The organism is Ectothiorhodospira shaposhnikovii (assembly GCF_016584105.1).
In the GTDB taxonomy this organism is placed as follows: domain Bacteria; phylum Pseudomonadota; class Gammaproteobacteria; order Ectothiorhodospirales; family Ectothiorhodospiraceae; genus Ectothiorhodospira; species Ectothiorhodospira shaposhnikovii.
The window spans coordinates 57,672-115,342 of sequence record NZ_NRSM01000002.1; the positions used below are offsets into that span (position 1 = coordinate 57,672).

Annotated in this window: 44 protein-coding genes and 1 pseudogene (1 of these 45 only partly in view); 19 read left to right on the forward strand and 26 right to left on the reverse strand. The window is 63.1% G+C overall.

Going from position 1 to position 57,671, the window contains the following annotated elements; genetic code table 11:
- Window positions 1-66: 66 nt before the first annotated feature.
- The 5 genes from CKO35_RS01565 to CKO35_RS01585 form a co-directional block, all read right to left on the reverse strand.
- A complete protein-coding gene (locus CKO35_RS01565) occupies window positions 67-2,370 on the reverse strand; it encodes an ABC transporter permease subunit (RefSeq protein ID WP_242466953.1) in 2,304 nt (767 codons plus the stop codon).
- 303 nt (window positions 2,371-2,673) lie between these two features.
- Window positions 2,674-3,645 (reverse strand): PstS family phosphate ABC transporter substrate-binding protein, encoded by a 972-nt coding sequence (locus tag CKO35_RS01570; RefSeq protein ID WP_200171873.1) that lies wholly within the window; start codon window positions 3,643-3,645, stop codon window positions 2,674-2,676.
- Between the two features lie 178 nt (window positions 3,646-3,823).
- On the reverse strand, window positions 3,824-5,197 hold the full coding sequence (locus CKO35_RS01575) for a YhjD/YihY/BrkB family envelope integrity protein (RefSeq protein ID WP_200171875.1): 1,374 nt from the start codon (window positions 5,195-5,197) through the stop codon (window positions 3,824-3,826).
- Window positions 5,198-5,275: 78 nt separating this feature from the next.
- Window positions 5,276-7,438 (reverse strand): methyl-accepting chemotaxis protein, encoded by a 2,163-nt coding sequence (locus CKO35_RS01580; protein ID WP_200171877.1) that lies wholly within the window; start codon window positions 7,436-7,438, stop codon window positions 5,276-5,278.
- 4 nt (window positions 7,439-7,442) lie between these two features.
- The gene (locus CKO35_RS01585) at window positions 7,443-9,767 is read right to left on the reverse strand and encodes a putative bifunctional diguanylate cyclase/phosphodiesterase (RefSeq protein WP_200171879.1); all 2,325 of its coding nucleotides are present in this window, start codon (window positions 9,765-9,767) and stop codon (window positions 7,443-7,445) included.
- Window positions 9,768-10,087: 320 nt separating this feature from the next.
- On the opposite strand from CKO35_RS01585, the gene CKO35_RS01590 reads away from it, so the two are divergent.
- Window positions 10,088-10,579 carry a peroxiredoxin gene (locus tag CKO35_RS01590; protein ID WP_200171881.1) on the forward strand — a complete coding sequence of 164 codons (492 nt, stop codon included), beginning with the start codon at window positions 10,088-10,090 and terminating at the stop codon, window positions 10,577-10,579.
- Here the strand turns inward: CKO35_RS01590 and CKO35_RS01595 are convergent.
- From CKO35_RS01595 to CKO35_RS01645, 10 genes and pseudogenes are all read right to left on the reverse strand, one after another.
- A complete protein-coding gene (locus tag CKO35_RS01595; RefSeq protein ID WP_200171883.1) occupies window positions 10,525-12,984 on the reverse strand; it encodes a methyl-accepting chemotaxis protein in 2,460 nt (819 codons plus the stop codon). The genes CKO35_RS01590 and CKO35_RS01595 overlap by 55 nt on opposite strands.
- A 69-nt stretch (window positions 12,985-13,053) precedes the next feature.
- Window positions 13,054-14,781, reverse strand: coding sequence for a complex I subunit 5 family protein (locus CKO35_RS01600; RefSeq protein ID WP_200171885.1), 1,728 nt, complete (start codon window positions 14,779-14,781; stop codon window positions 13,054-13,056).
- Entirely contained in the window at window positions 14,778-16,319 is a 1,542-nt protein-coding gene (locus CKO35_RS01605; RefSeq protein ID WP_200171887.1) for a complex I subunit 5 family protein, read from the reverse strand. The genes CKO35_RS01600 and CKO35_RS01605 overlap by 4 nt, the downstream gene beginning before the upstream one ends.
- Before the next feature lies 1 nt (window position 16,320).
- The gene (locus CKO35_RS01610; protein WP_242466954.1) at window positions 16,321-17,775 is read right to left on the reverse strand and encodes a complex I subunit 5 family protein; all 1,455 of its coding nucleotides are present in this window, start codon (window positions 17,773-17,775) and stop codon (window positions 16,321-16,323) included.
- 2 nt (window positions 17,776-17,777) lie between these two features.
- Window positions 17,778-18,098: an NADH-quinone oxidoreductase subunit K gene (locus CKO35_RS01615; RefSeq protein ID WP_200171889.1), complete on the reverse strand. Its 321-nt coding sequence runs from the start codon at window positions 18,096-18,098 to the stop codon at window positions 17,778-17,780.
- Window positions 18,088-19,055: pseudogene (locus CKO35_RS01620) on the reverse strand (hydrogenase subunit MbhD domain-containing protein). Before CKO35_RS01620 ends, CKO35_RS01615 begins: the two are co-directional and overlap by 11 nt.
- 28 nt (window positions 19,056-19,083) lie before the next feature.
- Window positions 19,084-19,383 (reverse strand): cation:proton antiporter, encoded by a 300-nt coding sequence (locus CKO35_RS01630; RefSeq protein ID WP_242466955.1) that lies wholly within the window; start codon window positions 19,381-19,383, stop codon window positions 19,084-19,086.
- On the reverse strand, window positions 19,380-19,655 hold the full coding sequence (locus CKO35_RS01635; RefSeq protein WP_200171891.1) for an MrpF/PhaF family protein: 276 nt from the start codon (window positions 19,653-19,655) through the stop codon (window positions 19,380-19,382). The genes CKO35_RS01630 and CKO35_RS01635 overlap by 4 nt, the downstream gene beginning before the upstream one ends.
- 1 nt (window position 19,656) lies before the next feature.
- Window positions 19,657-20,169 carry a Na+/H+ antiporter subunit E gene (locus CKO35_RS01640; RefSeq protein ID WP_200171893.1) on the reverse strand — a complete coding sequence of 171 codons (513 nt, stop codon included), beginning with the start codon at window positions 20,167-20,169 and terminating at the stop codon, window positions 19,657-19,659.
- A gap of 40 nt (window positions 20,170-20,209) precedes the next feature.
- Window positions 20,210-20,839: a YdbL family probable chaperone protein gene (locus CKO35_RS01645; RefSeq protein WP_200171895.1), complete on the reverse strand. Its 630-nt coding sequence runs from the start codon at window positions 20,837-20,839 to the stop codon at window positions 20,210-20,212.
- 171 nt (window positions 20,840-21,010) lie between these two features.
- On the opposite strand from CKO35_RS01645, the gene metG reads away from it, so the two are divergent.
- Window positions 21,011-23,038 carry a methionine--tRNA ligase gene (metG, locus tag CKO35_RS01650; protein WP_200171897.1) on the forward strand — a complete coding sequence of 676 codons (2,028 nt, stop codon included), beginning with the start codon at window positions 21,011-21,013 and terminating at the stop codon, window positions 23,036-23,038.
- Between the two features lie 8 nt (window positions 23,039-23,046).
- Here the strand turns inward: metG and CKO35_RS01655 are convergent, their stop codons facing one another.
- Entirely contained in the window at window positions 23,047-23,253 is a 207-nt protein-coding gene (locus CKO35_RS01655) for a hypothetical protein (protein WP_200171899.1), read from the reverse strand.
- Between the two features lie 259 nt (window positions 23,254-23,512).
- Between CKO35_RS01655 and cysB the strand changes: the two genes are divergently transcribed.
- The 12 genes from cysB to CKO35_RS01715 all read left to right on the forward strand — a co-directional run bounded on the left by cysB (window position 23,513) and on the right by CKO35_RS01715 (window position 36,510).
- On the forward strand, window positions 23,513-24,487 hold the full coding sequence (cysB, locus tag CKO35_RS01660) for an HTH-type transcriptional regulator CysB (RefSeq protein ID WP_200171909.1): 975 nt from the start codon (window positions 23,513-23,515) through the stop codon (window positions 24,485-24,487).
- A 349-nt stretch (window positions 24,488-24,836) separates the two neighbouring features.
- Window positions 24,837-25,826 carry a LysR substrate-binding domain-containing protein gene (locus CKO35_RS01665; protein ID WP_200171911.1) on the forward strand — a complete coding sequence of 330 codons (990 nt, stop codon included), beginning with the start codon at window positions 24,837-24,839 and terminating at the stop codon, window positions 25,824-25,826.
- 78 nt (window positions 25,827-25,904) lie between these two features.
- Window positions 25,905-26,531 (forward strand): methylthioribulose 1-phosphate dehydratase, encoded by a 627-nt coding sequence (locus CKO35_RS01670; protein ID WP_200171913.1) that lies wholly within the window; start codon window positions 25,905-25,907, stop codon window positions 26,529-26,531.
- Between the two features lie 31 nt (window positions 26,532-26,562).
- Window positions 26,563-27,243 carry an acireductone synthase gene (gene mtnC / locus CKO35_RS01675; protein ID WP_200171915.1) on the forward strand — a complete coding sequence of 227 codons (681 nt, stop codon included), beginning with the start codon at window positions 26,563-26,565 and terminating at the stop codon, window positions 27,241-27,243.
- Window positions 27,244-27,325: 82 nt separating this feature from the next.
- Window positions 27,326-27,904 (forward strand): electron transport complex subunit RsxA, encoded by a 579-nt coding sequence (gene rsxA, locus CKO35_RS01680; RefSeq protein ID WP_008932395.1) that lies wholly within the window; start codon window positions 27,326-27,328, stop codon window positions 27,902-27,904.
- 41 nt (window positions 27,905-27,945) lie between these two features.
- Window positions 27,946-28,533, forward strand: coding sequence for an electron transport complex subunit RsxB (gene rsxB, locus CKO35_RS01685; protein WP_200171917.1), 588 nt, complete (start codon window positions 27,946-27,948; stop codon window positions 28,531-28,533).
- Between the two features lie 32 nt (window positions 28,534-28,565).
- A complete protein-coding gene (gene rsxC, locus CKO35_RS01690; RefSeq protein ID WP_200171919.1) occupies window positions 28,566-30,182 on the forward strand; it encodes an electron transport complex subunit RsxC in 1,617 nt (538 codons plus the stop codon).
- Window positions 30,182-31,228 (forward strand): electron transport complex subunit RsxD, encoded by a 1,047-nt coding sequence (gene rsxD / locus CKO35_RS01695; protein ID WP_200171926.1) that lies wholly within the window; start codon window positions 30,182-30,184, stop codon window positions 31,226-31,228. Before rsxC (CKO35_RS01690) ends, rsxD begins: the two co-directional genes overlap by 1 nt.
- 3 nt (window positions 31,229-31,231) lie before the next feature.
- The gene (gene rsxG, locus CKO35_RS01700) at window positions 31,232-31,888 is read left to right on the forward strand and encodes an electron transport complex subunit RsxG (protein ID WP_200171928.1); all 657 of its coding nucleotides are present in this window, start codon (window positions 31,232-31,234) and stop codon (window positions 31,886-31,888) included.
- Window positions 31,881-32,567, forward strand: a complete 687-nt coding sequence (locus tag CKO35_RS01705) for an electron transport complex subunit E (protein WP_200171930.1) — start codon at window positions 31,881-31,883, stop codon at window positions 32,565-32,567. Before rsxG ends, CKO35_RS01705 begins: the two co-directional genes overlap by 8 nt.
- Before the next feature lie 16 nt (window positions 32,568-32,583).
- On the forward strand, window positions 32,584-33,231 hold the full coding sequence (gene nth, locus CKO35_RS01710) for an endonuclease III (protein ID WP_200171932.1): 648 nt from the start codon (window positions 32,584-32,586) through the stop codon (window positions 33,229-33,231).
- Window positions 33,232-33,471: 240 nt separating this feature from the next.
- Window positions 33,472-36,510 (forward strand): EAL domain-containing protein, encoded by a 3,039-nt coding sequence (locus CKO35_RS01715; protein WP_200171934.1) that lies wholly within the window; start codon window positions 33,472-33,474, stop codon window positions 36,508-36,510.
- A gap of 104 nt (window positions 36,511-36,614) precedes the next feature.
- Here CKO35_RS01715 and CKO35_RS01720 read toward each other — a convergent pair whose 3' ends face one another.
- The 10 genes from CKO35_RS01720 to CKO35_RS01765 form a co-directional block, all read right to left on the reverse strand.
- A complete protein-coding gene (locus CKO35_RS01720) occupies window positions 36,615-37,370 on the reverse strand; it encodes a flagellar brake protein (RefSeq protein ID WP_200171941.1) in 756 nt (251 codons plus the stop codon).
- Window positions 37,371-37,557: 187 nt separating this feature from the next.
- Window positions 37,558-37,764, reverse strand: coding sequence for a hypothetical protein (locus CKO35_RS01725; RefSeq protein ID WP_200171943.1), 207 nt, complete (start codon window positions 37,762-37,764; stop codon window positions 37,558-37,560).
- The gene (locus CKO35_RS01730) at window positions 37,761-38,351 is read right to left on the reverse strand and encodes an electron transport complex protein RnfA (protein ID WP_200171945.1); all 591 of its coding nucleotides are present in this window, start codon (window positions 38,349-38,351) and stop codon (window positions 37,761-37,763) included. The genes CKO35_RS01725 and CKO35_RS01730 overlap by 4 nt, the downstream gene beginning before the upstream one ends.
- Complete coding sequence (gene rsxE / locus CKO35_RS01735; protein ID WP_200171947.1) at window positions 38,341-39,000, reverse strand: electron transport complex subunit RsxE; 660 nt, start codon at window positions 38,998-39,000, stop codon at window positions 38,341-38,343. The genes CKO35_RS01730 and rsxE overlap by 11 nt, the downstream gene beginning before the upstream one ends.
- 2 nt (window positions 39,001-39,002) lie before the next feature.
- A complete protein-coding gene (locus CKO35_RS01740) occupies window positions 39,003-39,695 on the reverse strand; it encodes an RnfABCDGE type electron transport complex subunit G (protein ID WP_200171949.1) in 693 nt (230 codons plus the stop codon).
- Window positions 39,692-40,714 carry an RnfABCDGE type electron transport complex subunit D gene (locus tag CKO35_RS01745; protein ID WP_200171951.1) on the reverse strand — a complete coding sequence of 341 codons (1,023 nt, stop codon included), beginning with the start codon at window positions 40,712-40,714 and terminating at the stop codon, window positions 39,692-39,694. The genes CKO35_RS01740 and CKO35_RS01745 overlap by 4 nt, the downstream gene beginning before the upstream one ends.
- The gene (gene rsxC / locus CKO35_RS01750) at window positions 40,711-42,048 is read right to left on the reverse strand and encodes an electron transport complex subunit RsxC (RefSeq protein WP_200171953.1); all 1,338 of its coding nucleotides are present in this window, start codon (window positions 42,046-42,048) and stop codon (window positions 40,711-40,713) included. Before rsxC (CKO35_RS01750) ends, CKO35_RS01745 begins: the two co-directional genes overlap by 4 nt.
- A gap of 2 nt (window positions 42,049-42,050) precedes the next feature.
- Complete coding sequence (locus tag CKO35_RS01755) at window positions 42,051-47,060, reverse strand: 2-oxoacid:acceptor oxidoreductase family protein (protein ID WP_200171955.1); 5,010 nt, start codon at window positions 47,058-47,060, stop codon at window positions 42,051-42,053.
- Between the two features lie 131 nt (window positions 47,061-47,191).
- Window positions 47,192-48,085, reverse strand: a complete 894-nt coding sequence (locus CKO35_RS01760; protein WP_338031739.1) for an RnfABCDGE type electron transport complex subunit B — start codon at window positions 48,083-48,085, stop codon at window positions 47,192-47,194.
- Between the two features lie 424 nt (window positions 48,086-48,509).
- Complete coding sequence (locus CKO35_RS01765) at window positions 48,510-48,971, reverse strand: DUF1841 family protein (protein ID WP_200171957.1); 462 nt, start codon at window positions 48,969-48,971, stop codon at window positions 48,510-48,512.
- Between the two features lie 209 nt (window positions 48,972-49,180).
- Between CKO35_RS01765 and CKO35_RS01770 the strand changes: the two genes are divergently transcribed.
- From CKO35_RS01770 to CKO35_RS01790, 5 genes are all read left to right on the forward strand, one after another.
- Entirely contained in the window at window positions 49,181-49,702 is a 522-nt protein-coding gene (locus CKO35_RS01770) for a YfiR family protein (RefSeq protein ID WP_200171959.1), read from the forward strand.
- Window positions 49,699-52,062, forward strand: a complete 2,364-nt coding sequence (locus CKO35_RS01775) for an ATP-binding protein (protein ID WP_200171961.1) — start codon at window positions 49,699-49,701, stop codon at window positions 52,060-52,062. Before CKO35_RS01770 ends, CKO35_RS01775 begins: the two co-directional genes overlap by 4 nt.
- Window positions 52,059-54,143 carry a putative bifunctional diguanylate cyclase/phosphodiesterase gene (locus CKO35_RS01780; RefSeq protein WP_200171963.1) on the forward strand — a complete coding sequence of 695 codons (2,085 nt, stop codon included), beginning with the start codon at window positions 52,059-52,061 and terminating at the stop codon, window positions 54,141-54,143. Before CKO35_RS01775 ends, CKO35_RS01780 begins: the two co-directional genes overlap by 4 nt.
- Window positions 54,144-54,210: 67 nt before the next feature.
- Window positions 54,211-56,280 carry a TonB-dependent receptor plug domain-containing protein gene (locus tag CKO35_RS01785; RefSeq protein ID WP_200171965.1) on the forward strand — a complete coding sequence of 690 codons (2,070 nt, stop codon included), beginning with the start codon at window positions 54,211-54,213 and terminating at the stop codon, window positions 56,278-56,280.
- 118 nt (window positions 56,281-56,398) lie between these two features.
- Window positions 56,399-57,671, forward strand: partial view of an alkaline phosphatase gene (locus CKO35_RS01790; RefSeq protein WP_200171967.1) — the 5' portion only. Its footprint extends 233 nt past the window's final position; 1,273 of the gene's 1,506 nt are visible here — the first part of the coding sequence; its start codon is at window positions 56,399-56,401; the stop codon falls past the right edge of the window.

A 57,671-nucleotide genomic window follows, 5' to 3' on the forward strand; every position in this document is an offset into this window, starting at 1 on the left:
ATTTGCTTGTTCCCGGCACGTTCCGGTCAAATTCCAGATAAAACATCATATTTATCCCTTCCCGGCCTACAGGTTGCTGTAGCGCTGACGCAGGCGCTGGCGGATGATCTCGGCCGCCGTATTCACCACGAAGGTGAGGATCAGCAGCACCAGGGCTGAGAAGAACAGGATGCGATAGTGGGTGCTGCCCACGGCGGTCTCGGTCAGTTCCACGGCGATGTTGGCCGAGAGGGTGCGCATGCCCTCAAAGATGTTGAAGTTGATCACCGGACTGTTGCCGGTGGCCATCAGCACAATCATGGTCTCGCCCACGGCCCGGCCGAAGCCCATCATCACGGCGGCGAAAATGCCGGGGCTGGCGGTGGGCAGCACCACCCCCACCACCGTCTGCCAGGGGGTGGCCCCAAGGGCCAGGGAACCCTGAGTCAGATGCTTGGGCACGTTGAACACCGCATCCTCGGCAATGGAGAAGATGGTGGGGATGACGGCAAAGCCCATGGCGATCCCCACCACCAGGGCATTGCGCTGGTCGTAGGTGATGCCCACGTCGGTCAACCACTGACGCATGCTGCCGCTAAAGAACAGCACTTCCATCAGGGGACTGGCGGCGACGCACAGCCAGCCCACCAGCAGGATCACCGGCACCAGCACCAGGATCTCCATCCCCAGGGGGACGTACTGGCGTACGTTCATCGGCATTCGCATCCAGGCAAAACCGGCCACCAGCATGGCCAACGGCATGAGGATGAGAATGCTGAACACGGCCGGCAGGTGGGACTCGATGAACGGCGCCAGCCACAGGCCCGCCAGGAAACCCAGGATCACGGTGGGCAACGCCTCCATGATCTCCACCGTGGGCTTGACCACGGTGCGCAGATGCCGCTGCATGAAGTAGGCGGTATAAATGGCACCCATGATGGCCAGCGGGGTGGCGAACAGCATGGCAAAGAAAGCCGCCTTCAGGGTACCCAGGGTCACAGGAATGAGGCTGAACTTGGGCTCGAAGTCATCGGTGGCGCCGGAAGACTGCCAGATATAGTCTTTTTCGGCACGCCCCTCATACCAGACCCGCCCCCACAGGGCCTGCAGGGAGGCCTGGGGGTGAGGATTGCGCAGATTCATATGCAACAGCCGACCGTCATCACCCTCGATCAGCATGGCCCGGTTCACCGGCGACAGGCCGATGCCACGAATGGGGCCATCGATCAGCTGACGCTTGAGCAGGGTCCGGTGCGAGGTGGCGTAATGGATGCCCAATACGCCGGAGGCATCCCCCACGTAGAACCCCTTGCGAGCCAGTTCGGTGGCGATAGCGGTGATGGGGGCGCCGTGGCGCTCGAATTCACGCACCAGGGTCAGGTGGTGAAGATTCTGTTCATCCCGCACCAGGAACCACTGGGACACCGAACCATCGGAACCACCGACGATGATGGACAGGGTACCCACCAGGAAGTCCATGGCGGTAATCTGATGTCCTTGGGGAACCACCCGGCCGGAATCGGCCAGACGGGCATTAGCCGGCACGGAGATGTCGTAGTAATGGAGTTGCCCCAGGTCATCGGCGACAAAGACACTGCGATGATCCCCGGACACCAGGATCTGCCGGGTGTTGCCGGGCGGAGACGGCAACTGGAAAGAATCCCTCCGCACGTCCACGGCCCCGGTGAAGAGGTTGGTGGTGCTGCGTACCCGGCTCATAAGCAAACGGTTGTCTTCGGTGAGCGCCGCCAGCACGAAGCCCTGGGGGCCTTCCTGAAGGGCGATCTGCATCAGGGCCCTGCCCTGCGGGTCCACCACCACCGGCTCATCCCCCAGGGGGAAATCCACCTTGGGCGTGATATAACGGATGTCATCCGGATAGCTCAGGTCATAGGCATGGCGGCCGACGATGGCGCTGCCGTCCGACAGACCGTAGGCCACCAGTCGCTGGCGAGCCTCGCCATGGGCAAAGCTGGTGACAGCCACCCCTTCGGGGATGGGCATGGGCACCTGGTCGCGGACGCGGCCATCTCCGGTTTCAAAGAAGGTGGCGATACCGCGGTCGGAAAAGCGCACCCCCAGTTCCTGATAGCGCTCCAGGGTCAGAAACAGGGTATCGGCATCGGCATCACCGGGAAGCTGGTAGGTGCTTTCAACGGAGACATCCGCCGGCACCAGCAACGGAAACACCTCGTAAAAGAGATAAACAAAGATCAGGCCCAGGGCAAAGACCACTCCGATCCCGCCGGCACCCACGCCATAACGGGACACTCCGTCCTTGAAATAGCGCCACTTGCGCAGACGTGCACGTTTTTCACCGCTGGGGAGCAGCGAGGTCAAGTCTGACGACCTGCCGTCCTTGCCCGGGGCTGTGATGGATACATCAGTCATGGGTAATCGCCGTCCGAAGGGGATTCTGGGGAGCGGATGGACTGGACCGATCCGGATTGCTCAATGCGCGCACGGTAACCCATGAAAGTGACAGTACGGTTACGGACTGTCATATTTCATGGGTTACCGTGCATGCATGCCGTCATTCCCGCGAAAGCGGGAATCCAGTGATGGACTGAAAGGCCTGGGCTCCCGCTTTCGCGGAAGTGACGGAAGTGACGGAAGTGACGGAAGTGGGACACAAAAAAACCGGCCCCGGCGATACCTCGCCGGGGCCGGCTTACAGTCGATCGCAAGGATCGATTACTTCACGCCGACGCGCTCACGCACCTGGGCAACCACGGAGGCCGGCAGGGGGATGAAGCCGTCACGGAATACGATTTCCTGCCCCTGCTTGGACAGAATGAGCTTGATGAACTCGTTTTCCAGCGGCGCCATGCCCCGATTGGGGTGGGCGTTCACGTAGACCAGCAACTGACGGGCCAGCGGATAGTCACCGGTGGCGGCATTTTCCGCCGTGGGCTCGAAGAGCTGGGACTCATCCTTGCCGATGGCAATGGCGCGCACACCGGCGGTCTGATAGCCGATGCCGGAATAGCCGATGCCGTTGATGGACTCGGTCACACCCTGAACCACGGAGGCGGAACCGGGCTGCTCGTTGATGCTGGGCTTGAAGTCACCACCGCAAAGGGCGAATTCACGGAAGAAGCCATAGGTGCCGGAGACGGCGTTACGGCTGTAGAGGGTGAAGTCGCGGTTGGCCCAGGCACCGGTCAGACCCAGCTGGCCCCAGCGGGTGATGTCTTCGGGATGGCCGCAGCGGCGGGTGGCGGAGAACACCGCGTCCACCTGGGGAATGGACATGCCCTGAATGGGGTTATCCTTGTTCACGAACACCGCCACCATGTCGATGGCCACGCCTACTTCAGTGGGGGGATAGCCATGGGCCTGCTCGAAAGCCTGGATCTCGGATGAGCGCATGGCGCGGCTCATGGGGCCGAAGTTGGCGGTGCCCTGGGTGATGGCCGGCGGGGCGGTACCGGAACCGGCACCCTGGATCTGAATGTTGACGTTAGGATAGAAACGGCTGAATTCCTCGGCCCAGAGGGTCATGAGGTTGTTCAGTGTATCCGAGCCGATGGAGGACAGATTGCCCGAGATGCCGGAGACGCGCTGGTAGTCGGGCAGGTTGGGGTCGACGCGATCAGCCATGGCGGGCGCGGAGACCATCAGGGCCGCGGCCACGCCGGCGACAAGGGCCTTCTTCAGGTTCATCATTGATTTCCTCTGGACAGGGGTGTGCGTGTGTCATTAAGCCCGCAAGGGCTACGGTCTTGACTTGGGGCAGTATGAGAATCCGCGGTGTCAGGTTTGTGAAGGGGTCATGACATTTTGGTGACAGCCCGCCCGGACAGGCGGGAGCCGGCCAGTGAACCGGCACGGCACCGATGGCTCAGGCATCCGCCCCGCCGGAACTATCCCCGTTGGCAGTACCCCTTGCTGGTCTCTCGTCGGTCACCAGTGCCTTCAGGGTCATGCCCCCCAGGTGCTCCCGCAGCATCTCATCCCGCTCCAGCAACACGCGGTCCACATGCCGATCCTCACCAGGCAGCCCGTCATCCAGCAACGAACTGCCATAGCCCCGCACCGAATCCAGAACCTCTTTCAGATTGATTCGTTCCAGATCCCGCCCGGGCACATAGGCTGCCTCCTCCTTCCCCGCCGCCACCAGCAGACCGGCCTGCTTCAGGGCCTCCAGCACCGGCATCAGGGCCTCTTCCGGCAAATTGAACGCGCGGGCCATCCGTGCCCTGGGTGTCGGTCCCTCGCCCCGATAAAAGCGTTCCGCGGCAAGCCGCATCACCCTCAACGCCAGACGCTCCTGCAGATCCCCCGAAAGTCTGACCGGCCCCCCCTGGGCCACATGCAGATAGCCGGGATTCTGCACATAGAAGGCCACATGGGAGCCCACCAACAGGATCAGCCAGTTCAGATACAGCCAGAACAGCGCCATGATGACGATGGCAAAGCCGGAATAGATGGCATCGTACCGGGTGGACCCGGCCATCATGGAGGCAAAGCCCCAGCCTGTGGTCTGCCAGAGCAGCGCGGCCAGGAGCGCCCCCGCCAGCGCGGGCAGCGGTTTCACGCGGGTATTGGGCACGAAGACATAAATGAAGGCGAAAGCCATCGTCACCAGCAGATACGGCACCAGGCGACTCAACAACGCCACTGACTCCCCCACCAGGCCATAGTCCATGGCCCTCTGTACGACATCCGTGGCCATCACCGAGGCCGTGATGCCAAGGGCGGAGAAGATCAGCACAGGCCCCACCAGGATCACGCTGAGATAACTGGCGAAGCGCTGGGCAAAACCGCGCGGGCAGGTCACATGCCAGATGTAATTGAAGGCCGTCTCCACCTTCTGGATCAGGCCGACCACGGTGAAAAAGAGGAAGATCAGGCCGATGAAGCCCAGCACCCCGACCCGCATGTTATCCACGAAGCCCACCACGTTGGCGGTGATCTCTTCTCCCTGCTCGCCCAGGGGCTCCAGCACTGTCAGCATAAACGGTTCCACCGCGTTATGGGCGCCAAAGCCCTTGAGCACGGAAAAGGACAGGGCCAGCAACGGCACCACCGACAGCAGGCTGGTATAGACCAGACTCATGGCATGCAGGTTGAGCTGACCGGCGGAAACCTCCCGGCCGATGCTCATGACCGCCCGGGCCGTGCCCACCGCCCAGGCCTGGGACCGGGGCATGCGCCTCAGGTCACCCTGTTTCACCAGTTTTCTCAGGTGCTCGGGATAGTCCGCGATCTTCACCTATCGGCTCCTTTGCAGAATACGCATGGCACCATGATAGGCCCCGCGGGAGCAGGCTGTCACATGTGTGCAAACCCCTTATGAAACCTTGAACTGCTTCACAAGACGCTGTTGCTCTTCCGCCTCCCGGGCCAGTTGCTCACTGCCGGCCCGAGTCTGCTCGGCCCCTTCGGCAACCCGCTGGGCCATGTCGCCGATGTTGACCACGTTACGGTTGATTTCTTCCGCCACGGCACTTTGCTCCTCTGCTGCACTGGCAATCTGGGCATTGAGGTCATTGATGGCGATGATGGCCTGATCGATACGCTCCAGCGCCTCGGCGGCCTCGGCGGCCTGGCGAACCGTACCTTCCACCCGTTCGCGGCTGTCCGCCATGACCGCAACCGCATTACGACTCCCCTGCTGCAGTAGTTCGATCATGGCCTGTATCTCGCCAGTGGATTGCTGCGTCTTTTGCGCCAGATTACGCACTTCATCGGCCACCACCGCAAACCCTCTGCCCTGCTCGCCGGCACGGGCGGCCTCAATGGCGGCGTTCAGGGCCAGCAGATTCGTTTGCTCGGCAATACCACGGATGGCCACCAGGATGGCAGTGATATTTTCACTGTCCCGGGAAAGACTCTCGATCACGTCGACCGCCCTGGACATTTCAGTGGACAATTCACCAACCGCACCGACGGTATCCTTGACCAGGGTACGGCCCAATCCGGCTGTCTGCCTGGCATCACGCGCGGCCTCGGCGGCATGGGCCGCGTTGCCTGCCACATCATGGGCCGTGGCGGTCATCTCGTTCATCGCCGTGGCCACCTGATCGATTTCCGACTGCTGCCGTCGTACAGCCTCATCGGTTTCCACGGCAATACGGACATTATCGCCCGCGGCATCCCCGACATGACGCACTGAAACAACAACGGCCTGAATCATGATCTGGAGTTTCTCCAGAAAGGCATTGAATCCAGAAGCCATGGCCCCCAGTTCATCGCGGCGCTCCACCTGCAGGCGCCGGGTCAGATCGCCCTCGCCACGCGCGATATCATCCAGCATGCTCACCATTTCCCTTAATGGCTCGGCAATGCGACGACCCAGCAGCCAGGCAGCCAGCAATCCCAGGCCGGCCATGAAACAGCCCATCAAGACCATGCCCAGGGTATCGGCACGCCGCTGCTCCTGCAGATCCCGGTGCAATACACGCAGATCCGCCATGACCGTCTCCATGGGCAGGGAGAGCATGTAGGTCCAGACGCTATCCGCTTCTTTGTCCAGTTTAAAATTCAGGAACAACTCGATTCTTGCAGGTGATGACGCCCCCCCTTCCCTGACCGTGTAAAGGGCTTCATCCAGCGGGCGCCGCTGAATGTCCTTGAGATCGTCCCGGCGCAGCCAGCGGCCGGCTTCCTCACCCAGTCCCTCGGGCGCAACCGTGGAAGCCACCAGATGGCCGTTGCCCGAGATCAGCGCCATTTCACCCGCACCGCCATATAGCCCCTCGTTGGTGGCCGTAAGCAGAGATTGAATGAAATCCAGAGAGATGTCGGTGCCCACAATACCCAGGAAGCGCCCATCCAGAATGAGCGGCACGTTGAACGAGGTCATGAGCATCGTCCGACCGCTGATTTCATAGGGAGCGGGGTCGATAATACACAGCCTGCCCGTTTCCTTGGGGCATAGATAGTACTCACCTTCCCGCACCCCGGTGGGCAGCAAGGAGGTGCTTTCCATGACAGTGGCCACCAAGGGTTCCAGCACGTATGCACCCTGGGCATCGCGGTACCACCAGGGCATGAAACGACCGGTATCGTCATAACCTTCAGAAGTGATCCCGGCATGGAGGGCATCACTACCATCAAAGGCATCGGGTTCCCAGCCAATGAAGACGCTCAAAAGACCTGGATTCGCAACCAGGATCGATCGTGCCAAAGACGTCAGTTCCTCCCGGCCCATGGCTGACTGGCGCAGTCCTCCAGGATAGGTACGCCCCATTTGCAGGTTGACCTCGGCCAAGGTGCGCACCACGGCAACGGGGCGCTGCAACACCCGTTGCAACTCCAGAGTCTGCGTCTGCACCAGGGCCAGCAGGTGGGATTGAATCAAAGCCTCCCATTCTTCCGCGGTCCGCTCCTCCAGCAAGGACTGGGTACGGGCGCCGGAGTGGAGTGAATAGAACAGGTAGCCGGAAACCAATACCAAAACGCAGACCGCTACCAATGTCGCAATAAAGGACTGGATTGATCTTGTTTTCATCATCTCAAGCATGACCCCTGGAGAACATAGCCATCAGATCGGGCATTGCCATCACCAGCTCATCGGCCTCCACCGCCGGCGAAAACAACCATCCCTGAAAACGATGACAGCCCATGTCACGGAGCAGGCGAAACTGCTCCGGTGTTTCCACTCCTTCCGCCACCACCGTCAGCCCCAGCGCGTGGGACAGGGCCAGAATCATGGCGCAGATCTGACGATCGCCTTCGTCATGGGCAATGTCACGCACGAAGGCCTTGTCGATCTTCAATTCGCTCACCGGCAGTTTCTTGAGCTTGACCAGGGACGACTGCCCGGTGCCGAAATCATCGATGGACAGACCAAAGCCGGCCGACCGCAAGGCCACCACGGTGGGGATAACCTCGTCATCAAGCATTTCCGATTCGGTCACCTCCAGCATGATGGCATCCGGGGATACATCCTCCTCCCGCGCGATGTCCAGCAGTTGACGGGCAAGATCCGGCCGGCGCAGCTGTACCGCTGAAATATTGATGGACACGGCATGGATCTCCGCCCCATCCCGCCGCCACTGACTCAACTGACGGCAGACGGACCGGAAGATCCACGCCCCGATGGGCACGATCAGTCCATTGGATTCCGCCAGGGGAATGAAATCCTCGGGGGAGACAGACTGATCATCCACGGTCCAGCGCAACAACGCCTCGGCCCCCACAAGCCGTCCGGACGCATCCATCTGCGGCTGATACAGGACATGGAACTGCCCTTCCGGCAGGGCGCGATGGAGCAAAGTGCTCAATTCCAGCCGCTTGCGGGCGATGAGCGTGTACTCTTCCAGATAGAAGCGATACCCGTTGCGACCGCTGGATTTCACCTGATTCAGCGCCAGATCCGCGTTGCGGATCAGTTCCACCACGGTGGTGGCATCATCCGGGTACAGGCTGATGCCGATGCTTGCAGTGGCAAAATGCGGATCGATCCCGCTTCCCAGCCAGGGAAGGGAAAAGGATTGCAGGATGCCCTCGGCCAGCCGCGCGACCTCCGTCCTGGAGCGACACTGTTCCACCAGCACCATGAACTCGTCTCCACCCATGCGCGCCAGAGTGCACCGACCATCCAGGGATCGTCCGATCCTGGCGGATACTTCGCACAACAACCTATCCCCGGTATGGTGGCCATAGATGTCGTTGATCTGATTGAAATGATCCAGATCCACCAGCATGAAGGCCACCCGGTCGCGACGTCGGGCAGCTATCTGCAGGGCGTGCTCCATCTGGTTTTCGAAGAACAGTCGATTGGGCAGATGCGTCAAGGCATCAAAATGGGCCAGCCGGAACATCTGATCCTTGTTGTGCAAAATGGCCGTTTCCGCCTGACGCAAACGTTCCAGCACTTCCAGCATGTGGGTCTGGCGCACACCCACCAGCAGCAATGCCAGCAGACAGCACACGAAGATGATGCCACGCTCAAACCCCGCCTCTTCCAGGACATGGAAAAAATGAAACAGCAACGCCAGAGCCAGTAACATGGAAAACAGCGGCACATGGTTCATGATCCGTTCACAGGCGTTGAGATACCCCGGCTCTCGCCGGATTTCAGTACGCCAGAAACGGGCCCCCACACCCAGCAGCAGGGCACTGAACCCAAAGGCCATGTTGAACGCCCCGCCGGCTTCCAGCGAGTCATCCAACACCATCAAATTCCATTGCATCCATGTCAGCCCATGGGCGGCAATACCTGCGGTCAACAGCAGGTGTGCCGGCGTGATGCGCAAGGCCATGCCGGGGATCATGAGCAGGGCAAAAAAGGCGGCGCTGAAAAAACTGACCGGATAAAACACCAGCACCAGCAGGGAGATCAGGGATATCTGCTCCCCATGGGGAACATAGAGCGTGAGCACCAGCGCCAGCAGGGCAAGAACCATGCTGCAGATGTCCAGCATCGCGGAATGGAAGCGATCCGCTGGCAGATGCAGCTTCAATGCCCGCATCAGCCCGATCATCCAGAGGGGACCTACCGCCAGGAACAGGGCATCGGCCGGAGCGGGGAAGGAATCCAGGCCGACAACCGTCTGGAGATGCCAGACCAGTTCGGCAATCAGCATCAGCCCGGCCCCCAGGACGATCCAGAACAGCACATCCGCATCGTTTCTGGATGCCAGACGCATACCCCGCCATGCCAGGGTCAGAGACAGGGCAAAGGCGGAAATCCAGTGCAGCATGTCAAGGAGCGGTGTCCAGACATCGGCTTCACGCAGCCATGCGGCCAGGGCAAACAGAAAAGTGATCAGTGCCCAGAGCCCGAACAGGGCCAGTTCCGCCAGGCTGACAATCTGCTGCCGCATTACCGACATAAACCATCCCGCTCGCGCATGATCATGGAACAACAGGGGTTGTTGCAGGCCTCAAGGAAATACTCGACAAGTCGCCCATCGTCACCCCACAAACGCGGGGGTCAAAAGCGTTTACAGCCGGGACTGGATTCCCGCGAACGCGGGAGTCAAGGACCTTTCAGCCTGGAACCGGATTTCCACCGGCAAGGGAACGGCTCATTCCGACCAACTTTACATACAGTGGACATGATCAGGTTGTAGCACAATCCAATGAATACTTATCCATTTGCGCGGCGAGCCGCTACACTGCCTCACCCGGATTGATTCAAGGAGCGCCCGTCATGCCCATTCAGGTCGGCGATCAGATCCCCGAGATCACCCTGCGCGTGATGACACCGGCAGGTGACCACCCCATCACCACCACGGAACTCTTCAGTGGCTACCGTAGCGCCCTGTTCGCCGTTCCCGGCGCCTTCACGCCCGCCTGCTCCGGTGTTCATCTGCCCGGCTTCATCCACAAGGCGGAGCAGCTGCGGGCCGCCGGCATCGAGCGCCTCTTGTGCCTGGCGGTGAACGATATCTTCGTCCTCGATGCCTGGGCCGACATCCACGCAGTGGGCGACCGGATCATGATGGTCTCCGACGGCAATGGGGACTTCACCCGGGCCGTGGGACTGGAATCCGATGCCACCGGCAGTCAGATGGGGGTCCGTTCCCGGCGCTATGCCATGATCATCGACAACGGCCGGCTGGAGTGGATCGGCGTGGACAAGCCCCGTCAGGTGGTGGAAAGTGCCGCCGATGCCGTCCTCAAGGCCCTCGGCCGGGACTGAGGGATCGGCGCCGCCACCGGCGGGGCGGACGATGCCTGGGGCGACGTCCCGTGGGGTGATGAAATCCTGAAACACCCCGCCGCCTGATCCAGCTCCGCCGCCACCTGCTTCTGCTCCCGGGCAGCCGCGGCCTGCTCCGCCATGGCCAGCTCGGTCTGGTTGGCCTCCCGCAGCAAAACCTCCAGACGCCTGCGCATGCTCAGGGTCTTGCCGCGCTGCACGTCGGTATCCCCGGAGACCTGTTCAGTCACATGGCGGATGGCCTCCACCGCCTGCCCGATGGATACCAGCGCCGTCACCGCCTCGCCGGTCTCGGTCACACAGCGCTCGGCGGTCTGCCGCTCGTTTTCCATGGCATCCACCACCTCCCGCATGTTGCCGTGCAAACGCTCCACCATGCCCTGGATGCGCCCCGTGGCCTCGCGGGTATCGGCGGCCAGGCCACGCACCTGTTCCGCCACCACGGCAAAGCCACGCCCCTGCTCTCCCGCCCGGGCCGCCTCGATGGCCGCGTTCAGGGCCAGCAGATTGGTCTGTTCGGCAATCTTGCGGATGGTGGTGAGCACGGAATCGATATCCCCGGCAGCCACCTGCAGTGACTGAAGATGTGCGCTGGACTCGGTGACCTGCCGGGCCAGTTCATCCGTCAGTCCGGCCACGTCCCGCACCTGGACCTGACCACCCTCCGCCAGCCGGGTGGCCGACGAGGCGGTCTCGGCAACCCGCTGCATCTGCTCGACGATGCGATCAGTCGCGGATTCCATGGCGGTCGCCTCTGCATCCAGCGCATCCAGGGCGGCCCGCTGGTCGTGTACGGAGGACAGGCACTGCTCACTGGTGGCGGCATTGCCGTCCGCCAGGGCGGCGGTACGCCCCGATCGGGTGACGATACCGCCCACGAAGGACTCCAACTCGCGGAACAGGCCATCCAGGGCGGTGGCAATCATGCCGATCTCGTCCCGGCGACCATTGGAAAAACGCCGGGTCAGATCCTGATGGGAGGCGGCTTCGCCAATGTTGCGGGCCAGATCCCGCAACGGGCGGCTGATGAGACGGGCGAACCACCAGGAAGCCAGTGCCGCCAGCAGGGACAGGACAATCACTCCGGAAACGGCGCCGACACTCAGATCCCGCCGCATCTGCGTCAATGGCGCCATGATCTCCAGGGGATCCTGCTGGGTCACCAGGGCAAAACGATGGCCCGCGATCTCCAGGGGAGTCCAGGCCATGAACATGTCCCGTCCCAGATAATCCTTTTCAAGGCCCATGCCGCCATGCCCCGCCAGCGCGGCGCGGACCGCGCCGGTATCCAGGGTCAGGTGCCCGGCAATCCGGCCCTGGCCGGCGGCACGCTGAAAATCCGGAGACAGGGCGTCGGGACGAACCGCCTGCAACCGGCGCAGGAATTCCGTGCGATTCTCCAGCATGGGCCGCAACTCGGTCACCAGACGATGGCGTTCATCCACCAGATAGGACTCTCCCGTGGCCCCTAGCCCCGCCTGTACCCAACCACCGGCATTGGTCATGATCTGGGTGAAACGCGCCGCGGGGATCTCGGCCACCAGCATGCCCAGGGGACGCTCAGGACTGTAGACGGCATGAAAGACCGGCACGCCGATGAAGACCACCGGTTCATTGAAACGTCCCGCGAAGTCTTCGAAGGAGGTCATGCGAAACCCGTCCACCCCCCGGTTCTCCATCATCCCCCGGGCCAACGCCCCCAGGGCACTGTCAGAAAAAGGCCCCTGTCGCAGGGAGGTACCGAAGACGGGGCCCTTGGTCACCGAATAGACCACCGCCAGGGACTGGGCATCAATGAGCATGAGGTCATTGAACCCCAGGCGTTCAAGGGTATCCCGCAAGCTCTGGTGATAACGTAGATGCTGCTGCCCGTAGATGCTGCCGTCACGGCGGTCCACCAGGGCCTTCAGGTCTTCCGGGTCATGGGGATTGTCGGCCACATAATAGCTCTGGATCAGCAGGGCCTCGTGGGACATGGCCCCCAGCCAATCTCCCAGGGGCGCGGTCAGGCCCCCGGTACGGGCCGCGTACAGGGGCGCATAGCGATCCTCATACCACCGACCCACCTGTTGCCGCAGCTGTTCCGTGGACCCACCCTCGACCTCGTAGCGGTAGGAAGCAAAGGGGCGGATGAAGCCGTAGACCGCATCCTGCACCAGGCGGCCATGGGCCAGGGTCTGCAACAGATTTTCCAGCCCCTGCATCTCGTCCAGCAATCGCGCCTGACGACCGTCCGCCACCGTCTGGAATTGCTGACCGATGGCATGTTCGATCACCTGGGTGGCACTGCGGTCGGCCACATGGCTCGTGGTGACGGCGGACAACAGCACGGCCAGGCCGGTGAGCACGGTGGCTCCGGCCATCAATCGGATCGTGATTTTCATGGATCACCAGGAACGGAGCTTGGGCATGACGGAGGAAACTGTCAAAAACCCCGACAGACTAACGGCCATTCATGACATGACCATGACCGCCCCCAGATAGACCGCCACCAGCATCGACAGCACCAGACCGATGAACAACAGCCCCAGGGTCTCCCAGCGCAGCAGCATTCGCTCGCCCCGGGCCACCCGGTCCAGCCATGCCGCCCAGAGCCGGGGCACCCCATGGACCAGGGCCAGGGTGAACCCGCCGCCCGGCATGTGCCAGAACCCGGGGGTACGGGAAACCCATCCCAGCACCCCCTGACCACCCCGCTCCAGCGGCACCCAGAGGTCCCCCTCGGGGATCCATCGGGGCAGGGTCCAGCCCCGGAAACGGGCCAGCAACAGGGCAATGCCGCCGATCAACAGGCCCAGCCCCATGGGCCAGAGCAGCGCCAGCGCAGGCTCGACGGCCAGGGCCTTGAAGGCATCCTCCGGCGCCAGCACCCAGGGCAGGACCACCGTGCCCAGTACCAGCGCCAGACAGGGCAACCACAGGGACACCGGCACCGGGCGGGGTTCCCGCGAACCACCGGCGGCCAGCACCCAGAACCGCAGCATCAGCAGGAAGGTGCCGGCCGCGGCCGTGGACAGCAACAGGGTCACCAGGGACAGATCCACGGGCGCATCGTACATGGGCGCCTTGAGCAGGGTCTTGGCCACGGCCCCGCTGGTCAGGGGCATCCCCGCCAGCGCCAGCCCCGGCAACAGCAGCCAGGCCAGCGCCGCCGTTCGCCCCACCCGCTGGGCAATGCCCACCCCCAGGAACAGGGCGGCCTTGGCGATGCCGTGGTGCAGGGCATAGAGCACCAGGGCCGAGATCAGGGCGGGCGCCAGGGCCGGGTGCATCATGGCCACCCCCAGACCCGCCGTCATCAGGCCCATCTGACTGATGCTGGAATAGGCCAGCACGGTCTTGACCCGATGCTGGAACACCCCGGCCAGCACCCCGTAACCGGCGCCCACCAGACCCAGCACCACCAGGACCGTGCCCAGGGCTTCCGGCACACTGCCCGGCGGCAGCAGGCGCATCCAGCCCAGCAGGCCCGCCTTGATCATGGCCCCCGACAGGACGGCGCTGGCCGGGGTGGGAGCGGCCGGGTGGGCCAGGGGCAGCCACAGATGCAGGGGCACCAGCCCGGCCTTCACCCCCAGGCCACCCAGCAACAGGATCACGGCCGCCATCCCCGGTGGCTGTTCCCAGACCCGGACCAGACCATGCCCGCCGGCATCATGGACCAGCAGGATCAAACCGGTGAACAGGGCCACCTCGCCCACCAGGGCCATGCCCAGATAAACCCATCCGGCCCGCCAGGACTCAAAGTGCTGCTCATGCACCACCAGCCCCATGGAAGCCAGGCTCATGAGGGCGAAGCTGGTGTAGAAAAACACCACATCCGCCGCCACCACCAGCCCCAGGTTGCCCGCCATGGCCAGCAGGAAAAAGGCATGGAAACGCACCCGGGAAGGGTCTGCCCCCAGATACCCCTGGGCGTAAACGGCGGCCGCCCCCCACAGCAATGCGGTGAGCAGCAGAAAACCGCGTCCCACCGGATCCAGGGCCAGTTCCGTCCCCAGCAACAGCCAGGGGTAGAAGGCCCACGCCCCTTCCGGCAGCCACAGCGCACCCGCCAGGGCCGGCAGCACCGCCAGCGGGGTCAGGCGCCAGAGATGACGACCCACCACCGGCAACGCCAGGGCAGACACCAGCAGCAACGGGGTCAGGGGAATCAGAAGCAGCCACAGATCCGGGGTCATGGCGTCTCCCATTCGAAGATGGCGCGCCAGATATGGTCGTAGCCGTACTCGAATTCCACGATAAAGGTCACCCAGTACAGGGGACTGATGGTCAGGGAGGCCAGCAGCCCCATGCCCAGGGCCATGGCGGCGACCGCCATCGTGGGCAGCAGCAGCATCCAGTGGGTCTCCAGTCGCCCTCCCCCATGGCGCTCGTCGGGCCAGGGGCCCTCCCGGCGGCTGAACCAGCCCCGCAGGATCGGCGGCAGGAAATACAGGGCATTGAGCAGACTGCTGACCACCAGCACGACGGTCACCCAGGCAAGCCCCGCCTCCAGGGCACCCAGGCCCAGATACCATTTACTGATGAACCCGGCCAGCGGGGGAATGCCGATCATGCCCAGGGCCGCCAGGGTGAAGGCGGTCATGGTCCAGGGCATGCGCCGGCCCACCCCGCGCATCTCATCCACCCGATGGATGCCCAGGGTCTCGGCGAAATTGCCGGCGCAGAAGAACAGGGTGATCTTCATCACCCCCTGATGGACCAGATGCACCAGCCCACCCACGGCACCGATGGGTCCGGCCAGGGCCACGCCGAGGATGATGTAGGACACCTGGCTGACGGTGGAAAAGGCCAGCCGCTGCTTGAGATCATCGGCGAACACCGCACGCACCGAACCATAGACAATGGTCATGATGGCCAGCAGCAGCAGCGGCAGGGTCACCCCCAGATCCGCCGCCAGTTCCACCCCGTAAACATCATTGAGCACCCGCACGATGCCGAAGGCCCCGGCCTTGACCACGGCCACCGCGTGCAGCAGGGCACTCACCGGGGCCGGGGCCACCATGGCCCGGGGCAGCCAGCTATGCAGGGGCAGCAGGGCCGCCTTGACCCCGAACCCGGCCATCAGCATGGCAAAGATCATGATCAGGACCGGCCCCTGGTCGGCACTCAGATGGTGCAGATAACCGCCGGCGGTAAAGGGCTCGGAACCGGCCAGCAGGGTCAGCCAGACCACGGCCCCCAGCAGCACCGCGCCCCCGAGGAGGGTGTAGGCCAGATAGATACGCCCGGCCCGGAAGGATTCCGCCGTGCCCCGGTGCACCACCAGGGGCCAGGTGGCCAGGGTCAGGATCTCGTAGAAGATCAGCAGGGTGATGAGGTTGCCGGAGAAGGCGATCCCCACCGTGGCGCTCACGCACAGACTGAAGAAACCGAAGAAGCGGCTGCGGTTGGGGGAATCCTCCAGATAGCCGATGGCGTAGATGGTGGTGACCAGCCAGAGCACCGCCGAGAGGGTGGCAAACAGCAGGGACAGGGCATCCGCCGCCAGCACCAGATCAATTCCCGGCAACAGGTTCACGCTGAGGCTGTAGGTCTTGCCGTCCCGGTACACTCCCACCAGCAGGGCGATGATCAGCAGGAACTTGAGGGTGGCGCCCCCCAGGTTGAGGGCCGTGCGCAGGGCGAACTGCTGCTCCCGCAGGAAGAAGATGGCCACCCCGGGCAGCAGGGAGCTCAGGAGAATCAGCAGCAGCATGTATCCCCCCGTCGCCATCTCAGCCCCCTCCCCCGGCCAGGGTTCGGGCCAGCAACGACAGGGCCGGGGTGCCGGCAAACCCCAGGCCGATGGTCAGCAGGGCCAGGGCCAGGGGCACCCATTCCATCACCGCGGGCAAGGGTCGCCCCCGATCCGCGGGGCCCGGCTCAAAGGCCGGCCCCAGCAGACGGAACACATAGGCGCCGGCCAGGAGCCCGCCACCCAGCACCACCAGGGCCCAGATCCACAACCCGGCCTCCAGGGCGGTCTGCACCAGCAGCCATTTGGCGATGAAACCGCCGGTGAAGGGCAACCCCACCAGACCGGCACCGGCAATCCCCAGGGCAAAACTGGTCTTGAGCCGCCCCCGCATCACCGCCCCCAAATCCGCCAGCCGGTCATGGCCCGCCGCCCGCTGCAGGGTGCCGGCGGCCAGGAACACGGCGGCCTTGGCCACCCCATGGGCGACCGCGAAAAAGACCACCGCCTTCCACCCCTCCGGATGCGCCCGGAGAAACGGAAACAGCAGGAACAGATAGCCCACCTGGGCCACGGTGGAATAGGCCACCACCTGCTTGAGCCGGGGGGCCCGCAACGCCATGAGGCCGCCCCAGAGCACCGCCCCGGCGGCCAGCACCCCCATCAGCACGTCCAGCCCCGACAGAGGCAACGCCGGGAAGACCGTCAGCCAAAGCCGCAGAATGAGATAGAAGGACACCTTGACCACCAGGGCCGAAAGCGCCGCGCTGACCGGCGCCGGGGCACTGCCATGGGCGGGGGGCAACCAGACATGCAGCGGGAACAGGGCGGACTTGGCCAGCAACCCCACGGTCATCAGCACCGCCGCCAGCATGGGGGCCGCCGACAGGGCCACCTGGGCACCCAGCGCCTGCAGACCCAGCACGCCGTAAGCCCCGTAGAGCAGGGCCACCCCCATCAGGTAGGCCATGGAACCGAGCAGGCTCACCAGCAGGTAACGCATGGCCGCCACCAGCGGGGCGGCGCCACCGGCCAGGGCCACCAGGGCCACCGACGCCAGCACCACCAGCTCCAGGGTGACATAGAGATTGAACACATCCCCGGACAGGTACAGGGCATTCATGGCCGCCCACAGCCACAACCAGAGGATCCAGAACCAGTGCCCGCGCCCCTCCCCGGCCAGATAACCCAGGGCATGGAGACTGATGGCCAGCCCCACCACGGCGGTCATCAGCAGCATCAGGCTCGCCAGGCCGTCCGCCACCAGGGTGATGCCCAGGGGCGGTGCCCAGCCCCCCAGATCCAGGATCATGGGACCGTGGGCATGCACCTGCAGGGCCAGCAGCAGGGCCATGACCAGAGTGAGCAGCGCCGTCAGCAGCCCCCACCATCGGGCCGCGGCAGGCCACAGTCCCGCCAGCAAGGCACCCGCCAGAGGCAGGATCACCAGCCAGGGGGCCAGGGCCATGTCCGCCATGACATCCATCCACGGCATCTTCAGTCCTCCGGCCCGGACCGGGGCAGGCGCGCAAGGCCGGTGGCCGCCTTCACCCTGAGCATGAGCACCAGAGCCACGGCGGTGGCACTGACAGCCACCACGATGCCGGTGATGACCAGGGCATGGGGCACCGGATCCACACCCCCCTCGCCTCCGGCGGCCACGCCCAGCAGGACCATGAAGACACCGGAACCCATGACGTTGACGGCGAGGATCTTCAACAGCAGATGGCGACGCACCACCAGGGCGTGCAGTCCGAGCACGAACAGCAACACGCCGCACAGCAGGTAGATCTGGGGAGTCAGGACGTCAGCGGCCATGCCGCACCCTGCGGGATCGACCACCCAGGAACAGCAGCACCAGGGTCAGGGCAATGGACACGGACGCGGCCAGCTCGATGCCCAGGATCAGGTGATAGGCCCAGGCGGGGGGATAACCCATGAAGCCGTGGCCGGTCAGCAAACCCGCCGTCCCCACCGCCAGGAAGGCAAACGCGCCCAGGGACAGCCCCAGGCGTTGTACCAGCGCGGAAGGCATGGGCATTTCCCGGGGCAGCGACAGCATCAGCATCACCCCGGCGGCCCCCAGCACCGCGCCACCCTGAAAGGCGCCCCCACTGTCGCTGCTGCCCACCCAGACCAGATAACCGCCGGTGACCACCGCCACCGGGATCAGATGACGCAGGGTCCCGTGCAGCACCGGCCCCTGCACCGGCCGGGCCGGAATCGGATCACGAAGCCCCAGGGACCAGATCGACAGCACCGCCAGCATCAGTACCGCCAACTCCAGAAAGGTGTCATAGCCACGGAAGTTGAGCAGTACCGCCGTGACCGGATGTCTGACGCCGGAGCGATCCATGGCGTCGGCCACCGGGGCGGCCAAACCCGGTTGCGGCGGCAGATCCAGCACCACGACGATGAGCAGGCCGGCCAGGGTCAGGCTCATCAGCAGCACCAGAGGGGATGTGAATCGCCGCCGGATCAAGTATTCCCTCCTTCCCGACGGAAGAACCGGTTTTCCAGGCGCCGCAACCGCCCCAGGGCCACCAGCAGCAGGGCACCGGTGACACCGGCACCGATGGCGGCCTCCGCCAGGGCCACGTCGGGGGCGGACAGACGCACCCAGGCCAGGGACAGCAGCAAACCGAAGGCAATGAACAGAACCACGGACCGGAACAGATCCCCGCCCGCCAGCAGACGCCAGGCCACCCCCAGCAGGGTGAGGGCCAGCAGGGCATCAAAACCGATCAAAAACCAGGTGGTGATCTCTTCAGGCATCGCGTGGTTGCATGAATGGACAGGGAAATCAGAGCCGACGGGATTCCCGCCGGCGGGCCCGCTGGGCCACCAGATGGCATCCGGCCGCGCCGGCCGCCAGCACCAGGCCCCAAATCAGGATCAGCTTGAACACCAGGGACAGGCTGCCGGCCTGCAGGGCCACCCCCGCGACCACCAGACCCAGCCCCAGATTGTCGGCCTTGGTCAGGGCATGGAGCCGGGTATAGACGTCCGGAAACCGCAGCATGCCGATGCTGCCGGCGGCAAAGAACACAAGCCCCATGAGCACCAGTCCCATGCTGAAGGCATCCATGACCTGACCCATCATGCCTGATCCCCCCCCCGCCGTGGCAAACCCCGCTGTCTGACGAAGGCCACCGTGGCCACCGCCGCCAGCAGGGCGAAGACCAGGGCCACATCCACCAGCGCCGGCTGTTCCATGGCCAGGGACAGCAGCAGCAGGATGGCCACCCCGGCGGTGCCGAAGAGCTGGGCCGCCAGCATCCGGTCCCCCGGCGTGGGACCGGACAGTACCCGCACCATGCCCACGGCGACAGTGAAAAGCAGGAACAGAGCGCAGAAAAGCCAGAACGCGGTCATGTCACAAAGCCTCCAGCCGCAGACCAAAGAGCGCCGCCACCCGATCTTCCAGCCGGGACAGGGAGGCATGCAGCGGCATCCCCACATCCAGCACATGGAGCTGAAGGCGGCGGCGATGCAGCCCCACGCTCAGGGTGCCCGGCAGCAGGCCGATCACGTTCATGAAAAAGGTCAGTGCCGGCCCCCGCGGCAACCGGACCGGGTAATCGATGAACCCAGGAGCCAGGGACATCCTTGGCGACAGCGCCCGGCGGGAAACATCCAGGCCGCCGACAAAGGACTGCCAGAGGAAGAAGCCCATGAACACCACCAGACCCCGCAAGGACAGCCGGTAGCGCCGCCCCGGCGGCAGGACAAAGACCGAGGCGGCGGCCAGCAGGGCCACCGGGATACCGATGGCCCAGGCACCGGGGGCACCGCCGGTCAGGATCCACCACAGGGCCAGAGTCGCCGCCAGGGTGACCAGGAAACGGCGCGGGGGAGATGGGGCAAAGCGGCGATATCGGTCCGACATGGAAAGGATTGTAGCCGACGCAGTCGTTCACCCCGGACGGCTACTTCTGCCGCCACTGTCCCCGCTCATCCTGGTACCAGTATCCCCGCGGGGCCTCCTGCACCCAGACCCGGGCGAAGGTGGCGCGGATGTCCGACTCCCATTCGGGACGGTCATTGGCCCGGGCGATCTCCCGGTACAGGGCGTTGCGGTCGGCATTTTCCTCCGTCACCAGGCGCTGTACCGTGGCCCGATCCCGCAGGGGCACGGCATTGAGGTCACGAATGGTCACCAGCCCGTCCCGGGTGAAACCAACGGCCCCGGAGGCAAAGTGGGGCTGCAGAGCCGGCGTGCGTGCCCGCATGGAGGACCGCAGACCGTCGATGGTGGCGGTGCGAATGTTGATGTTGGCCTGCTGGGCCTGGGCGGGCGGGATGAATGTGTCCATGATCACCGCCAGCACGCGTTTGGGCACGGCGTCCAGACGGGCATCCGGGGGCGTTGGCGTGGCCTCGGGACCATCCTCGGCGGGCCGGGGTGTCTCGCCCAGCACGTCCCGCACGATGGTGCGGGCGGCATCCTCGGCGGCGGCGGCGGGGAAATAGATGTTGATGGTGACGCACGCGGTCAGGAGCAGCACGGCACCGAACCAGACCAGGTGTCGGGGTAATGTGGTGAAATGGCGTGTCATGGCAATGGATCCTTGGGTTTATCGACATCTGCAAACAGCAGACGGTCCGACATCCAATCTAACCCGAAAAAACCTCAAAACCCTACAGGGGAAGGCTGAAAAAGGCCGACAAACTGGCCCCGATCCGTCCGAACTGATACCTTTAATCATTTCCCTGCCCCCGCCAAGATCATGACATCCGACACCCGCAACATCCTGGTCACCAGCGCCCTGCCCTACGCCAACGGCCCCATCCACCTGGGCCATCTGGTGGAATACATCCAGACCGACATCTGGGTGCGTTTCCAGAAGATGCGCGGCCACCAGTGTATCTATGTCTGCGCCGACGACGCCCACGGCACCCCCATCATGCTCAAGGCGCAAAGCGAGGGCATCACCCCGGAAGTCCTGATCGAGCGCATCGGCCGGGAACACCGGGAGGACTTTGCCGGCTTCCTGGTGGATTTCGACCACTACCACAGCACCCATTCGGAAGAAAACCGCCACTTTGCCGAACTGATCTACACCCGGTTGCGGGATGCTGGACATATCGCCCGGCGCACCATCCGCCAGGCCTACGACCCGGAAGCGAAGATGTTCCTGCCGGATCGCTTCATCAAGGGGGAATGCCCCCGCTGCGGCGCGGCGGACCAGTACGGAGACTCCTGCGAGGCCTGCGGCGCCACCTACGCCCCCACGGACCTGAAAAACCCGGTCTCCGCCATCTCCGGCGCCACGCCGGTGGAAAAGGAGTCCGAACACTACTTCTTCAAGCTGGGCGACTTCCACGCCATGCTGCGGGAATGGACCGGCTCCGGCAGCCTGCAGGGGGAGATCCGCAACAAGCTGCGGGAGTGGTTCGAGGCAGGCCTAAACGACTGGGACATCTCCCGGGACGCCCCCTACTGGGGCTTCGAGATCCCGGATGCGCCGGGCAAGTACTTCTACGTCTGGCTGGATGCCCCCATCGGCTACATGGCCAGCTTCAAGCACTACTGCGAGCAGCAGGGCCTGGACTTCGATGCCTGGTGGCGCGCCGACAGCACGGCGGAACTGCATCACTTCATCGGCAAGGACATCGCCTACTTCCATACCCTGTTCTGGCCCGCCATGCTCAGCGGCGCGGGCTTTCGCACCCCCACGGCGGTGCACTGCCACGGTTTTCTCACCGTCAATGGCCAGAAGATGTCCAAGTCCCGGGGCACCTTCATCAAGGCCCGCACCTATCTGGACCACCTGCAGCCGGAATATCTGCGCTACTACTTCGCCGCCAAGCTCGGCCCCGGCGTGGATGACATCGACCTGTCCCTGGACGACTTCATCGCCCGGGTGAACAGCGATCTGGTGGGCAAGGCGGTGAACATCGCCTCCCGCTGCGCCGGATTCATCCACAAGGGCTTTGCCGGCCGCCTGGCCGACACCCTGCCGGATCCGGATCTGTATGACCGCTATGTGCGGGCCGGCGAGGAAATCGCCGGGCTCTATGAACGGCGGGAATTCGGTCAGGCCATGCGGGAGATCATGGCCCTGGCGGACGTGGCCAACCAGTATGTGGACGAACAAAAACCCTGGGTGCTGGCCAAGCAGGAAGACGGTCAGGCCCATGTCCAGGCCGTCTGCACCCAGGGCATCAACCTGTTCCGGGCCATTCTCACCTATCTGCGGCCGGTGCTGCCGGCCATGGCGGAAAAGGCGGAAGGGTTTCTGGGCGTTCCCGCCCTCACCTGGGAGGCGGTGCAACAGCCCCTGGTGGGGACCCGCATCAACACCTACGAACCCCTGATGACCCGGGTGGACCCACAGGCGGTGCAGACCATGCTGGAAGCGTCGAAGGAAAGTCTGGCACCCACGCCAACCCAGACCCAGGGGCCGCTGGCCCTGGACCCGATCCGGGAAGAGATCACCTATGACGACTTTGCCAAGGTGGATCTGCGCATCGCCCGCATCAGCCGGGCCGAGCATGTGGAAGGCGCCGACAAGCTGCTGCGCCTGACCCTGGACCTGGGCGGCGAGACCCGGCAGGTCTTCGCCGGGATCAAGTCGGCCTATGATCCGGCCGATCTGGAGGGACGCCTGACGGTGATGGTGGCCAATCTGGCGCCGCGCAAGATGAAGTTCGGCCTGTCCGAAGGCATGGTGCTGGCCGCCGGCCCCGGCGGCAAGGATCTGTTCATCCTGTCACCGGATACGGGTGCCCAGCCGGGCATGCGGGTGAAATAGGCCGCCCGTCAACCGGCGGCGACGGGAATCGGATGGCTGAACCCGGGGTTGTGGGGCTGACGACCCGGCAAGCCCCGCGCTCCGGTGGCTTGGTGTACCCGGTTCAATTCCTCTTCCAGGTGACGCAGTTCCCGCTCCAGCGCCACCATGCGACGTCTGAGCACAACTTCCCGATGATGGGCCTGGGCGGGGGTGTGGATGCTGTGCTGGGCCATGACGGGTCCTCCTCGTTTGATTGAAATCAAATCTAGCAATCCTCACCGCCGGGTTGAAAGAATATAAATTTGTGTTGTAATTACCCAATGGCATTAACGTGAAACAGCCCGGGTTTAGCCGCGGATACGCCCTCCCCCTCGGGGAAGAAGGGCCTGGCACAGCCCCCTGTTCATCATCACGGGTGCATCTTGTCTTTCATCATCGCGGATGCATCGCCATCAAGGTGCATCAGCGTTAGCAATACATAACCGGGTCCCCATGAAGCTCCAGCAGTTGCGCTACCTGAAGGCGATCGTAGAAAACAACCTCAACGTGACGGAGGCCGCCGAGCGCCTGTTCACCTCCCAGCCCGGGGTCAGCAAGCAGGTGAAACTGCTGGAAGAAGAACTGGGACTGGAAATCTTTCACCGCAGCGGCAAGCATTTCACCCATGTCACCCCGGCCGGCCGACAGATCCTGGCCCGGGCCGAAAACATCCTCAGCGAAGTACAGAACATCCGCGCCCTGGCCGAGGACTTCAGGGACGAGGAACGGGGCACCCTGCGCATCGCCACCACCCATACCCAGGCCCGCTACTTCCTGCCCCCCCTGATCACCCAGTTCCGGCGCCGGTATCCCCAGGTACACCTGCTCATCCATCAGGGCACGCCGGCACAGATCTCCCAGATGGCCGCCTCGGGAGAGGTGGACTTTGCCATCGCCACGGAGGCGATTGCCCTGAACCGGGAAATGCTCATGATCCCCGCCTATCGCTGGCACCATTGCGTGGTGGTTGACAAGAGACATCCGCTCACCCGGACCATTCCTCTCACCCTGGATGAGGTGGCTCGTCACCCCATCGTCACCTATGTGCATGGTTTTTCCGGCCGCGGACGGCTGGAGCAGGACTTTGCCAACGCGGGCGTCGCGCCGGAGATCGTGCTCAGCGCGGCGGACTCGGACGTCATCAAGACCTATGTCAGACTGGGGCTGGGGATCGGCATCATCGCCCACATGGCCTATGAACCCGGTCAGGATACGGATCTGACCTATCTGGATGCCAAGGCGCTGTTCACCGGCAACGTCACCCGGGTCGGGTTCCGCACGGGGGTATACCTGCGTCGTTTCATGTGCCACTTCATGGAGCTGATCGCACCCCACGCGGGCGAAGACAGGATCCAGGAGGCCCTGAATGCCCGGACACAGGAGAGCGTGGATCGGATCTTCGAGGGGATTGACCTGCCGGAGCATTGAATTCGCCGACAGGCCGACTCCCGCGGGCAGGAAAATGTCATGAATGGGTCATTCCCGCGGGTGGCAAACGCCATGAATGGACCATTCCCGCAGGTGGGAAATATCATAAACGGGTCATTCCCGCGCAAGCGGGAATCCAGTCAAGGGACGATACCCTCCGACTCCCGCTTTCGCGGGAGCGACGGCAAAGAACCCGGAATGACGGCAGCAAACTTCTTTAGTGTTTCCCGGGGGGAGCGGATACATAACGCAAGATTATATATGTATACTCAACCTGGCACAGACAACGCTCCATTTGGGAGCCGATTGATCCGGGGCCGTCCGCCCTTGATCACAGGATAATCTCGACATGAAACTCCAGCAACTCCGCTATTTGCAGGCCATTGCACGCTACAACCTCAACATCTCCGAAGCCGCGGACCGCCTGGCGACCTCGCAGCCGGGCATCAGCAAGCAGATCCGCCTGCTGGAGGAAGAACTGGGCGTGCCCCTGTTCCAGCGCAACGGCAAGCATCTGTCCGGCATGACCGCCGTCGGACGCCGGGTGCTGGAATACAGCGAAGTCATCCTCAGGGAGGTGGAAAACATCCGTGCGGCGGCGGAAGAAGCCCGGGACGAACAGGCGGGGGACCTGCGGATTGCCACCACCCATGCCCAGGCCCGCTATATCCTGCCCCCCATCGTGGACGCCTTCCGGCATCGTTTCCCCCGTGTCAGGGTACAGATCCACCAGGGCACACCGCGGCAGATTGCCGACATGCTCTCCCACGACGAAGTGGACTTCATCGTCGGCACCGAGCCCATCCCCACCGGCGGCCAGGTCGTGATGCTGCCCGCCTATCGCTGGTCTCACTGCGTGGTAGTGCCCAGGAATCACGAACTGGCCGGCACCAAGGCCATTCCCCTGGAACGGCTGGCGGACTACCCCATCGTCACCTACCTGGACGGTTTCAGCGGCCGCACCAAACTGGACGCGGACTTCCGCCGCGCCGGCCTCACTCCGGACGTGGTGCTGACGGCGGCGGACGCGGATGTCATCAAGACCTATGTGCGCCACGGCATGGGGGTGGGCATCATTGCCCGCATCGCCCTGGAAAAGGGCCATGACGATGACCTGGTGGCCCTGGACACGGAACCCGGACTGTCGGAAAACGTCACCCGGATCGGCTTTCGCCGGGGGGCGTGGCTACGCGGCTACATGTATGACTTCATCACGCTGCTGGCACCCCACCTCACCCATGAGCATGTGGCAAGGGCGGCCCAGAATCCGGACCCGGAAAACCTGGAAGCCCTGTGCCGAGGCATGGAAGTCCCGGAAGGTATCTCTCACTGCGCCTGACGGATGGGACGGCGGGATGGACGCGGCCGCATGGGTCGCGTACATTAACCCGCTGTTTTTCCCTTCGATCAGGCAGGTATGGAAGAGACACACGAGCACTTTGAGGCACGTGCCGCCCAACTCATCTCGGCAGGAAGCTTCTTCTATCATCGGGGCTGGATGCCGGCCACCGCCGGCAATCTGTCCGCGCGCCTGGACGATCACCGCATGGTGATCACCGAGTCCGGCCGCAACAAGGGGGAACTCGGGCACGACGGCCTGATGATGGTGGATCTGGACGGCAATGTCCTGTCCCCCGGCAAGCAGCCCTCGGCGGAGACCTTCCTGCACATCATCCTCTATCGCCGTTCCCCACGGATCGGTGCCGTGATACATACCCATTCCGTCAGCGCCACCGTGCTGTCCCGCATCGTGGAAGGCACTGAACTGACCCTCACCGATTGCGAAGTCCTCCGTACCCTGCCGGGCATCGCCTGCCGGGACGCCTCGATCACCCTGCCCATCTTCGGCAATGATCAGGACATCCCCCAACTGGCGGCGCAGGTGGATGATCACATGAACCGTCACCCGGACACCCCCGGCTACCTCATCGAAGGCCATGGGTTCTATGCCTGGGGCCGGGATGTGGCCGAGGCCCGGCATCATGTGGAAGCTTTTGAATTCCTCTTTGACTGTGAACTGCAACTGCGCAGCCTCAAGCCATGATGACACCCATCCAGACCCGGAAATCACGGCCATGATCAGGGCCATCATCACCGATATCGAAGGCACCCTGTCCGGAGTATCCTTCACCCGGGAAGTCCTGCTCCCCCATGCGGTCAAACACCTGCCCGAGTTCGTTCGCACCCACCGGACGGTACCGGAGGTGAAACGCCTTTTGGCCGACATCCGGGCCTATGCCGGTGGCTCCCTGGATGACGAGGCCCTGATGCAGCGCATGGTGGCCTGGATGTCGGCGGATCAGAAGATCACACCCCTCAAGGCCCTGCAGGGCCTGATCTGGGAAGAAGGCTATCGCCGGGGGGATTTCAAGGGGCATGTCTATCCGGACGCCGTGGCCTGCCTGCGGGCCTGGCATGAGCAGGGAATCTCCCTGCATGTGTTTTCGTCGGGTTCCGTACGCGCCCAGGAGGACTTCCTGGCCCACAGCGAGGCGGGCGACCTGCGCCCCCTGTTCAGCAGCAACTTCGACACCCGCATCGGTGGCAAGACCCATATTGCCGCCTACAAGCTCATCACCGAACGCATCCAGTGCCCCCCGGGCGAGGCCCTGTTCCTCTGCGACGACACGCGGGAACTGGATGCCGCAGCGGCAGCCGGCCTGCGGACCACCCTGGTACAGCGACAGGGCACTGCCACCACCGGCGGTTCCCATCCAGTGGTGACGGATTTTCACCAGATCCGGCTGGAGCCCTGATTCCATGCGATTTCCCCACGACCCGCCCGGTTGCAGGCAGCGCGTCCGGTAGCGGATACTCAATCCTCAGAGCGGGAGTTCCATGTCCGAGTACCTACTGATCCTGGTCAGCACTGTTCTGGTCAACAATTTCGTCCTGGTGAAGTTCCTGGGCCTGTGCCCGTTCATGGGGGTTTCCAAAAAGGTGGAAACGGCCATCGGCATGAGTCTGGCCACCACCTTCGTGCTGACCCTGTCCTCGGTCTGCAGCTACCTGGTGAACGAGTACTTGCTGGCACCCTTCGGTCTGGAGTACCTGCGCACCATTGCATTCATCCTGGTGATCGCCGCCGTGGTGCAGTTCACCGAGATGGTGGTACACAAGACCAGCCCGCTGCTTTATAACGTATTGGGGATCTTTCTGCCCCTGATCACCACTAACTGTGCTGTGCTGGGGGTGGCCCTGCTGAATGTGCAGGAAAGCCATGGCTTCCTGGAATCGGTGATGTACGGCCTGGGTGCCGCCGCCGGTTTCTCCCTGGTCATGATCCTGTTTGCCGCCATGCGCGAGCGGGTCGCCGCCGCGGATGTGCCGGTACCGTTCCGCGGCAGCGCCATCGCTCTGGTCACCGCGGGCCTCATGTCACTGGCATTCATGGGTTTTCTGGGACTGGCCCCCTGACCCGGATGCCGCAACCGACGAGCCACGAGATGTAGCCGCCTATGCTTGCCGCCGTTCTAGTCATCAGTTCGCTGTCCGCCCTGTTCGGCATGATCCTGGGGTATTCCGCCATCCGCTTTCGCGTGGAAAGCGATCCGGTGGTGGAAAAGATCGACAACATGCTGCCCCAGACCCAATGCGGGCAGTGCGGCTTTGCCGGTTGCCGTCCCTATGCCGCCGCCATCGCCGAGGGCAAGGCAGACATCAATCTCTGCCCTCCGGGAGGCACCGGCCTGCTCATGGCCCTGGCCGACATGCTCGGACGCGACGCCAAGCCCATCGAGGGCAAGGTCAAGGAAAAGGCCCTGGCCCGCATCGACGAAAACAGCTGCATCGGCTGCACCCTGTGCGTGCAGGCCTGTCCGGTGGACGCCATCGTCGGTGCGGCCAAGCAGCTGCACGCCGTCATCGAGAGCCAGTGCACCGGCTGCGAGCTGTGTCTGATGCCCTGCCCGGTGGACTGCATCCGCATGGTGCCCATTGCCCAGGATCTGAATACCTGGAAATGGCCCTTCCCCATGGACACCGCCGCCGATCGCCTCTGTCTGGTGGATCTGGCCCGGCCGGCGTCCGCGGGTTCCGGCGCCTGAGGCGCCCGGGACCCCGCTGACCACGACAACCCATGACCGCAAGTTCCCACAAACTCTGGCGATTCCATGGCGGCGTCAAGCTGCCCGACCACAAGGCGGAAAGCACCACCGAGCCGGTGGCCGCCGCGCCCCTGCCGCAGCGGCTGATCCTGCCGCTGCGGCAGCACATCGGCGAGGCCGCCGTGCCGGTGGTCAAGCGCGGCGAGCACGTCAAGAAGGGGCAGCTCATCGCCCGTTCGGATACCTATGTGGGTGCCCACCTGCACGCCCCCACCTCCGGCCGCATCGCCCTCGTGGGCGATCAGCCGGTGCCCCACCCTTCCGGCCTGTCCGCCCCCTGCATCGTCATCGAGGCCGACGGCGAGGATGACTGGGGCGATAGCCGGATGCCGCCCATCGAGGATTACCGCAACATCGATCCGGTCAAGCTGCGCAACCGGGTACGCGATGCCGGCATCGTGGGCCTGGGGGGAGCCGCCTTCCCTTCGGCGGTGAAGCTCAACCCCCGTCCCCATCAGAAGATCGACACCCTGGTGATCAACGGCGCCGAGTGCGAACCCTACATCACCTGCGATGACATGCTCATGCGCACCCAGGCGGAAGCAGTGATCGCCGGCATGCATCTGGTGCGCCGTGCCCTGAAGCCCGAACGCTGCCTGATCGGCATTGAGGACAACAAGCCGGAGGCCATCCGCGCCATGACCGAGGCCCTGGGCGGCGAGGAACGGGACAACATCCGCATTGTCGCCATCCCCAGCATCTACCCCACCGGCGGCGAACGCCAGCTCGTGCGTGTGCTCACCGGCCGCGAAGTCCCCAGCGAGGGGCTGCCCGCCGATGTCGGCGTGGTCTGCCACAACGTGGGCACCCTGGCCGCCATCTACCGGGCGGTGGTCCTGGGTGAACCCCTGATTTCCCGCCTGGTGACGGTGACCGGCAGCGGTGTCAGCCGCCCCCGCAATCTCCAGGTCTACCTGGGCACCCCGGTGGCGGACCTGATCGCCCTGGCCGGGGGCTACACCGACGACGTGGAGCGGCTGATCATGGGTGGCCCCATGATGGGTTTTGCCCTGGCCAGCGACGCGGTGCCCATCATCAAGGGCGGCAACTGCATCATCGCCGCCCGCGCCGCCGACGTGGAACGCCCCGGCCCGGTGATGCCCTGCATCCGCTGCGGAGAATGCGTCAAGGCCTGTCCCGCCGGCCTGCTGCCCCAGCAGCTGTACTGGTTCAGCCGCGCCCGTGACTTCGACAAGGCCCAGGAATACAGCCTGTTCGACTGCATCGAATGCGGCTGCTGCGCCCACGTCTGTCCCAGCAACATCCCGCTGGTGCAGTATTACCGCTTTGCCAAGAACGAGATCTGGTCCCAGGAACGGGAACGCCGCCAGGCCGAGGCCGCCAAGCAGCGCCACGAACTGCGCCGGGAGCGCCTGGAACGGGAGGAACGGGAAAAGGCCGAGCGCATGAAGCGCAAACAGGCCGCCGCCGCCCAGCAGACGGCCACCGCCGCCGACGGGGGGGAAGATCCCAAGCAGGCGGTGATCCGTGCCGCCCTGGCGCGGGCCCAGGCCCGCAAGGCCGGGCAGGCTACCCAGGACACGACCGCCGCCGCGCCGGTCTCCGAAAACGACGACGAAAACCGCTGATGCGCTTCAAGACCTTCAGTTCGCCGCACATGGCGCCCGCCCGCAGTGTCAACCGGGTCATGGGGCAGGTATTGCTGGCCCTCATCCCCGGCACCGCGGCCATGACCTGGTATTTCGGCTGGGGCGTGCTGATCAACGTCTCCCTGGCCGTCACCGTGGCACTGGCCTGCGAGGCCCTGATGCTGCTGATGCGTGGTCGCACCCTGACGCCCCACATCACCGACCTGAGCGCAGTGCTGGCCGGCTGGCTGTTCGCCCTGGCCGTACCGCCGCTGACGCCCTGGTGGGTCACCCTGGTGGGGGTGGGATTTGCCATGGTGATGGCCAAGCATCTCTACGGCGGCCTGGGGTACAACCCTTTCAATCCGGCCATGGTGGGTTATGTGGTGGTGCTCATTTCCTTCCCCCGGGAGATGACCCTGTGGCTGAGCCCCTCCGTCATCGCCGAACTGAACCTGAGCCTGCCCCAGACCTTTACCGCCATCTTCGCCGGCACGCTTCCGGACGGGCTGACCTGGGACACCATCACCGCCGCCACGCCGCTGGACCGGATACAGACCGGAGTGGGCCAGGCCCATCCCATCAGCGAGATCCAGGCCTCCCCCTTCTTCGGCTATCTGGGCGGGGTCGGCTGGGAGTGGATCGGCCTGTGGTTCCTGGTGGGCGGGCTATGGCTGCTCAAGCGCGGTGTGATCGGCTGGCAGATCCCGGCAGCCATGCTGGGTACCCTCACCCTGCTCTCCGGCCTGTTCTGGCTCATCAATCCGGAAACCTACGCCTCCCCCCTGTTTCATGTCTTCAGTGGTGCCGCCATTCTCGGTGCCTTCTTCATCGCCACCGACCCGGTCTCCGCCAGCACCACGCCCCGGGGACGCCTGATCTTCGGTGCCGGGGTGGGGGCACTGGTGTTCGTCATCCGTACCTGGGGGAGTTATGCGGAAGGCGTGGCCTTCGCGGTCCTGCTCATGAACATGATGGTCCCGCTGATCGACCATTACACCCAGCCCCGGGTCTTCGGCAAGACCACTGCCGGCAAGGAGGGCTAGGACGTGCTGCGGGAAATCTATCTCTCCACGGCCCTGCTGGCCGCCTTCGGACTGGTGGGGGCCGGACTGGTGGCCCTGGTCCACATGGGCACGGCGGAGCGCATCGAAGCCAACCGGGAGGCGGCCACCCTGGCCCGTCTGCATGAAATCCTGCCCGACGGCGAATACGACAACGACATCATCAACGACACCATCGTGCTCGGTCATGCCCTGCTCGGCGGCGGCAATCATCTGGTCTACCGGGCGCGCCTGGGAGACGAGCCGGTGGCCGCGGTGTTCGCCGTGATTGCCCGCGGCGGCTATTCCGGCGACATCCACCTGCTGGTGGGCGTGCGCGCGGACGGCCGCGTGGCCGGGGTACGGGTGGTCAGCCACCGGGAAACCCCCGGCCTGGGCGACGACATCGAGGCCGGCCGCTCCGACTGGATCCTGGGCTTTGACGACCTGGAACTGGGCGATCCGCCGGTGGAACGCTGGGCGGTGCAACGGGACGGCGGCATCTTCGACCAGTTCACCGGTGCCACCATCACCCCCCGGGCGGTGGTGCGCGCAGTACGCGACACCCTGATCTACTTCGATGCCCATCGGGAACAGGTATTCGAGCCGATGCCCGTCGATGACGTGAATGACGTGGATGAAGAGGCGCACACAGATGAATGACACCCCCTACGGCAAGATCATCGCCGACGGCCTCTGGTACAACAACGCCGCCCTGGTTCAGCTGCTGGGCCTGTGCCCCCTGCTGGCCATCTCCGGCACGGTGGTCAATGCCCTCGGGCTGGGCCTGGCCACCACCCTGACCCTGATCGCCTCCAACGTCAGCGTCTCCTTCATCCGCAACTGGGTGCGACCGGAAATCCGCATCCCCATCTACGTGCTCATCATCGCCTCGGTGGTCACCGCCATCGAACTGGCCATGAATGCCTACTTCCATGAACTCTATCTGGTGCTGGGGATCTTCATCCCGCTGATCGTGACCAACTGCGCCATCATCGGCCGGGCCGAGGCCTTTGCCTCCAAGCACACCATCCCCAAGGCCTTCGTCGACGGGCTGATCATGGGCATCGGCTTCACCCTGGTGCTGGTGGCCCTGGGGGGCATGCGCGAGGTCATCGGTCAGGGCACCCTGTTCGATCAGGCCCACCTCATGTTCGGCGAAGCGGCCAGGGGACTCACCGTGACCCTGATCGAGGATTACCGGGGCTTTCTGCTGGCCATCCTGCCACCGGGGGCCTTCATCGGCCTGGGCCTGCTGCTGGCCATCAAGAACCTGGTGGATGACCAGCTGGAGAAACGGGCGACCCGTCGCGCCGAAGCCCTCAGGGAAGCCCAGGCCTGAGGCAGGCGGGTGAACGATGAACAACCACAAGCGCCGGGAGATCTTCACCCGCTGGCGGGCGGCCAACCCCCGGCCCACCACGGAACTGAACTACCGCACCCCCTTTGAGTTGCTGATCGCCGTGATCCTTTCGGCCCAGGCCACCGACAAGGGTGTCAACAAGGCCACGGCCCTGCTGTTTCCCGTGGCCAACACCCCCCAGGCCATCCTCGACCTGGGGCTGGAAGGACTCAAGGACCATATCCGCACCATCGGCCTTTACAACAGCAAGGCGGAAAACATCATCAGGACCTGCCGTATCCTGGTGGATCAGTGGCAGGGTGAAGTACCCCGTGAACGGGCCGCCCTGGAGGCCCTGCCCGGAGTCGGACGCAAAACCGCCAACGTGGTGCTGAACACCGCCTTCGGCGAGCCCACCATCGCCGTCGACACCCACATCTTCCGTGTGGCCAACCGCACCGGCATCGCCCCGGGCAAGACGCCCCTGGAGGTGGAAACGCGCCTGCTCAAGGTGGTGCCCGCGGAGTTCAAGCGAGACGCCCATCACTGGCTGATCCTCCACGGACGCTATACTTGTACCGCGCGCTCACCCAAGTGCGGGCAATGCATGATCACCGATCTATGTGATTTCAAGGACAAGACGCCCGCCTCCCCAAACCGGTGATGGACTGAAGGCTCAAGCGGGAGGATCGGCGGATCGACTGACCATGGTCAGCAAGCGGATGCTGTGACATGCTGACCCTTGCAGCTGAGAGACGAGGCATGCAAACAGGATGTGTGGCAATGGATACGCTATGTCCTCGGGCGAAAGCCAGGCTCGCCCGACACGACCCCCCAGCCCCTGCATGACCGGGCAACAGGCCGGGGTTCCAGGGTGGTCATACCGTCAAAGGGGAACGTCCCGATGACCGAACTGGCCAATCATGCCGAAAAGACCCGTTACCTCTATGAGGGGTTGCCCGCCACCGTAATAATCTCCATCGGCGCGGCGGCCATCCTGGCCCTGATTCATCTGCCGGTGCTGCCGGCACCCGTGTTGCTGGGATGGTTCTGCCTCATCCTGCTGGTTGCCCTGGTACGGTGCGGACTGTGGCTGGCCTACAAGCGTACCGACACCCCCGAACGCCCCGCCTGGCTGAAGCGCTTCAGGGCCACCACCCTGGCCGCCGGCATCGGCTGGGGCATCGGCAGCGCCCTGCTCACCCAATCCGGTGACCTGAACTATCAGGCCTTTCTGGCCTTCGCCATTGCCGGCATCACCTCAGGGGCCATGATCGCACTGGCCACCGACCGGGTGTCCACCCTGTTCCTGATCGCCCCCATGCTCGTTCCCCTGGCCATTGCATTGCTGCTGCAGAACGAGGCCCTGTCCGTGACGGCCGGATTGATCGTCTGCCTCTTCCTGCTGTTCGTCTTCGTCAGTGCGACACGCATTCAGGCCAGCTTCAACGAAAATATCCGTTTGCGGATTCAGGCCGAGGCCCAGCGAGCCACGATCCTGGACAATGAGTTGCGCTGGCGCTTTGCCCTGGAGGGCAGCAATCAGGGACTGTGGGACTGGAATCTCGTCAGTAACCAGTCTTACCACTCGCCCCGCTGGTCTCTCATGCTGGGGCATGCGCCGAATGAGGTGGAATCCACTTTCAGGGCCTGGGAAGAGCGTCTGCACCCGGAGGACCGTGACAGGGTCCTGGAAGACCTGAGGCGACATCTGGACGGTCATACCCCGGTTTATGAGTCGGAGTACCGCCTTCGCTGCAAGGACGGCGGTTATCTTTGGATTTTGGACCAGGGACAGGTGATCAGCCGGGATCACGAAGGCCGACCCACCCGCATGATCGGTGTGCACCAGGATATCCATCGCCGAAAGGAGGCGGAACGTCAACTTCGGGAAGAACGCCGCTTGTTTGCCACCGGCCCGGTGATGCTCATCATCTGGGAGTCGGTGGAGACCGGGCGCATCCTCTATGCCTCGGAGAATGCCATTGATCTGCTGGGATATTCGCCGGACGAGTTGCGGGCGCCGGGATTCTGCTTTGACGATCTGATCCATCAGAAAGACCGCGCGCGGATACTCGAAGAACACCGGGAGCACATGGAAGCCGGATCGACCCAGTTCGAGCAATCCTATCGCCTGCGGCACAAGTCCGGCCATTACCGGTGGTTCTACGACTTCACTCGCCCGGAACTGGATGACACCGGAGACATGAGGCATCTGCAGGGTTATCTGTTCGACCAGACCCGCATCAAGGAAGTGGAGGCGGCACTTGCCGAAAGTGAACGCTACAACCGCGCCCTGCTGGAAGCGATACCCGATCTGATGTTCCGCCTGAGCCATGACGGCCGGTATCTGGCCTGGCATGCGGGCCAGAAAGACTCCCTCTACAGATCCCCCGAATCATTCCTGCACAAAAGCGTGACCGAAGTGCTGCCCCTGGAAACCGCCATTCGTGTTCAGGAGGCCATTCGACGGGTATTGGCAGAGGATCGCATGCATTTCGTGGAGTACACGCTGGATATAGACGGCACCCCGCGGACCTTCGAAGCCCGGCTGGTGAAGCTGAACAGGCGGGAAGTCGTGGCGGTCATTCGGGATGTGACCGAAGACAAGCAGGCCAATGAGCGCATTGCACACATGGCCTTCTATGATGCGCTGACCCAGCTCCCCAATCGGCGCATGCTGCTGGATCGACTCACCCAGGCCATGATTTCCAGCAAACGAAACGGTCAGCAGGGTGCCCTGATCTTCATGGATCTGGACCGGTTCAAGGCCCTGAACGACACCTACGGCCACGGCATGGGAGACCTGCTGCTGCAACAGGTGGGGCAACGTCTGAAGACCTGTGTCAGGGAGGCGGACACGGTTGCCCGGCTGGGAGGGGACGAATTCGTGATCATGGTGGAAAACCTGGGACAAAATGAAGAAGATAGCCTGAAAATGGCCCAGGAGATCAGCGCAAAGATCTTCAAGGCCTTGAGCGCCCCCTACAACCTCAATGGCCTGGAACATGTCTCGACACCGAGCATCGGCATTAGCCTGTTCGACGGCCATGGGATCAGTACCGACGAGGTGCTGCAGCAGGCCGACATGGCCATGTATGAGATCAAACGCCAGGGGCAAGGCGGCATACGTGTCTTCGAATCATCCATTCAGTCATCGCTGAAAACCCGCTCCATCCTGGCGCATGAACTGCATCAGGCCATGATCAACCAACACCTCGTCCTGCATTATCAGCCCCAGATCGACCATGGTGGCCGTATTCGCGCCACGGAGGCCTTGCTGCGATGGCACCACCCACGAAGGGGCCTTCTCAATGCCGCCCAGGTGATCCCGGTTGCGGAAGAATCCGGGCTCATGCTCTCCATCGGGCCATGGATCATTGAGCAGGCCTGCCAGGACATGAAGCGCTGGTCAGAGCATCGGGATTGGGGAAACGTCACGGTGGCCATCAATCTGAGCCGCCGGCAACTTCGGCAACCGGGGCTGGAACAGGCCATCATCGACACCATTGATAAAACCGGCGTAGACCCTTCTCGCATTCGCCTGGAGCTCAATGAAGACGCCCTGTACGGAGACATGGAAGCGACAATCATCAAGATGCGGAAACTCAGGGCCCGCGGCATCCGCTTTTCCCTGGATGATTTCGGGTCCGGAAGACTCTCTTTCGGAGATCTGCGGCGACTTCCCCTGGACCAGATCAAAATCCATGAAAGCTTCCTCCATCGGGCCATGGATCACGAGGACGATGCCAACCTCCTGCGTGCCGCGCTGTCCCTGGGCGAGGGTCTGGGCCTGGAAGTCCTGGCGGAAGGGGTGGAAACACCGGAACAGCACGCACTGCTCACCGAGATTGGATACCGAACCTTCCAGGGGCGCCTGTTTGGGGAACCGATGAGCTGGGGGGAGCTGATGAGCCTGGAAGTCACGCATTCCCGGCCCTGATCCCGGGAGCCGTCAGTCGATCATTATCGCCCCATACACATTTCCCCAAGGCAAGTCCCCGGGCGATGTGAAGGGTGAGGGGGATCCCGAAAACGTGCCGGGGCTCATACCCGGCGAGCCGCGTCGTACTGCAGCTCCATCAACAACCGGTTGAGCGAGCGATCCACACTGGGGCTCAGATCCAGGAACAACACCCCCAGACGGATCAGGGACGCACCACCCAGGGCTTGCACCGTGCGAACCTCGGCACGGATGTCCGACCACTGCTGGTTGCCGATACGCAGCTGCCGGATCATGAGGGTATCCCCCACGTCGGGGCACTCCCCCCCGCGAAGTTCGCACTCCATGCAGACCCCCTGGATGGACAGGTCCGAGGCCCGGCTTTCATGAAGCAGTTCTTCCCCAGCCGCTACCCGCATCGCGTCTTCAGGGGCATGGTACTTGACCCCTTCCCGAAACCATAAGACGTGGCTCTCCATGCTGAGGGGGATCTGGACCCTGAAGGCATTACGGCGCTGCTGATAATCCAGTTCCACAGGCCATTCGCAGACCAGCACATCATCGCCTTCATGGCGATCCATGCGAATCACTCGGGTCTCGAAAAAGACCGGCACCCCCTGCAGGGCACCTTCCACCGTCAGGGAAATCCCTGCTGACAGCCCTGCCACCAGAGTTGCATCATTAGGGATGTCGAACAGCAACTCCTCCTCATGAAGATTCTTGTCGATGATCTGTGTCAGCCCCTGCTGCTTCCTGCCGGGCGAGTACATCATGAGCAAGGAGCGTGTCTGTTTCAGCGCATTGAAAATACTGCCCTGACGCTTTCGGTTGCGGATGAGGGTAGAGGGTTTCTGGGTCATCTGGGAAATATCATCGTTATTGTTGGCGTCAGAAACCCGGGCCTCACTACACCGGCCTGGTCATCCGACACGACAAAAGGATTCTATCCCATCCTGAACAGGCTGACGTGTCAAGACATTACTGTTTTTCTTCTCATTTTCCTTTCACGTCCGCACCAGCCCCGCCCCACCTGGCAGCCCCGAACACTCACATCGGGGGTGCTGTGTCGCGCCCCTCCCGCTCCCTGGCGCAGGGCGAACCGCACCCGCACTGTCCCGTGCCACAGCCGCCACCCTCACGAAAAGGGCCCAGCTCGGGCCGCCGCAGGGCAAGACGACGGGCCGCCGCCTGTACCAGCACCCAGCCGGTGAACACCAGGAAGATCAGACCCACCGCCAGCAGATAGGTCTTCATGCCGTGCTGCCGCCCAGCCCCGCAAAGCCCATGAAGGCCAGGGACAGGATGCCCGCCAGCATCAGGCTCATGGCAGCACCCCGGGCGATGGCCGGCACATCCGCCAGTTCCAGCTTCTCCCGCAGACCCGCCATCAGCACGATGGCAATGATGAAGCCCGCGCCGGCCCCCAGGCTGTACACCAGGGACTGACTGAAGCTGTACTCGTAGTTGGTCTGGAACAGGGCCACACCCAGGATGGCGCAATTGGTGGTGATCAGGGGCAGGAAGATCCCCAGCGCCCGGTAAAGGGGCGGGCTGAACCTCTTGATGGTCATCTCCACCAGCTGCACCGCCGAGGCGATCACCGCGATATAGGCGATCAGGCGCAGGAACTCCAGATTGAAGTGCAGCAGGAACTCATTGATCAACCAGGCCGACACCGAGCTGATCAGCATCACGAAAGCCGTGGCCAGCCCCATGGAAAAGGCCGTGCTGATCTTGCCGGACACCCCCAGCAAGGGGCAGATCCCCAGAAACAGGGCCAGCACGAAGTTGTTGATGATGGCCGCATTCAGAAAGATGTAGGTCAGTGAATCAGCGTGCATGAACACCCGCCTCCCCGGCGCCGGCCGTCTTCTGTTTGAGCTGCCGTTCCTTGACCCAGGCGAACAGGAGCAGCCAGGCCCCCAGGACGAAGAAGCCGCCCGGCGGCAGCAGCATGATGATCCAGGGCTCGAAGCTTTCGCCGAACACCGGGATGCCCAAGAGGGTGCCGGCCCCGAGCAGTTCACGCACCGAACCCAGGCACAACAGGGCAATGGTGAAGCCGACACCCATACCCAGGGAGTTCACCAGGGTGGTACTCACCCGGTTGCGGGAGGCAAATGCCTCGGCCCGGCCCAGGATCATGCAGTTGGCCACGATGAGCTGGATGAAGGCACCCAGGGCATGATAGATCTCCAGGCTGATGGCATGGATCAGATAGTCCACCACGGTCACGAAGGTGGCGATGATCACGATGTAGGAGGCGATGCGCACCTCCTTGGGGATGTGCCGGCGCAGCAGCGCCACCAGGGCGGTGGAGCACAGCAGCACGAAGGTGGTGGCCAGCCCCATGGCCAGGGCATTGATCACGGAGTTGGTCACCGCCAGCACAGGGCACATGCCCAGCAGCATGACGAACACCGGATTCTCCCGCCACAAGCCGATCAGGAAGGTATCCAGACTGATGGGTTTTTCGGTATTGGCCGCCATGTTCAGGCGCCTCCTTCAAGCAAGGCCCAGTACGGTGCCAATTGCGGCAGTACCGTACCGGCACTTTCATTCAGCATGCGTCCGATGGCATTGGCGGAGATGGTGGCCCCGGTAATACCGTCGATCTGCCAGGGATGTTCCTTGTCACCCTGTTTCACCGTGACGATGGCGTTGGCCAGGCCGGTGCCGGTCGGGTTGAGGCGGGCATCCAGACGCTCGAAGTTGGCCACGAAACGGGCATCGGTCTCGATCTTGTCCCCCAGGCCGGGGGTTTCCCGGGTTTCCAGCACGGTCATGCCGACGATGCATTGACAGGACGGGTCATAGCCGTAGAGGACGCGGATCACGTCCGCATAGCCGCGGGCCGAAGCCTGCAGTGCGATGCCTCTCAGATTTCCCTCGGCATCGTAGGCGGCAAACACCCGCTGCCCCGGGGCCGGTGCCTCCGCCGCCGGGAACAGGCCCTGGGCGGTGAGCAGGAAGTCCTGACGGCTCACCGCGCCGGGCACCACCCGGAAGACCGCGGCTTCCAGGGCGCGGCGCTGGTTTTCCGCGATATAGGGCTTGGTGAATTCGAACACGCTCACCACCAGCAACCCCGAAAACAGGGCAATCAACCCCAGAGTGGACACCAGTTTGAAGCTGGAAGTGGGAGCCGGGCGTTCCGCGGCAGTGGTCTGGGGGGTGGTGCTCATGCCGCGTCCCTCCGCTTGCGACTGCCGTAGGGCCTGGGCTGAGTGACGCGCTCAATCAGCGGCGCCATCGCGTTACCCAGCAGGATGGCGTACATGATCCCCTCCGGCAGACCGCCGAAGAAGCGGATGATCACCGCCAGGAAACCGATCAGGATGCCGTAGATCCAGATGCCGGAACGGGTGATGGGCGAGGCCACCATGTCGCTGGCCATGAACATCGCCCCCAGCATCAGGCCGCCGGACAGCAGCACGAACCAGGGCGTGGGGTAAAACGTGGGATCCATCCAGTAAAACACCGAGGCGGTGACGAAGGCGCTGCCCAGCACCGCGGCCGGGATGCGCCAGTTCATCATGCCCCGGGCGATCAGATACAGACCACAGACCAGGATCAGGATGGCGGAAGTCTCGCCCACGGAACCCGGCGTCATGCCGGTGAACAGGGACCAGGCATCCACGTGAATACCTTCGAACTTCCACTGGGCCAGCGGCGTGGCCGCCGTCCAGGCATCCACCGGGGCCGGCGTGGTGAAGGGCATGGCCAGGGTGGACGGCAGGAACTCGGTGAACCGGTCCGGATGACCGGGCACCGTCCAGGTGGAGACGGAAACCGGGAAGGCGGCCTGGGCGAATGCCCGTCCCACCAGGGCCGGGTTGAACAGGTTGTAGCCCATGCCGCCGAACATCACCTTGGCCAGGGCGATACCAATGAAGCCGGACAGGGCCGCCATCCACAGGGGAAAGGACGGCGGCAGGGTCAGGGCCAGCAGCAGGCCGGTGATGACGGCACTGAAGTCGGACACGCTGCTGCGCTTGCCGGAGAGCTTGGCGAACAGGTGTTCGGTCAGGACGCAGGTCACCACGGAGGTGATCAGCAGCGCCAGGGCACTGATGCCGAAGTGATAGACCGAGAAGGCGCAGATGGGCAAAAGGGCATAGGTCACGTGGCGCATGATTTGCTCCACGCTGCCCGCCTGCTTCAAGTGCGGCGAGGTCTTGAGTTCGATTTTCAACGGGGTCACTTGATGCGCTCCCGGTTCAGGGACTTGGCGATGCGGAAGTACTGCACCAGGGGGATGTTGGAAGGACAGACATAGCTGCAGCAACCGCACTCGAAGCAGTCATTGAGATGGTAGCGCTCCTCCATCACCTCGTAGCGGCGCACCGCGGCCAACTTGCCCAGATCGGAGGGATTCAGGCCCACGGGACAGGCCTCCACGCAACGGCCGCAGCGGATGCAGGGCTGGATGCGGAGATCCTGCTCCTCCGGATCGGGCAGTACCACCACGCCGGACACCCCCTTGGTGATGGGCACATCCAGGGACGAGACGGTATTACCCATCATGGGTCCCCCCAGGATGATGTGGCTGGCGTCACTGCCCGTGAACCCCACGTGCTGGAGCAGATAGCGCAGCGGAGTACCGATGGGCACCCGGTAATTCCCTGGACGGGTGATGCCTGGGCCGGCCACGGTCACCACCCGCTCCACCAGACCTTCGCCCCGGGGCAGCAGGGTTCCCAACTGGGCCATGGTGCCCACATTGTTGACCACCACGCCGATGTGATACGGGAAATGCCCGGAAGGGACTTCCCGCCTGAGCAGGGCCTTGATGAGCATCTTCTCCGAGCCCTGGGGGTATTTGCTGCGGACCTTGCCCACGGAGATGGGGCCTTCCTTGTCCAGTCGGGCCTGCAGGGCCGCGATGGCATCGGGTTTGTCATCCTCCACGCCGATGACGGCGCGGGTGGCGCCCAGTGCCTTCATGGCGATGAGGATACCGGCGATGACGGCGTCGGTCTGCTCCAGCATGATGCGGTGATCGGCGCTGAGATAAGGCTCACACTCGCACCCGTTGACCACCAGGGTGTCGATGTCATACCCATCCGGCACCGACAGTTTCATGTGGGTCGGGAAGGCCGCCCCGCCCTGCCCCACCAGGCCGATCTCCTGGATGGCCTGGATCAACTGCGGCCGGTTGAGCCGTTCCAGATCCCGGGGCTGGGCCCAATGGATGGCCTGGCTGTCTCCAGGCGCGGTGCGGATCACGATGGCCTCGGTCTTGGGTCCCCGGGCAGTGGACATGAGTTCGATCCCCTCCACCACCCCGGTCACCGGGGCATGCAGGGGCGCTGACTGGAAACCATCCGCCTCGGCAATGGGTTGTCCCCGCAACACCTCCTGGTGCTTGACCACCAGAGGCCGGGCAGGCCGGCCAAAATGCTGCTGCAAAGGCATCACCATGCGGGGCGCAAAGGGCAACCGGCGAATGGGCTTGTCACGGGTATCTTCCTTCAGCCCGGGGGGATGAACCCCCCGGGGGAAGGTGAGCCCCGTCAGAAATGACAGGAGGCCCATGGTCAGTTGAACTTCATGGCCCGCTTCATCAGCTTTTCAGCGTCGGGCTCGTTGGGGTTGAAGGGGGTGCCCGGATGCACCGCCATCACGGTGCATTTCTCGGCGGCCCGCACGATGTCCTTGTACGGGGCCCCCTGGGGGTTGGTCACCACCGCCTGGCGGTTGTTGTCATAGGCAAACACGCCCGGGGCAATTTGCACGCACTCGTCACAGGCGGTGCATTCGGTGGTCTCCACCCAGACAGCCTCGTATTCCAGTCCGTTGCCCTTGACGGCATGGCCGTTGCCGTTGCTGCCATTGACCGGCGCTGCCGACACCGCGGGCACCGGTACCGCCGGGGCGGCGGGGATCACCACCGGTGCGGGCGCGGGTGCCTGCAGGGTATCCGCCAGCTTCGCGGCGCCCTCGCCGCTGACCAGGGACAGCAGGGCGCTGGAGAGACGCTGGGCCATGTCGGCACGGGTCTGGGCCGCCACGGCGTCCACATCCACCACCTCGTGATCCAGTCCCAGCAGCCCCTTGAGCTGATGCCAGAATTCCAGTCTTTCCTCGGCGGAACGCACCAGCTCCTCGGACACCAGTACCCGGGTCAGGCGGTTCTTGGCATCCACGGCCCAGACATAGGGGAAGCGACCTTCCCGCTCGTCCTCGGACAGCGCCAGGAAGTCGGCCATGGGGATCATGTCGTCATTCCAGGTTTCCACCGGCGCCTTGCGGAAATGCTTGCGGAAGCGGCCTTCCGTCAGGGCGAAGTCGGCAAAGGTCATGGGCAGTTCCATGGTGGCCTCGCTGCCGTCCTCTTCCTGATATTTCAGGGTATAGGTGGGCCAGTCCCGATCGATGGCCGGGTTGCCTTCCAGAGTGCAGCACTCACGGAAGGTCACACCCTTGTCCGGGTTGTAGCGGAACAACGGATAGGCACGGGATTCCACCGCCAGCTTCGATTGGGCGAAGGCGACGTCGTCACCCACCCCATGCTCCGGGGGACACACGGCATAGACGTTGAACAGGGCCGGACGACGGGCGTTGAGGCCCTCGATGAAGCTCTCCAGCAAGTGGGTCACATGGGAGATGGCACCCTGCATCACGTAGCTGGTGCGGTGGGCCAGGCCGATCAGGCTGATCTCCTTGCGGATCTCCTCCTTGCCCTTCCAGGCCTTGCCGTAGGGGGCCATGTCGGACACCTGGCTGATGAAGCCGGAGGTACAGGCCTGGCCGCCGGTGTTGGAGTACACCTGGGTATCCACCACCAGCACCTTGATGGGCATGCCGGACATCAGGGCGCGGGACAGGTTCTGGAAGCCGATGTCGTACATGGCGCCGTCACCACCGATCCCCACCACCGGCGGGCAGAGGTGGAATTCCTCGTCGCTGAACTGCTCCCAGTTGAACTGGGCGAAGAAGGGCTCATGCTCCACCGGGTTGTAGGTACCGGCCAGTTCCAGCTCCGCCATGCGGATGGCCTTGAAGCCCTCTGCCATCTTGGCCATGTGACCTTCGAAGATGCCCATGGCCATGGACGGGGTGTCCTGGAACAGATGGCTGGCCCAGGGGAACGGGTACGGGCTGTAGGGGAAGGTGGAACCCCACACGGAGGTACAGCCGGTGGCGTTGATGACGCCCATCTCGGTGCGGCCACGGCCGGAAGGCCCTTCCAGATAACGCCAGCGCAGGTCCTTGAGCCTGGACAGCACGCCTGTGATCCACTGCAGCCAGTCCGGATCGACGGTATGGCTGCCGCCGGCATCCAGGGCGGTGGACAGGCGGGCCAGGGTCAGATCCTTGTCGGCATGCTCGCCGATCACCTGGTTGACTGCCTGGACATTGGACAGGTCCATGCCTTCGGCCAGCTTCAGGCGCACATGCTGTTCCAGCCGAGCGATGAGATCATCCAGCTTCTTGAGCTGGGCCTTGACGCGGGGCTGCATCAAGGCGGTCACGGTGGCCGTGAACAGATGCACGGTGGTCTTTTCGCCGCAGCCCAGACAGGCGGAATCGCCGCAGTTCATGGAACCGTAGGCCTTCTTGTCCAGCAGCAGGGTTTCCAGGGCACCGATGCCCTCGTCCAGGTCCTCGATGCGGATGTAGTCCGGACGGGTGGTGGGCAGATCCATCCAGAAGTCCCAGTTGCGGCGCATGGTGTCCACACTCTCCGGGGTCTGGGGGGTCACCACCAGGGCCTTGTCCTCACAGATGCGCACGCATTCCATGCAGCCCTTGCAGGTGTAGGGGTTGAGGGTCAGGGAGAACAGACCGCCGCTGCCCTTGGCGCGCTTTTCCATGGTGCTGAAGAAGGGACGGGTGGCGGCGAACTGGAAGTCGCCGATGGACTCCTTGAGCCAACCCAGTTCAGTCTGCAGGCGGGTCTTGTCGTCACCCTGCAGGTCAGTCTCGGCCAGCAGATGGGTGATGGCGAAATCCAGCTCGGCGCGCACGTCGGCACCGTCGCCGGCCTGGGTCAGGGCATTGCGCAGACGTTTTTCCAGGTCACGCACGGCACGGCGCAGGTGACGGGTGGGCTTGCCGCCGATCTCGATGCGGCGCACGGCGGTTTCGAACACTTCGCCCAGGGTGTGGACCAGGCCGGGGATGGCGCTGTCGGGGCAGACGGTGTAGCAGTCGCCGCAGGCGGTGCACTTCTCCGGCAGCCACTCCGGATAATCGAAGCGGATCTGGGTCATGTCGCGGAAGATGCCGGTGGAGGCCGGGATCAGGGACATGCCGATGAAGGGATCCGCCAGATTCTCGTTGCCCTGACCGGAGATATAGAAGCTGCCGGTCTGCTCCCAGAAGCGATGGATGTCGCCGGAAGCCGTCAGGGATTGAGGCATGCGCTTGAGCATCAGCGGCATTTCCGGGGCGCGGCGCTCCGCCAGGGTCGGCAGGTTGTCGGTGGCCGGGCTCTTCTCGGTGATCTCCACCAGCTCATCGAAACCACGCCGCACCACGCGCAGGTTGTCCTGCACCACGCGGGCGCCCTTGCTGCCGAACTTCTCCTGCAACTGGTCTTCGATGGCCTTGAACAGGGTCTGCTCGGTGAGGTTCTTGCGCTGCATCACCGGGGAGGCGGCGAAGAAGGCCCCCTGGAAGGCAATCCCCTGCATGCGGAACTGCAGGTCGGGGTTGGAAGCCTCCTCGCGGGCGATTCTGAAGGCGTCCAGATAAAAGACGCGGATCTCGTTGTCACGGATATAGCGCTGTGCCGCCAGCGGGAAGCTGCGCCACACCGCCTCGGGGGTCTCCAGGGAAGACTGGATGATCAGCACCCCCCCCTTGCTCAGACCGGACAGGGGATCGGAGTGATCGAACACGTTGGGATCAGGGGACAGCACTACGTCCACCTGCTTGAGTTCGTTGCTGACGCGGATGGGCTCCGGTGCCGCGGCCAGATAATAGGTCGTGGGCTGGCCCTTCTTCTCGGAACCGTACTTGGGGTTGGCCTTGATGTGGAAGTCCAGCAGGTCGAACAGGGTCATGGCCAGGTTCTTGCCGGTGGTCATGGCACCCCAGCCACCCACGGAGTGAAGGCGCACGGCGATGGCACCCTCGGGCATCAGGCTCGGGTTCTCGGACCCTCGCAGGGCCATGCTCTTGATGTTGGGATAGGCCTCCAGCAGCGCCTGCTGGTGCAGTTCCTGCTTGGGACTGGCAGCCTGATCGCGGATGAAGTCCACCGACAGATAGAAAAAGGTGCGCTTGCCGCCTTCGGGCAGCATGTTTTCCACTGCGGCGATCAGCCCCTCGGGCTGCAGGTCGCGGGAACCCAGACCGTAGGCACCAGAGTACAGACGGGGGATATCACCGTTGCGATCAAAGGCGGGATACGCAGGATACGGCAGGGCCTCGCCCTTGCCGGCCAGACCATTCTCGATGGCCTTGCCCAGGGCGGCGCGGGTCTCGCGCATCAGCGGCAGGTCTTCCGCCAGGGGCTGGTCGGTACGCTCCAGCACGGCCACGCCCTTGCGGCCCTTGAGCAGGGCGGCCAGCAGCTCGCCGGGGAAGGGGCGGAACATGGTGATGTTCACCACGCCCAGCTTGATGCCGCGGGTTTCGCGCAAATGATCGGCCACGGCCTCGGCGGTGGCCACCATGCTGCCCTGCCCCACGATCAGGTACTCGGCATCCTCGGTGCGATAGCCGGAAGCACGGGCATAGCGACGGCCAGTGAGCTGATAGAACTCTTCCATGCACTGATCGGTGAGCTCGGCCACATGGTCGTAGAAGTACGGCCGCTGGGCCGCCACCTGCTGCATGTAAGCGTCCTGGTTCTGCAGGGCACCGGACACCATGGGGTTGTCCACGTCCCAGGTGGCCGGGATGCGGCGGCGCTTCTCGCCGAAGATCATCTTCTGGGCCGGGGTCGGGCAGTCGATCATATCATCGGGACGACCCAGGAACTCGGCGATCAGCTCCCGCTCCGGCACCTTCATGGACTCGATCAGGTGGGTGGTGAGGAAGCCGTCCTGACCGACGATCCCGGGGTTCAGGGCCAGCTCGGCCACCTTGTGGGCGATGATGTTCAGGTCCGCCGCTTCCTGGGCATTCTTGGCGAATACCTGGAAGAAGCCGGTGTCGTCCACGCAGTGGTAGTCATCGTGGGAGGCGTGCACGTTCAGCGCCGCCTTGGTGATGGCACGGCAACCGATGTTGAGAATATAGGGCAGGCGCTTGCCGGCGGCGGCGTACAGGGACTCGTGCATGAAGGCCACGCCCTGGGCCGACGAGAAGTTGATGGCCCGCATGCCGGTCATGGCCAGACCGGCGGTGACGGCAGCCGCGGCATGCTCGGATTCCGGCTCGATGAACACCAGGGAGCGACCGGAGATGTTGATGTGCCCCTTGGACACCTCTTCGGCCCACATCTCGCCCATCTGGGTGGACGGGGTGATGGGGTAGGCCCCCGCCGCATCGGAAGACTCACGCTCGCAATAGATGACGGCGGTATTGCCGTCCAGGGCCGCGCGGGTCCCCTGGTATTTGAATTCCTGCGATGACTTGCGCTTGAACAGCATGTCGTTTCTCTCCTGCCGGCTCACAGGCCGTCACGTTTTTGTAATCGGTATCTGCGCCTTCCATGCGGGGATGCCAAAGGGCCGGTCGACGCCATGTCGACCGGCGAGCCCTGATGCTGCCGTACGTGCGGTCAGACGCGCGGCAGGGGCTCCATGCGAGGCAGTGGTTCCTTGCGGGTAACTTTGCGGGCGCCCGACCCCTTGAGGGGCGCCTGCCCTTCCAGCCAGACAATGGCCCCCGTGGGGCAGCGCTGGATGGCCACGGGAGAGGCCAGGGCATTCTTGGCGTAATCGATGACGGCCAGGTTGGACTCCATCCTGATCAGGCCCTCCGGCGCATCGGCGGCGCAACGACCGCAGGCGGTGCAGACCACCTGACAGTGGGCCATGGCCTCATCCTGAGGATCCTGGTTGAGACAGGCCACCCAGAGACGATGGCTTTCCGGCTGCAGGCTGAAAAGATCCTTCGGGCAGACATCCACGCAGTCGCCGCAGCCGGTGCAACGGACCGGATCCACCACCGGCAGGCCGTGACGGTCCAGGCGGATGGCGTCGAAATCACAGACCACCTCGCAATCCCCCAGCCCCAGGCACCCCCAGGTGCAGCCCTTGCCGCCGCCGGACACCAGGGCGGCGGCACGGCAGGACTTGAGGCCCTGATAACGGGCACGGGTAGCGGCCACGTGGGAACCACCGGCGCAGGCCAGGCGGGCAACCTGCCGCTCATGGCTGCCCAGGGCCACCCCCAGCATGTCGGCAATCTGCTGGTTCATGTCGGTGGAGTTCACCGTGCAGCGGGCCGGCTCCAGCCGGCCCTCCAGAAGGGCCTCGGCAAACGGGCGGCAGCCGGCCACACCGCAGGCTCCGCAGTTGGCCCGCGGCAGCAGGTCTTCCAACTGGTCAATGCGCGGGTCTTCAAAGACATAAAGACGGCGATTGGCAATGGCCAGAATGCCGGCCAGGAGTATGCCCAGACCGGCCATGAAGCCGCTTGCCAGCGCTATTTGAAGGATCGGAGAAGTCACGGTGAACACATTTCTTAGTGAATAACCAGGCTTTTGTGCAGTGAACAATTGATGACAAAACGTACCTTGCGATGCAGATCCGGTCAAGCAGATTCAGGATTAAAGACGATGAAAAATCGTTATTCCGAAGGGGGATTTGCGAATTCACAATGAAAGCAAGGGTATTTGGGTTTGAATTATGGCGGCCATAAATCCAGCTTCTACAGAGGGATAGAGATTAATCGCTTCTCATTCAGGATTTTTGAAGCAGGATCCAGCGGGCGCCGATGACCGCCAGGGAGGGGAAAAGTCTGAAAGCAGGCAAAAGAAAAATTGTCTACATCCCGCACAGGCCAACATCAACTGGACACAAGAAAGCGTCCCAGGCCCGTCCTGATGAGCCTGTGTTGCAATCGGGAAAATCGACGCCCGGTCGAGGGCCGGGTCAGCCGGCCGACCGGCAGGATTTCCCGGACGGACCCGGGAGGGCAGCCTGACGCAGACATTCCAGGTACGCGACTTCATCCGGTGCCCCGCCCCTGCGCTGGGCTTCCCAGAGCGCCTGCCCCAGACACTCCATCATGACATGTTCTGCTTCCAGGGGGTCGAGCCGGGACGCCAATCGCTCAAACGCCGCGCGGACACCCGGAGGCCGATCCGTTGCCACCTGATCCCGGATGGCCAGATGCATGCCCATGTGCAGAAAGGGATTGACGGCCCCCTGCTCCGGGAAAAACTCAGCGGCCATTGCCGCCTCCGGCGCCTCCAGCATGGACTGATACTCCGGATGATCCTGAACCACACGGGCGATCTGCCGTTCCAGCGGTTGCAAGGATTCACCCGCCCGACACTTTCTCCAGGCCTCGCAGTACATCCGTCTGAGCTGCTCACGGTTATTGGCATACATGATCGTGTCCCGGAATAAAAAAGGTTTAAGCCTATCCCCCCCACCCCGGGGCAGCAACTCCGGTCGGGAAGACAATCGATCTGGATTGACCTAAACTGAGTTTAAACTTAATCCTTCGTCAAGCCATGGCGGCACGCGGTTTCGATATGTTTACACGGAAAGGTATTCGAAAGCCGGGGCTGTGCAGGCATGGGGGCAAACTGCCCCTCATGAAATCCATCGCCCGCCTGGCATTGATTTCCATTATTTACATTTCCTTGTCTGCGCTCAGTCTGGCGGAAAACCCCACGGAATACCGGCTCAAGGCAGCCTTCCTCTACAATTTTGCCCTGTTCACGGAGTGGCCCGAGCAGGTCGGTAACACCCTTAATCTTTGTATCTATGGCCTTGATCCCTTCGGTGAAGATCTGATCATGCTCGATCACCGTCAGGTGGGGCATCGATGGATTATCACGCACCGCGTTTCGACACTGCCTGAATTACCCGACTGCCAGGTAGTCTTCATCAGCAGATCCGCCATCAGCCAATTGCCTCATGTACTGAGCGCCGTTCAGGGATCACCGGTCCTGACAGTAGCGGACTCACCGGGCGCCATGCGACAGGGCGTTGCCCTCAACATGGTCCGGCAACACAACCGCATTGCCTTTGAAGCGAATCTGAGCGCTGCCCGGGCACAGGGCCTGAGCCTCAGCTCCAGGTTGCTGCGTCTGGCCACGGAGGTCGAGAAATGAAATTCGGCTCTGCGCACGGCCATCGACCACTTCCGCTGGCAAACAGGCTGCGGCGCATCAACTGCACCACGCTGGGGATCTCTGTCGCGATCATCGTCGTCATCTCCTTTCTCAGCGGGCTGACCTTCAGCCTGCTCTCCCTGATGGACGCAAACAGGGTGATGACCAGGGTGCTGGCGGAAAACGCCGCAGCCAGCCTGTTGTTTGATGATGAGAAGGCCGCCCAGGATCTGCTCGACTCCCTTCGCCATTCTCCTGACGTCCAGGCCGCGGTGATCCATGATCAGGAGAACCATCCCTTTGCCCGCTATCAGTCTGCCCGCTTCCCACTCGCAGGCCCCGGGGAGGAGAACAACCAGCACGTCATTCACCGCCTTTCCCGGATCACGCTGAGTCAACCGGTGGTACTGGAGGGAAACACACTGGGCGAGATAGAAATCGTCGTGGGCCTGCACACCCTCCATGCCCAGATGCTGTTGATGAGCCTGATCATGGCACTGGCTGCGGCTCTGGCCCTGCTCGCCAGCCGGATTTTAATGATGCGCCTTGGAGCACGGATACTGGAACCGGTATCGAATCTGACCGCACTGATGAAGCGAGTCACCCAGGATACGGACCTCGGTGTCAGGGCTGGCACCACTGACATCCTTGAAATCAGCACCCTCTCCGAAGGTTTCAACACCATGCTGAGCCAGATCCAGGAAAGGGATCTTCGTCTTGGCCAGCAGAAGGAGCGACTGGAAGATGAGGTTGCAAAACGCACCCTCGAACTCAGACAGGCCAAGGAAGCCGCCGAATCTGCCAATCGGGCAAAAAGCGAATTTCTGGCCACCATGAGTCACGAGATCCGCACTCCAATGAATGGAGTATTGGGCATGACCGAGCTGCTGTTGAACACACCGCTGGACAGCGTGCAGCGACACTACGCAGACACTGCGCTCAAGGCCAGCCGCCAACTGCTGAACATCATCAACGATATTCTGGACTTCTCCAAGATTGAGTCCGGACACATGCAACTGGAGCAGGTGGATTTCGATCTTGTAACCCTGATCAATGACTGCGTCCGGCTGTTCCAGGAATCGGCAAAAAAGAAAAACCTCAAACTGACCGCCCGGTTTTCCCCGGCGAATCATTCATTATGGCTGCGTGGCGATCCCTTCCGACTGAATCAGGTCATCGCCAATCTGCTGAGCAATGCCATCAAGTTTACTCATCAGGGCGAGGTCTCCGTCAGCACGGCCGTGAACATGGCTCACGATGAAGAAAACGCGTATATCGAGTTGCGGGTGGCGGACACCGGCATCGGGATTGCCCCCGAGGCGCAGGAAAGAATATTTGAGCATTTTTCCCAGGCGGATGGCTCCACCACCCGCCGCTATGGCGGAACAGGTCTCGGGCTGGCCATCTGCAAGCGATTGATAAGACTCATGGATGGTTCGGTGTCCATACACAGCGCCCCCGGACAGGGCACGGTTTTTCTTGTCCAGCTACGGTTATCACGGGGCAGCTTTTCCGGAGAATCGGCGGTTAACCCTCTTGAGGAAGACGGATCGGCATGGAACATCTCCAATGCCAAGCCCCTGGAGGGTCATATTCTGCTGGCAGAAGACGATCCAGTGAATCAAATGGTCGCCAGGGCGATGCTGGAACAGATGGGACTCCAGGTCAGCATTGCCGGTAATGGAAGGGAGGCCATCTCCACACTGAGCAAGAGTAACATCGACCTGATCCTGATGGATTGCCAAATGCCTCTGATGGACGGGCTTCAGGCAACGGCGGCAATCCGCCAACAACAGATACCCGGATGCCGGGACATTCCCATCATTGCCCTGACGGCCAATGCCTCGGAACGGGAGAAGCGCCGATGCCTGTCCGTCGGCATGCAGGCCTATTTGTCGAAACCCCATACCATCAAACAGCTTTACAGCCTCCTGCAACATTGGCTGCCTTCTTCCGCAGGCCCCTCAATCATCATCCGCCCCCCCAGGGACAAGGACGATGAACCGCCAATCATTGATCAACAGATCCTGGATGACCTGCAGAGTCTTGACTCCGGCCGTGGACAAGATCTTCTGACGAGGCTGTTCCAGGCCTTTCTGAATTCAGCCCCACGCCTGGTCGGCCAGATCGAAGCGGGCATGGCGTCCGGCGATCATGAGTCCTTGCGCGGAGCCGCACACACTCTGAAATCCAGTTCCGGCAATGTGGGTGCCCTGCGTCTGTCCAGAATCTGCCAACAACTGGAAACCCTCGCCCAAGGAAACCACGGAGTGATACCGGACGGCATCCGGCAGGATTTAAAGCAGGTTTTTCAGACCACTCTCGATGAAATCCGGGCCAGGATTCAGGCGGCGACATGAACGACACTGTCCGTATTCTACTGGCCGACGATGACGTCACCACCCGCATGCTCATGGCGGCCACCCTGGAACGGGCAGGTTTTGGCACCATCAGCGCGTCGGATGGCGAACAGACACTGGCGTTGTTCGAACAGGCGGACTGCGACATGGTGCTGCTGGATGTGGACATGCCCGGCCTGAATGGTTTTGAGGTCTGCACACACCTGCGCCAAATGGCCGGAGAGGAGTTACCCATCGTCATGGTCACCGGCATGGACGATGTTGACTCCATTTCCCGGGCCTTCGAGGCGGGTGCCACGGACTTCATCTCAAAGCCCATCCACTGGAACCTCATCGGGCATCGAATCAAGTACCTTTGGCGCGCCCACCTGACACGCCTTGAACTGCATCAGGCCAACGCACGGAATGCCGCCATCCTGAGTGCGCTGCCGGACATCATGTTCCGGCTCTCCCCTGAAGGCACCGTTCTGGACCGGCTGGCCGGCCTGCAGGATGAATCCCATCCAGGGACCGGGCAGCACCTGCTCGGCAGCCTGCCCGAAGAGGTCGCAAAATCCTATCTGACAGCCATGGCGCGGGCATTTGCGAACGAAGGGCTGCAGCACATCGAATACACACTCCAGGCACCGAACCAGTCTCCTCGTTATTTCGAAACCCGGATCGTGATCATCAACCGCCGGGAAACACTTTGCCTGGTCCGTGACATCACTCAACGCAAGGAAGCCGATGGCGAGATTTTTCGACTGGCCTATTTCGACGGACTGACCGGACTTCCCAACCGTCAGCACCTCATGCAGCGTCTGGAGGGAGAAATCCGGCGCGCAAAGAGCAGCCAGTGTCAACTGGGCGTTCTTTTCCTCGATCTGGATGGTTTCAAGCACATCAACGATACGCTGGGTCATTCCACCGGTGACGTGCTGCTTCAGCATGCCTCGCAGCGACTGCGTCTTGGGGTGCGGCCAACGGACATGGTGTCCCGACCGGCCCTTGAGTTGCAGGGGATCAACCTGGCCCGTCTGGGCGGGGATGAATTTACCGTGATCATTCCGGACATGGTCCACCCCGAGGACGCGCTGATGGTGGCCCAGCGCATACAGGAACTCCTGCAACGGCCGTTCGTTATTGGAGGACGGGAAATGATCCTCACCGCCAGCATCGGCATCGCCGTGTACCCGGATGACGGCGAAGATGCCGACACCCTGCTCAAGCACGCCGATACCGCGATGTACCATGCCAAGTATCAAGGGCGGAACAATACCCAGTTTTACAGCCCGGCCTTCACCCAACAGGCCATGCACCGTCTGAACATGGAAGCGGACCTCCGCCGTGCCCTGGAGGCCGGGGAGTTCTTCCTCGCTTATCAGCCTCAACTGGATCTGACAACAGGGCGCATCCTGTCGGTGGAGGCCCTGATCCGCTGGACGCACCCATCCCGGGGGTTGGTATCTCCCGTGGACTTCATCCCCCTGGCCGAAGACATCGGATTGATCATCCCCATCGGCGAGTGGGTCTTACGCACCGCTTGTCGGGACGCTGCCCACTGGCACGCCCACGGTCATCCTCTGCAAGTTGCAGTAAACCTTTCGCCCGTTCAATTCAGAAATGGCGCGTTGGCTCGCATCATCAAGGAGATCCTGCGGGAAGCGAGGCTTGATCCCCGCCACCTTGAACTCGAAATCACGGAAAGCATCCTGATGGATGAAAGCGCCATGACACTGCAAACCCTTGGTGAACTGCATGCACTGGGCCTGAAGATGTCGCTGGATGACTTTGGCACCGGATACTCTTCCATGAGTTATCTGAAACGGCTTCCCCTGAATAACCTCAAGGTGGATCGCAGCTTCGTCAGCGGCCTGCCCCATGATGGCGAGAGTCTGGCGATCGTCAAGGCCATCATTTCATTGGGTAACAATCTGGGATTCACTGTCACCGCCGAAGGAGTGGAAACCCTGGAGCAGGCGAAATTACTCAGCCAGCATTGCTGCCATACCCTGCAGGGCTATTTTTTCAGCTCACCGGTTTCATCAGACGAAATCCCGGCACTGCTTGGCCAGGACTGGAGTACGGCAATACGCGCCTGAGTGTTCTTGCCGCATGCGCCATTCACGGAAAGACCTGTCATTGAGTGGACCGATTATGAGAGCGCACTTGACCATCACCGGCAGACCGTCACCATCTGGAGGCAGGCCACCCTTTGCCGTGTTTGCCATGATGATGTTCGGCATCTTCACTCATCCAGCCCAGGCCACCGACATTGATCATTTTCTGCGGCTCTCCCTGGAAGATCTTCTCCGGCAGGAGGTGGTCTCGGCCAGCCGTCGCTCCCAGCCTCTGTCAGATGTCGCCGCCGCGGTGCATATCATCACTTCCGAGGATATCCGGCGCTCGGGGGCCCGGTCCCTGCCGGAGGCCCTGCGCCTCGCGCCGGGGGTGGATGTTGCCCGCATCAGCGAAGATCGCTGGGCCATCTCCATCCGCAGCCACACGGAATATCTGTCCAACAAGCTGATGGTGCTGGTGGACGGCCGCAACGCCTACAGTCCCAACTTCTCCGGCATACTCTGGAACACCCTGCAGATTCCCCTGGAAAACATAGATCGCATCGAAGTGATACGCGGCCCCGGGGGCGCCGTATGGGGCGTGAACGCCGTCAATGGGGTCATCAATATCATTACTCTCCCGCCCCACGCCACCCAGGGCACCTTGATCAGCACCGGATACGGTAATGAAACGGGATCCTTCGCCATGCTGAGACAAGGAGGACAGGGGGGAGAAAGCCTCAGCTACAACGTCTATCTGCAGCACCGCGAGGGCCCCACGTCCCGGACCATCTCCGGCGATGACCACCACGATGGATCGGATCACCTGTCGGCGGGTTTTCGTCTGGGCGGGAATGAACAGGCAGGAGGGTGGATGTTGGCCGGAAATCTCTATCGCACGGATTCCGACGGGATCGGTCTTGTCCGGGACCCCCTTCACCCCCCCACTTACCGGCGAGTGGAAACATTCACCGACCGCTTTTCGGGCATGGACCTTCAGATCGGCCTGACCCGGCAAGCATCGGAACATTCGGAAACCAGATTCTATGCCTCCTGGAGCTACTCCGATCTGGAAGCCGTCATGCTCGCTCACCAGCGGCAGCATATTGTCGACCTGGAATTCCAGCAACGCCTGGACTTCCCCCACCGGCACACGCTCACCTGGGGAGCCGGCTATCGCTGGTTCGATGACGACATCTCCAGCGGTTTCACCACCCGCATCGATCAGTCCAGGGAAACCCTGCATGTCGCCAGTGTGTTTGCCCAGGATGAGATCGCGCTGGGACGGAGCCTGCGCCTGACCCTGGGGGGACGCCTGGACCACAACAGCTACACCAGCATGGAGTTTCAGCCGACGGTCCGCATGCTCTGGAACATGACACCCCGGCACAGCCTCTGGACCTCCCTGTCGCGCGCCAAACGCATTCCCTCCCGGGGAGAACGCACCGCGGACTACATCCTGACGGTGGCCCCACCGGGCTGGTTATCGTTTGATCCACCGCTGGACGAATCATTGGCAGGCCTGCCCATTCAGGGAGAGGTCCGCAGCAATGACGGGTACGGCTCGGAACAGCTGACGGCGTTCGAAGCAGGCTACCGCGGCCATCCGTCGCCCGGAATCTACCTGGATGTCACCACGTATGTGCACCGTTATGAAAATCTGAGATCCGCCACCATGGTGGCGGATGCAGACAGCCTGCTCATCGGTGAAAACAACGCCTATCTGATTGCCCCCAACCGGTTCATCAATACCGGCGAATTGACCGTCACGGGCGCGGAACTATCCGCGGACTGGCGCGGCAACGAACGGTTGCGTCTCCAACTTGCCTACAGCTACAACGATATCGGCGAGTTTACCGGGGGTGATCGTCTGTTCTCCAGTTACATACCCCGACACATTGCCTCCCTGCGCGGCTCGTGGAACCTCAATCACCAGACGGACCTGGATCTGTGGATAAGACATGTGGACAAACGCCGCCAGCTCTTTCTTGCTCCCCTGGAGGCCTATACCACGATGGATATAAGGCTGGCCTGGCGACCGGAGAAGCGGGTGGAGCTGGCCATGGTGGCCCGGAACCTGCTGGATTCCGAGCGCGTTGAATATTATTCCCTGACCCCCACCTTTCAGCCGGCCCAAACCCGCCGCGGCATCTACGGACAGGTGAAGCTCAGCTTCTGAAATGTGTAAAACCGCCATAGCCAGGCGGTTTTACACAATCTTCATGCATGGCTAATCATCGCTAAACATGACCGCCTTAGATTTTCGGTGATTTATTCACCAAACCACGAGGCATGGCATGAATTTCCGTAGAAGCGCGATTTCCATCGCAGTGTTGATGGCGGCATTCTCACTGCATAGCTGCTCCAGCGACAACAATTCCGACAAAGACCGGGCTGATCAAAATCCTCAGGCAAAAAACGTGATCCTGATGATCACCGATGGCGCCAGCTGGGGGACCTGGGACATGACCAGCTACTGGGAATACGGCGAGCGAGGCCGACAGCCCTATGACCAGTTCGACGTCAAACTCGGCATGATCACCCCCCCGCTGAATACCTCCAACACCCCCACCTTCACCGGCATTCCCCAGGTGACCTACGATCCGGAGCGGGCCTGGGACACCACCCCGGTGAGCACCACCACCGGTGGAAACCCAAACCACTTCGCCGGCTATGAATATCTCAAGGAAGACTACACCGACTCCGCCGCCGCCGGTACCGCGCTGGCCACGGGCCAGAAGACCTACAACAATGCCATCGACTATGATGACTTCGCCCAGCCCCTGACCTTCATCACCCAGGAGATTCGCGAACAGGGCAAGGCCACCGGCGTGCTGAGCAGCGTACCCTTCAGCCATGCCACCCCGGCGGCCTTCGGTGCCCAGAACATCAGCCGCAACAATTACGGCGAGATCGCCACCTTCATGGTGCAGCGGGACCATCTGGATCTGATCATGGGCGGCGGCCACCCGGAATATGACGCCGACGGGCAACCCAGGCCCCAACCCCGCTACGCCAACGAGGTGGGCACCGGTGGCGGCTATATCCCCCGTACCACCTGGGAAGGCCTGCGCAACGGCACCGCCGGCGGCGACCGGCCCTGGCAGCTGATTGAGGACAAGTCGGACTTCGAGGCACTGGCCGCCGGCACCCTGCCCCTGACGACGTCGCGCCTGATCGGCATCCCCCGGGTCTATGACACCCTCCAGTACAACCGCACCGAAGCGGTCATGGGCACCGACGCCACCAATCCCAGCGGCGTGGCCTTCAACCCCAACGTGCCCTCCCTGGAGACCATGACCCGGGGCGCCCTGACCTACCTGGGCCAGGATCCGGACGGCTTCTTCGTGATGATCGAAGGCGGCGCCGTGGACTGGGCCGCCCATGCCAACGACACGGCACGGATCATCGAGGAACAGGTGGATTTCAACCGTTCCGTGGCCGCCGTGGTGGAGTGGGTGGAGCAGAACAGCAGCTGGGATGAGACCCTGGTCATCGTACTCACCGACCATGGCAACGGCATGCCCATGGGGCCGGACTCCGACGCCATCCCCTTCCAGCCCATCCAGA

Bases quoted from the DNA above. Each gene is read 5' to 3' on its own strand.
- CKO35_RS01565 (WP_242466953.1), bottom strand. From the start codon at position 2,370: ATGACTGATGTATCCATCACAGCCCCGGGCAAGGACGGCAGGTCGTCA.
- CKO35_RS01570 (WP_200171873.1), bottom strand. From the start codon at position 3,645: ATGAACCTGAAGAAGGCCCTTGTCGCCGGCGTGGCCGCGGCCCTGATG.
- CKO35_RS01580 (WP_200171877.1), bottom strand. From the start codon at position 7,438: ATGAAAACAAGATCAATCCAGTCCTTTATTGCGACATTGGTAGCGGTC.
- CKO35_RS01585 (WP_200171879.1), bottom strand. From the start codon at position 9,767: ATGTCGGTAATGCGGCAGCAGATTGTCAGCCTGGCGGAACTGGCCCTG.
- CKO35_RS01590 (WP_200171881.1), top strand. From the start codon at position 10,088: ATGCCCATTCAGGTCGGCGATCAGATCCCCGAGATCACCCTGCGCGTG.
- CKO35_RS01595 (WP_200171883.1), bottom strand. From the start codon at position 12,984: ATGAAAATCACGATCCGATTGATGGCCGGAGCCACCGTGCTCACCGGC.
- CKO35_RS01600 (WP_200171885.1), bottom strand. From the start codon at position 14,781: ATGACCCCGGATCTGTGGCTGCTTCTGATTCCCCTGACCCCGTTGCTG.
- CKO35_RS01605 (WP_200171887.1), bottom strand. From the start codon at position 16,319: ATGGCGACGGGGGGATACATGCTGCTGCTGATTCTCCTGAGCTCCCTG.
- CKO35_RS01610 (WP_242466954.1), bottom strand. From the start codon at position 17,775: ATGCCGTGGATGGATGTCATGGCGGACATGGCCCTGGCCCCCTGGCTG.
- CKO35_RS01615 (WP_200171889.1), bottom strand. From the start codon at position 18,098: ATGGCCGCTGACGTCCTGACTCCCCAGATCTACCTGCTGTGCGGCGTG.
- CKO35_RS01630 (WP_242466955.1), bottom strand. From the start codon at position 19,383: ATGATGGGTCAGGTCATGGATGCCTTCAGCATGGGACTGGTGCTCATG.
- CKO35_RS01635 (WP_200171891.1), bottom strand. From the start codon at position 19,655: ATGACCGCGTTCTGGCTTTTCTGCGCTCTGTTCCTGCTTTTCACTGTC.
- CKO35_RS01640 (WP_200171893.1), bottom strand. From the start codon at position 20,169: ATGTCGGACCGATATCGCCGCTTTGCCCCATCTCCCCCGCGCCGTTTC.
- CKO35_RS01645 (WP_200171895.1), bottom strand. From the start codon at position 20,839: ATGACACGCCATTTCACCACATTACCCCGACACCTGGTCTGGTTCGGT.
- metG (WP_200171897.1), top strand. From the start codon at position 21,011: ATGACATCCGACACCCGCAACATCCTGGTCACCAGCGCCCTGCCCTAC.
- CKO35_RS01655 (WP_200171899.1), bottom strand. From the start codon at position 23,253: ATGGCCCAGCACAGCATCCACACCCCCGCCCAGGCCCATCATCGGGAA.
- cysB (WP_200171909.1), top strand. From the start codon at position 23,513: ATGAAGCTCCAGCAGTTGCGCTACCTGAAGGCGATCGTAGAAAACAAC.
- CKO35_RS01665 (WP_200171911.1), top strand. From the start codon at position 24,837: ATGAAACTCCAGCAACTCCGCTATTTGCAGGCCATTGCACGCTACAAC.
- CKO35_RS01670 (WP_200171913.1), top strand. From the start codon at position 25,905: ATGGAAGAGACACACGAGCACTTTGAGGCACGTGCCGCCCAACTCATC.
- mtnC (WP_200171915.1), top strand. From the start codon at position 26,563: ATGATCAGGGCCATCATCACCGATATCGAAGGCACCCTGTCCGGAGTA.
- rsxA (WP_008932395.1), top strand. From the start codon at position 27,326: ATGTCCGAGTACCTACTGATCCTGGTCAGCACTGTTCTGGTCAACAAT.
- rsxB (WP_200171917.1), top strand. From the start codon at position 27,946: ATGCTTGCCGCCGTTCTAGTCATCAGTTCGCTGTCCGCCCTGTTCGGC.
- rsxC (WP_200171919.1), top strand. From the start codon at position 28,566: ATGACCGCAAGTTCCCACAAACTCTGGCGATTCCATGGCGGCGTCAAG.
- rsxD (WP_200171926.1), top strand. From the start codon at position 30,182: ATGCGCTTCAAGACCTTCAGTTCGCCGCACATGGCGCCCGCCCGCAGT.
- CKO35_RS01705 (WP_200171930.1), top strand. From the start codon at position 31,881: ATGAATGACACCCCCTACGGCAAGATCATCGCCGACGGCCTCTGGTAC.
- nth (WP_200171932.1), top strand. From the start codon at position 32,584: ATGAACAACCACAAGCGCCGGGAGATCTTCACCCGCTGGCGGGCGGCC.
- CKO35_RS01715 (WP_200171934.1), top strand. From the start codon at position 33,472: ATGACCGAACTGGCCAATCATGCCGAAAAGACCCGTTACCTCTATGAG.
- CKO35_RS01720 (WP_200171941.1), bottom strand. From the start codon at position 37,370: ATGACCCAGAAACCCTCTACCCTCATCCGCAACCGAAAGCGTCAGGGC.
- CKO35_RS01725 (WP_200171943.1), bottom strand. From the start codon at position 37,764: ATGAAGACCTATCTGCTGGCGGTGGGTCTGATCTTCCTGGTGTTCACC.
- CKO35_RS01730 (WP_200171945.1), bottom strand. From the start codon at position 38,351: ATGCACGCTGATTCACTGACCTACATCTTTCTGAATGCGGCCATCATC.
- rsxE (WP_200171947.1), bottom strand. From the start codon at position 39,000: ATGGCGGCCAATACCGAAAAACCCATCAGTCTGGATACCTTCCTGATC.
- CKO35_RS01740 (WP_200171949.1), bottom strand. From the start codon at position 39,695: ATGAGCACCACCCCCCAGACCACTGCCGCGGAACGCCCGGCTCCCACT.
- rsxC (WP_200171953.1), bottom strand. From the start codon at position 42,048: ATGGGCCTCCTGTCATTTCTGACGGGGCTCACCTTCCCCCGGGGGGTT.
- CKO35_RS01755 (WP_200171955.1), bottom strand. From the start codon at position 47,060: ATGCTGTTCAAGCGCAAGTCATCGCAGGAATTCAAATACCAGGGGACC.
- CKO35_RS01765 (WP_200171957.1), bottom strand. From the start codon at position 48,971: ATGTATGCCAATAACCGTGAGCAGCTCAGACGGATGTACTGCGAGGCC.
- CKO35_RS01770 (WP_200171959.1), top strand. From the start codon at position 49,181: ATGAAATCCATCGCCCGCCTGGCATTGATTTCCATTATTTACATTTCC.
- CKO35_RS01775 (WP_200171961.1), top strand. From the start codon at position 49,699: ATGAAATTCGGCTCTGCGCACGGCCATCGACCACTTCCGCTGGCAAAC.
- CKO35_RS01780 (WP_200171963.1), top strand. From the start codon at position 52,059: ATGAACGACACTGTCCGTATTCTACTGGCCGACGATGACGTCACCACC.